Consider the following 56127-nt stretch of genomic DNA (forward strand, 5'->3'; position numbering starts at 1 on the left):
GGTCCGACGATTCTGGTTCTGTCTTAGCTGCCGGCCGTACTGACGCGTGTGCAGGTAGTGAAACCTGTTAGCGCGGACGGCACGAACAGGCCAGACCGGCGATGCGCATACGTGATCCCCTGCCGCATCGCAGAACCCGCCATTTAAACGATTTTCCGCCGCCCTGTCAAGGCGGAACTCTGTGTGCGACGGCACAATTGCCACACCGCCATGGCGCCCCCGGTGCCCCATTGTCCACAACAGCCGGTGGGTAACTGAAAGCGCCCCGAGCGCCACCTCCAGCGCGCTCATCCACAGGCGAAGTCCCTGTTTTGCCTGAATTTTTGATCGTTTCCACACCCCGGAAACCCGCATGGCAGCGGGGGTTGTGCACACAAATCCACTGCATTTGCACAAGTTGTCCACAGACTTATCCTTTGTGGATAACTCAGGGGCGGGAGTACAATCCGGGTCCAAACACAACACGGGCTGCGTGGCGCAGGCGCAACCCGGGCCCCCACCGCGACAACGCATGACTTTACGCACGCCAGTGCGGCGAGCCGGAAGGCTCGCTGGCGGCGGCATGGCATGCAGCGGTGCCCTTGCCGATGGGAATCTATTCCCAATACGGTCGAGGGCGGCCCGGATCGCGCGGCGCATACGCCGCCCGTGGCGCACCCGGTGCCGCTGGCAAGGCGGCACCGGGTGCGATCACCCAACAACAAACAATGCAAGATTTCTGGCAGGCGGCAGCCGCGCAACTCGAGCGCGAGCTGACGCCGCAACAGTTCAAAACGTGGATCAAGCCGCTGGCGCCCGTTGCGTTCGATGAAGAAACGCACGCGCTGCGGATTGCCGCGCCCAACCGTTTCAAGCTCGACTGGGTCAAGAGCCAGTTCTCCGGGCGCATCACCGCACTGGCCTGCGAATACTGGGAAGCGCAGGTCAGCGTCCAGTTCGTGCTCGATCCGGCCGCGTCGGGCCGTGCCGCCGCCTATATGCAGCCGGCCCAGCCCGGCATGGGTCCAGGACCGGGCATGGGCGGCATGGACGGCCACGCAGCACCGGGTACGGCCATGGCCGGCTATCCCGGCGCCCAGCCCGGTGCCCAGCCGTTGGGCGGCCAGCCTTCGTTTGCCATGCCCGGGCAGCCCGGCTATGGCGAGTACCCCACCGCACCCGCGTACGGCATGGGTCAGCCGCCATACGGCAATCCGGCCGGCATGCCGTCCGCAGCCCCGGTCCCGGCCGGCGCGCGCGCCCAGGCTCCCGGCATGGGCGGCCAGCACCCTGGCCAGCACCACCTGCAGCACAACGCCGACATGGGCGAGATCGACGTGGTCCAGATGGACCCCGCCGAAGCCAGCGCCCGCTCCTACCGCGCGCCGCAGCAGGCCCAGCACCCGCAGCACGCGCATGCAGCGATGGGCGGCGGCGCGCAAGGCATGCCTGGCCACCAGCCCAGCGACACGGTCCACGAGCGCTCGCGCCTGAACCCGATCCTGACGTTCGACAACTTCGTCACCGGTAAAGCCAACCAGCTCGCCCGCGCCGCCGCCATCCAGGTCGCCAACAACCCGGGCAAGTCGTACAACCCCCTGTATCTCTATGGCGGCGTGGGCCTGGGCAAGACCCACCTGATCCACTCCATCGGCAACCACATGCTGATGGAAAACCCGCGCGCGCGCATCCGCTACATCCACGCCGAGCAGTACGTGTCCGACGTGGTGAAGGCATACCAGCGCAAGGCGTTCGACGAATTCAAGCGCTACTACCACTCGCTCGACCTGCTGCTGATCGACGATATCCAGTTCTTCTCCGGCAAGAACCGCACGCAGGAAGAGTTCTTCTACGCCTTCGAGGCCCTGATCGCCAACCGGGCGCAGGTGATCATCACCAGCGATACCTACCCCAAGGAAATCACCGGCATCGACGACCGCCTGATCTCGCGCTTCGACTCCGGCCTGACCGTGGCGATCGAGCCGCCCGAGCTGGAAATGCGCGTGGCGATCCTGATGAAGAAGGCCGCCGCCGAGAACGTGAACGTTCCGGAAGAAGTCGCCTTCTTCGTCGCCAAGCACCTGCGCTCCAACGTGCGCGAGCTGGAAGGCGCGCTGCGCAAGATCCTGGCGTTCAGCAATTTCCACGGCAAGGACATCACCATCGAGGTGACGCGCGAAGCGCTGAAGGACCTGCTGACGGTGCAGAACCGGCAGATCTCGGTGGAGAACATCCAGAAGACCTGCGCGGATTTCTACAACATCAAGGTCGCTGACATGTACTCGAAAAAGCGGCCTGCCAATATTGCCCGTCCGCGCCAGATCGCGATGTACCTGGCCAAGGAGCTGACGCAGAAGAGCCTGCCCGAGATCGGCGAACTCTTCGGCGGCCGCGACCACACCACCGTGCTGCACGCCGTGCGCAAGATCGCCGACGAACGAAGCAAGGATGCGCAGCTAAACCACGAGCTGCACGTGCTGGAGCAGACGCTCAAGGGTTGATGGATGGCCTTCCCGGCCGTAGACCGGGAAAGGCGCATTTTGAAGGGCCGGCCCCCGAGGCTGGCATACTGTAGGGTGCGCGCCACGAACAACCCGTGGCGCCTGGGGAATCAACGTCAGCATCGCCGGAGCAAAAGTCCGGAAAGTGGCCACCGATAAGGCTTTGCGGTGAGTCGGGCCGGGATGGCAGGCGCGTTCAGTGCCAGCGTGGCTTTTTGTGCACAGCTGGCCCGCCAGCCGGTCCCGCCCCGCTTCACCGCAGCGGCTTATCCTTGGTACAATGGCACATTAACTCCTTGATTCCTAAGTGAATTTGGAGTTGTTTGCGTTCTGCGGTCGCCGACTACAAACGACGAAGGATAAATTCAATGCAATTGGTCAAAACCTCGCGAGACAACCTGCTGCGTCCGCTGCAAATCGTGAGCGGCATCGTGGAGCGCCGCCACACCCTCCCGATCCTGGCCAACCTGCTGATTCGCAAGTCCGGGTCGAACGTGTCCTTCCTGTCGACCGACATCGAAATCCAGATCACCACGCATGCGGAATGCGGCGTCGGCAACGACAGCGTCGCCACCACCGTGGCCGCGCGCAAGCTGCTCGACATCCTGCGTGCCATGCCTGACGGCGACGTGGCCCTGTCGCTCAACGACAAGCGCATGACCGTGCAATCCGGCAAGAGCCGTTTTGCCCTGCAGACGCTCGCCGCCGAAGAATTCCCGACCGTTGCCGAAGCCAGTGAATTCAACGCCAGCGTCACGCTGCCGCAGAAGACCTTCAAGCACCTGCTGGCGATGGTTCACTTCGCCATGGCGCAGCAGGACATCCGCTACTACCTGAACGGCATGCTGCTGGTGGTGGAAGGCAAGAAGGTCATGGCAGTCGCCACCGACGGCCACCGCCTGGCTTACTGCGGCGTGGAACTGGAACAGGAAGCCGCTGGTGTTGGCTCGCGCCAGGAAGTCATCATCCCGCGCAAGACCATCCTGGAACTGCAGCGCCTGCTGGAAGACAACGACGATCCGGTGACGGTGCAGCTGGCCGCCAACCAGGTCAAGTTCACGTTCGCCAATATCGAACTGATTTCCAAGCTGGTCGAAGGCAAGTTCCCTGACTTCCAGCGCGTGATCCCCAAGGGCTACAAGAACGCCTTCGCGATCGACCGCGTGCGCCTGCAGCAGGCGCTGCAACGCACCGCGATCCTGACCACCGACAAATTCAAGGGCGTGCGCTGCATCCTCGACACGCACATGCTCAAGATCAGCTCCACCAACGCCGACCAGGAAGAGGCGCAGGAAGAGCTGGAACTCGATTACTCGGGCGACGCGCTCGACATCGGCTTCAACGTGACCTACCTGCTCGACGTTCTTGCCAACCTCAAGACCGAGCAAGTGCAGGTCAGCCTCGGCGACTCGAATTCGAGTGCGCTGATTACCGTGCCGGAAGACGACAACTTCAAGTACGTCGTCATGCCGATGCGCATCTGATGATCCGGTAACAGGACACGCAGACCACGAGATACCGGAGCAGCAAACGGCACGCTTTGACACCCGGCCCCGGCCGGAACGTCCATGGGATGACCATCCCGCAGCGGGGGCAGGATCGGAACGATCCGCGCCCCTTTTGCCGTTTTTAGTAACCCGCCACGCGGCCCCTTCGCGCCCCGCCAGCATGCCCTGCATGCCGGCCCGGCCCGAACCCCGCCCGGCCACGACGCTTTGCCGCAAGTAGGAAAGACATGACCGAACAGCAGAAACCGCAACAGGAAAACACCTACGGAGCCTCCTCGATCCAGATCCTGGAAGGCCTGGAGGCGGTACGCAAGCGCCCGGGCATGTATATCGGCGACACCTCCGACGGCACCGGCCTGCACCACCTTGTCTTCGAGGTGCTGGACAACTCCATCGACGAAGCGCTGGCCGGCTACTGCACCGAGATCCAGGTCACCATCCACAGCGACAACTCGATCTCCATCGTCGACAACGGCCGCGGCATCCCGCCCCTGGTCAAGTTCGACGACAAGCACGAACCCAAGCGCAGCGCGGCCGAAATCGCCATGACCGAGCTGCACGCCGGCGGCAAGTTCAACCAGAACAGCTACAAGGTCTCCGGCGGCCTGCACGGCGTGGGCGTGTCCTGCGTGAACGCACTCTCCAAGTGGCTGCGCCTGACCGTGCGCCGCGACGGCCAGGTCCACCTGATCGAGTTCGCCAAGGGCGATGTGCAGAACCGCATCATCGAGACCGTGCCCGGCCCCGACGGCCAGCCCGTTGAAGTCTCCCCGATGAAGGTCATCGGCGCCACCGACAAGCGCGGCACCGAAGTCCACTTCCTGGCCGACGAAGAAATCTTCACCAACGTCGAGTTCCACTACGAGATCCTCTCCAAGCGCATTCGCGAGCTCTCGTTCCTGAACAACGGCGTCCATATCAAGCTGGTCGACCAGCGCACCGGCAAGGAAGAAGACTTTGCCTTCTCCGGTGGCGTGAAGGGTTTTGTCGAGTACATCAACCGCGCCAAGACCGTCCTGCACCCCAACATCTTCTACGCAAACACCGAAAAAGACGGCATCGGCGTGGAAGTGGCCATGCAGTGGAACGACGGCTACAACGAGCAGGTGCTCTGCTTCACCAACAACATCCCGCAGCGGGATGGCGGCACCCACCTGACCGGCCTGCGCGCCGCGATGACGCGCGTCATCAACAAGTACATCGAAGAGAACGAAGTCGCCAAGAAAGCCAAGGTGGAAACCACCGGCGACGACATGCGCGAAGGCCTGGCCTGCGTGCTCTCCGTCAAGGTACCCGAGCCCAAGTTCAGCTCGCAGACCAAGGACAAGCTGGTCTCGTCCGAAGTGCGCCTGCCCGTGGAAGAACTCGTCAGCAAGGCGCTGACCGACTTCCTGCTGGAAACGCCCAACGACGCCAAGACCATCTGCGGCAAGATCGTAGACGCCGCCCGCGCGCGCGAAGCCGCCCGCAAGGCCCGCGAAATGACCCGCCGCAAGGGTGTGATGGACGGCATGGGCCTGCCCGGCAAGCTCGCCGACTGCCAGGAAAAAGACCCGGCCCAGTCCGAACTCTTCCTGGTGGAGGGTGACTCCGCAGGCGGCTCCGCCAAGCAGGGCCGCGACCGTAAGTTCCAGGCCATCCTGCCGCTCAAGGGCAAGATCCTGAACGTAGAGCGCGCCCGCTTCGACAAGATGCTCTCCAGCCAGGAAGTGCTGACGCTGATCACCGCGCTGGGCACCGGCATCGGCAAGGACGACTACAACCTGGAAAAGCTGCGCTACCACCGCATCATCATCATGACCGACGCGGACGTGGACGGCTCCCACATCCGCACGCTGCTGCTGACGTTCTTCTACCGGCAGATGCCTGACATCATCGAGCGCGGCTATGTGTATATCGCGCAGCCGCCGCTGTACAAGATCAAGCATGGCAAGGAAGAGCGGTATATCAAGGATGATGTCGAGCTCAATGCTTACCTGTTGAAGCTTGCGATGGAGAAGGCTTCGCTGGTGCGGCCGGATGGGTCGGAGATCAGCGGGGATGCGCTGACCGAGCTGGCGCGGCAGTATCAGCTGACTGAAGGCGTGATTGGTCGTCTGTCGCGTATTGTGGATATGGACGCGCTGCGAGCTATTGCGGACGGCGTGACGCTGGATCTGGATAGTGCCGCGGCGGCTGAGGCTTCAGCGGTGGCGCTGAAGGCCAAGCTGGCGGAGATGCATGCCAAGACGTTGATTGGCGCCGCGGTCAACGACGATGGCACGGCTGATGTGTATGCGCAGTTTGATGAGAAGACTGACAAGCATCGGCTGATGATTGCGCGTCGTCATCATGGCAACGTGCGGCTGTCGCATCTGGATGCGGATTTTGTCCACGGGGCGGATTATGCGGCGTTGTCCAATGCAGCCAAGACGTTCCAGGGGCTGACGCCTGAGGGGACCAAGGTGCAGCGCGGGGAAGGGGACAAGCTGAGGGATCAGACTGTCAATGATTTCCATGGGGCGATGCAGTGGCTGCTTGCCGAGGCTGAGCGCGGCGTCTCGCGTCAGCGGTATAAGGGGCTGGGGGAGATGAATCCGGAGCAGTTGTTTGAAACGACCCTCGATGTTACGCAACGCCGACTGCTGAAGGTGCAGATTGAGGATGCTATTGCGGCTGACCAAATCTTTACCACCCTTATGGGGGATGAGGTGGAGCCGCGGCGGAACTTCATCGAATCTAATGCGTTGGTGGCGCGGAATATTGATGTTTGATTTGTGCTGCCACTTTAGTGCGGCTCTGTGCCCGAATATACCAAAGCCCTAACACAGTTACTCGGCTGCCTTGAGCGGCGTTGATTTGAAACATGCAGGAACCCGGCCGTTCGGCCGGGTTTTTTGCATTTTAATCGGTCTGGCATTTGCTCAGCAAACGTGGCGCGACACCTCGCGATGAACGGTAGAAGAACGACCGCCGATGGAATGAAAACGACCGAACCCCGACCGTACATCCCTGCCCTCCGTCTAGGGGAATGGATTCGCCGGCCATTTATGGGTAAGCTACATGGGACTCTAACTGCTCGTGCTCTCCTTCTGGCGGCGGAAAAAGTACGACGTGCAATAACTTCGCCATACAGTCGGTAGGGGAAGCGCATCGGGGCTGGCACTTTAGTCCTAAAGGAATAAGAGCAAAGAGGGAGCACGGATTTTGTCAACGAATACAAGAAGCATACTAAGATATCCCGGGAGCAAGGCTCGATTTAGCAATTTCATCGCGAAAACCCTCGTGTTGAACACGCCGAAGCCGCGGCTATTTGTCGAGCCGTTTTGCGGGGGGGCCAGCGTCTCGATTGCACTTCTCGAAAACGAAGTGGTCGAGGATGTGGCTATTAATGATGTCGACTCGTTGATTGGTGCGCTGTGGTCGACAGTGTTTTCCAAGGCCGGGGCGAATTGGCTTGCGGCTCAGGTCCAGACTGTGCCTCTGACGATTGAGGAATGGAAGCGGCAGAAAGCCTTAACCCCCTCGAGCATTCGCGAGGCTGCACTCAAGTGTTTGTTTCTGAATCGCACCTCGTTCAACGGGATCCTTCACAAATCGGGACCCCTCGGAGGGTGGGGGCAACGGAACATCAAGATAGACGTGCGGTTCAACCGCGAAAGGCTGGCGGCCCGCATTCTCGAACTTTGCAAGCTGCGTGCCCATGTCACAGTGTGCAATGAAGCCTGGAGTCACTTCTGCATGCGTTTCGTCGAGGACCAGCGCGCGATCTTCTACCTGGACCCACCCTACTTCCATAAAGCCGAACAGCTCTATGGGCACATATTCGACGAGACTGAGCATGAACAATTGCGTGACTTCTTGCAGGATTGTCCACAGCCGTGGCTTCTGTCCTATGACGATGCTCAGGAGGTGCGTGATCTCTACGCGGAGGTCACTACAAAAGCACGCGTGATCGACAACTCGTATTCGACCCACCCTCTCGGAGGCTGCTCCTTCATCGGTCGCGAACTGGTCTACACAAACATGGCGAGGCTTCCCGCGGCCGCCAAACGCGATGCCGAGCATGTGGGCATGACGGTAAAGAAGGCCGGGCGCGCGCGCGCGAGTAGCGATAACGCATTGAGGTTCCCCATTTCTCTGTCGGCGTCCGAATCTGCGGCGACGCCCCAATAAGTCAAACGAACTCGGGAGGAGAGTTGTATGGCCAACGGATTCATCAACAAAGTGTTGCCCACTGGATTGCTACAGCTCTTGGGCGATTACGCAACCAATCACGTTGGCTATGTCTACTCGATAGGCTTTACCGACGCGCTAGTGCTGACCAACGACCGCTGGAAGGAGAGCGTAGGCGGCATTCCCCACAACAGCTTCCTAGTGGCTACTGCCTTTAACCCGGCCGATCCCGCGTCTACCAAGAGCGAATTCGACCGCGAAGTAGTCTTGCTCCGTGTGCTGGGCCCCGCAGCCCTGCCATCGGACGGCGAGATGATCCGCACTCGCATTGAGCACAACCAGCGCCGCGAGGACAAAGACAAATTCCCAACCGACCAGTCCGACGGCTACGACGCACTAACGCAAAGCGAGCTACAGTTCGCCGGACTCGAGTGCCGCATCCTAGGTACTTTCTACCTCGAAGATGGCCAGTTGAAGCTCGGAAGCGACCTGGAGAACTACTTCGCCTCCACACGCCTTCGCGTCTACAAGCCTCGCGCCGAGGCTCTCCAGCAGATCGTGAACCACATCAATCCCGAGAAGATTGCGGCGATGGAGGCCGATGCCAAGGCCGCTGGCTTCAAGAACACCCCGACGGCGATCACCATCGGCACCGTGCGCTACACATCCACGGCCCGTTTGCATCGTGGCCCGCAAGAGCCCAAGGTCAAGGTCATGATCCAACCATCGGATTTCTTGGCGCGACGCACAGCGGTACTAGGCATGACCCGCACGGGTAAGTCGAATACGGTGAAGACGACGGTGGCGTCGGTTGCCATGGCCGCCAAGCGAGACGGCATTAAGGTTGGCCAGATCATCTTCGACCTCAATGGCGAATACTCCAATGCCAACCACCAGGACGACGGCAGCTCCATTGCTGAGGTTTTCCAGAGCGACTGCGTGCGTTACCGCGCGATCGACACGCCGGGCTTCGAAGACCTGCGCACAAACTTCTACGAGCAGCCGGCTGAGGCGCTGAACTTGCTCTCGAAGCTGCTGGTCAACGACCCATTCCGCAACCAAACGGACCTGCAACAGTTTCTCGATAGCGGTCTCGAGGAGCCGGATCCGACGGACATGTCCAACCACAAACGCTGGGAGCAGCGGGTGGCTGTCTTCCAGGCGATCCTGCAATCCGCAGGCTTTCCGGCGCCTGCTGGCTTTGTGGTGAAGTTCCCAGCAAACTCCACCGTAGTGCAAGCCGTGGAAGCCGCCGGAGGTCCCAAGCCGACGGCTATTGGCAAGGGCATATATTCGTTGCCTGTGAAGGATGCCGCCGAGTGGTTCCAGTCTGCTCGCGCGCTAAATTATCAGCTTCGTGATCAGCAGAAGCAGGCAAATCAGCCGACGAAGGGCTTTGTCAATTCCTCAGGCAATCCGTGGGTGGACCCGATGATGGAGTCCTATTTGAACGTGCTTGCGCGCGCAAATGCCACTGGCACATCGATACGCGGGTTCAGAGCTTTGGTGCCCTGCAAGGACTACCATTCGGCCAAGCGCCAGGGCGATGTGGTCAAGGAGGTAGTAGGCCATCTCTGGAACGGCAAGATTGTGATCCTGGATCTGTCTGCAGGCCCGGTCGACGTGCGCACAGTACTCTCGCGCCGCATAGCGCAGCAGATCTTTGATACCTCGTTCCGCGTCTATAACTCTGGGAAGATGCCACAGAACATCGTCATCTATGTCGAGGAGGCGCACAACCTGATTGGCAAGAAGGAAGAACTAACCTCGACCTGGCCGCGGATCGCCAAGGAGGGTGCGAAGGCTCGCATTGCTTTTGTGTATGCGACCCAGGAACCGTCGTCAATTCACCCCAACATCCTGGCTAATACCGAAAACTGGTTTGTCACCCACCTCAACAACGACGACGAGCTCAAGGCGCTCGGCAAGTTCTATGACTTCGCCGACTTCTCGGCTTCGCTCAAGGTCTCACAGGACGTCGGTTTCGCACGTATCAAGACGCTATCGTCCCCATTTGTGATACCAACACAAATTGACCGTTTCACCCCCGCTCTGCTGCAAGCCGAGCTTGGCAAGCTCGCGGACATGCAGTCCGGCACGGGCAAGTGAGGAGGCAGCAATGCCCTACGATGGACAGCAAGCCGGTAAGCGCGGGCACGCGGACCTGATCAAGAACAAGGATGTCGCAGACTTCCTTGGCCAGTGCACCTACATAAAGGCACCTGGTCCGCAGGAGGGTGAGGCAATCGCTGACACCTACTTGGAAGCGGCCATGGCTGATAACCCGCCGGGATTCGTGGCGGCCTCTGACTCAAGCCCATTCTCGGACCCGATCTCCAAGCAGTTCCCTAGCACGCAGGTCGGCTATGTGAAGACGAGCCTGATCGGCTTTGATATGCATCGCTTTGACGGGCTCTACCAACAGCACAGCAATTTTGTGGATCCGCACGCGGTGGCCGCAATCCACAACGATGCACACACCATTGCTTTCACGCTGCCCGGCTCCAACCTCTGCTACAAGGGCACCGCCACCGTACAGGACGGTTTCCGTCTGGCTGTCTTCGAGCAATTTTCCGACAATCGCACCCGCATCGACACGGGTTTGAACATCGCCGAGATGTTGCTATTCCTCGAGGGCGGCAAGGTCAAGGTCAGCAAGTGTCCGCGTTGCGGCGCAGAACACTGCTTCATTTTCTCCAAGGGCGAAGAGAGGGTGACTTGTCCGGGCTGCCAGGGCGAAGTGTTCTTGACCGACGCCCTGCGGCTACACGAGCAAATTTCGGATCACGGCGACAATAGCGCTGCAATCACGCGCTTCATGAACGCCGCCGAGCATCTGCAAGTGGCTGTTCTTGTCAAGTTCATGGCGGACAAGAACCTCGAGATGCTTGCGGATAGCGCCATCATGCTCGATGGACCACTGGCACTCTTTGGCCAGCCAGCCAAGTTTCACGCGAGCCTGCAGTGGTTCTATAACGATGTGTTCGACAAATGCCGAGCGAAAGGACTGGCCTCGCCGGTGATCATGGGGCTACAGAAGGAAGGGCAGGTAATGGAGCACGCGCGTTCGCTTGCCCAATACTTGAAGCCCGGGACATTTTCCGTGGTCTCCGATGCCTACCGCGACAAATACATCAACGGTATTCCAGCCCTCACCGAGAATTTCGGGCACGAGACATACTACGGGCAGGACTTCATCTTCAAGACAGCAGCGGGGCAGATTTTTGACTTCTGCTTGGCTTATCCCCTGTCCGACAAGAAGGATCGCGCGAGTTTTGCAAAGAAGAAGGCTGAACCACAGCGGTATGCCGAGTGGCTCCCACGGGCTTTCAAGCTGATTGACCACTTACAATTCGACCTCTATCAGAGTGCGGTGGTGCCGATCGCACTAGCCCATCGGCATGCATCTATTAGTTTGAAGCCCGGTGGAACTATGCTCAAAGTCCTAGCGAAGAAGCACTTAGAAGGGAAGTAAGCGATACCTTAGCGGCGTGGTCGTTGGAGTGCTGGACCCAAGCAGTATGGCGCCTGATGTGCATGTCTAGCTTGCTCAAATACGTGCAGCTAGCGATTGCAAGAGCGCGGGCACCTGCGCACGGGTCGTGATTTGCAATTGAGCAATAAGGTCGAAGTTGACTCGACGCAAGTTGTAGTCACAGGCAATATCCCGCTGCAACCGACTTAACAAATGGTTAGCCATTTCCGCGTCGGCCATCGCTCGGTGCGCTCGACCACCCTTGGGCAGCTTCAGCATGTCCGCAAGTGTTGGCAGCTTGTGATTCGGTGCATGCGGGTAGATACGTCTTGCAGCAAGCATGGTGCATGCAAAGCGCTGTTCAGTAGCTGATCCCACATGCTCTAACTCGGCCTTCCAGAATCGGCGATCGAAGGACGCGTTATGCGCTATCACAGAGTGCTTTCCAACGAACATGGCTGCCTCTCGCATCACCTTTGAGGCTCGTGGCGCCGAAGAAATCATCTCATTGGTAATACCAGTCAGACGAACGACGTCAGCGGGGATATGTTTCCCAGCATTCATAAGACTTTGAAATCGATCGACAATTTGGCCGTTGCGTACAAGCAGCACGGCGATTTCAGTGGCTCTATCCCCACTAGTGGGGGATAAACCGGTTGTCTCAAAGTCTAGAATCGCGATTGTTTCCATCGCTACCTCCTTCTCTGAGGCGGATCGCCTCGGCGCTGCACTCGGGGTAATCTTTGTCCTACCCATCGTGGATAGGGCTTAGGAGTTAGGACTGTGAACCAAACGTAATAAGATTACATGACCGGCGGCGACAGGATCAATCATGCTCAGGTCATCCAAAAGACGGATTGTATGGCCGACTGCTCTATCATGTAGATTGACCCTTGCCGCGCAAGACTGAGACACTCACAAAAATAGCATGAGACAGCGGGTAGGCTTAGTCGTTTCGAGCCCGAAGACGACTCCATTGGTATCCGTCGCGAATAAGGTACCTATCGATCCTCGATCTCTATTGCGTTTGTCCAAAATCTAAAATTCTTAGCCCCCATGGAAAATACGAAAATAGGATCGTGCGGATGGTTCGGTACGATTGATGCGTTCCTAAATACGAAGGCGTCGTCTGAATGGCTCCAGCATCTTTGTGATCACCATCTGGCATGCATGAATTCGAGTGCCGACGAGAGCCAAGTGTTGGCATGGAAAAACAGCTACGTTGCATTGACTGCCGTATTGCAACAGGTGCTTTGTCATCGGCCAAGTGCTGGCGAATGGTCGATCATTTTCGAGTATGAATTGCCCCGTGAGCGTGGCCGGCGACCGGATGTGATCATCCTAACGAGAAGCGTAGTTCTGGTTCTCGAATTCAAAGATTTTGGCCAAGTCTTCGAGACTCATGTCGATCAGGTCCGGGCCTACGCGCGCGATTTGCGTCATTATCACGCCGCCTCCCATCACAACTTGGTCAAGCCAATACTGGTGCTTACGAAGGCCACGAATTTGCTCAATGAGCGCGATGACGCCACGGTGGTGGCGCCAGATCAGTTGTCAGCGGTGCTAGTTTGCTCCGCCGATATGTTGGGTCCAGCAATTGAACCACGCGCCTGGGTCCAGGCCGACTACGCACCTTTGCCCTCCCTTGTGAGCGCGGCTCGGAGGATCTTTGAGCATGAACCCTTGCCTCAAATTCGACGGGCCCAAAGCGCAGGAATCCCGGAAACAATTGCGACCCTGGTTGATATTGCAAAACAAGCGCAAGCCCGTGGCGAGCGGCACCTCGCATTGGTAACCGGAGTTCCGGGGGCAGGGAAGACCTTAGTTGGGTTGCAGTTTGTGTATGCGAACCATTTTCAGGACGCGGATGCTGAGCGCAGCGCGGTGTTCTTGTCGGGCAATGGTCCGCTGGTCAAAGTATTGCAGCATGCCCTGAAGAGTACGATATTCGTGCAGGACGTACATGGCTTTCTGAAACAATACGGAGGTCAAAATGGACGTGTGCCGGAGGAGCATATCTGGGTCTACGACGAGGCGCAGCGCGCCTGGGACGCGCAGCGAGTGAACGAAAAGCGTGGTCACGCTACTTCTGAGCCTGAGGACTTTCTTCGCATTGGGGAGCGGATGAATTCCTGGGCGTTCATGGTTGGGCTGATTGGTGAAGGGCAGGAGATCCATTTGGGGGAGGAAGCTGGCCTCACCCAGTGGAACCACGCCATTGCAAACATGAGTCAACCTTGGATTGTTCACTGCCCAAGCAAGGTGTCCCATCTGTTTGCGGCTGCGGGGCGCGTCGAGACCTCGGGCAATTTGGACCTTACCAACACATTGCGCTCACATTTGGCAGATGACGTGCAACTATGGGTCCGACATCTACTTGAAGGCGACTTAGCTGCAGCCGCCAGGGCGGCACAACGGGTGACTCGCGACGGATTTGACATCTACGTCACGCGCTCCCTCCAGATTGCTAAGGATTATGTCACCCAGCGCTATCTAGGCAATCAAGAGAAGCGTTATGGACTGATTGCATCGTCAAAGGCAAAAAATCTACCAGAATGGGATATCCAGAACGGTTACAACTTCACAAAGAATTTGCGAGAAGGGCAATGGTATAACGACCCGCCACATTCGCGCCTTTCGTGCTGCCAACTGCGTGATGTGGCGACAGAATTCGCCTGCCAAGGTCTGGAATTGGATTTTCCTATCGTTGGCTGGGGAAGCGACCTGCTTTGGAGGGGGGCGGCCTGGGCAAGTCCACCTCAACGTCGCTCGTCGGCTAGAGATCCGCACCAACTGCGGATCAACAGCTATCGAGTGTTGCTAACGCGTGGTAGAGACGGATTTATTGTTTTTGTTCCGCCGGAGTCCACTATGGATTCTACATACGAGGCTCTCGTGACCGCAGGATTGCGAGCACTAATAGAAGCGAATGGCGCTAAGCGACTTGACAGTGAGAACGATGGCGTGGCCGATGAGGTGCGAAGCCTAGGTTTGAGAGCGTGAAAGCCGGCAGGCATGGGTTCCGAGCTCATTCCCTTGCAACGCCGCCAATGGCTCTCCTATCTTCCACGTCAGGAAGCCCTCGCAAGCATCGGAAGGCCAAGACTTCGGCTTTGCTTACGACCGCCCGAATGATGCTTTGAGAGTTCGCTGCATTGTTCCGTACGGGGGGCATTGGAAACTGGCAGTGTCACCACAGCAATGGTTGACCAGGTTTGACAGCCTGAATCCATGCAAGCCGGACGAGCCACGAGGCGGTATCCTCTCGTCTTTCGCCTATGCATGCCTTTACGGGCGAGCCGCGGCGGGGGAGCCCTCGGGCTCGCCGGTCCTTGCATCCGGCCTGTCAACCCTGCTTCGTGCTCGCCCACCCGATTGACAGCGGACGGCGGGCCTCTTTCACCGATGCAAGGAGGTTCGCAATGCAACCCACTACCCCGGCTCCCCAAGAGCCCACTCTCGCCCAAAAGCAAGCCCAACTAGCCGAAAACCTGGCCAAAGCCGACCGCGCCCAGTTCCGCCGACGCGCCAAAGCCACCCCACTGCAACCCAGCAAAGCCGCGACCCTCGAGGACCACATCCTCGAAGCCAGCGACGACCTCCTGCGCGTCAGCGCCGGCCTCCAATCCGTCCTGACCATGCTGGACCTGCAGGCCGGCGATTCCCCCGATAGCATCGGCCTCCACGCCCTGCTTTCGCCGCTCAAACAGCAAATCGACCAAAATGCCGACCGCCTGCAGGCGCTTGTCTGACGAGGGACAGGCCCGCGCAATGCGGGCCTGAAAGCAAAACGGCGCGAGCCAACTGGCCTCGCGCCGTTCTGGTTCTGGCACCAAGGTAGCGCTGCAAGTTGATACTTCGGTGTCCCTCAAGATCCAGCCGCTGATCGCTGAGACCTACTCATGCAAACACATTTCAATTGCACCGGATCAGGTGGCGCTTTATCCCTTGTAGCCATACAAGCTTCCGGCCAGAAGGCGTGCACAGGCCCACGTTGCGATCAACCAGAGAATGGATTCCCACCCTCGGCCGGTGACCATCAGCCAACCGGCCCACAGGAAGCCGACGAGACCCAGCACCAAGGTGCAAATGATGCGAGCGAGTGCAATGCGCCAGCGCCAAGGCATCGGGGCGGGTTTCTTTTCATCGTTGTCGGTCATTGCGTCTCTCTGCGTGGATTGAATCCGCTGTTTTCGAGCACATTCACTTGCGCTGACACAATCACCCTATGTCGTTTTGTTCACTCTTTCGGTGCGCGCGGGCACGTTCCGGGGGCTTCAATACCACTAGCGACTTTAATGTCCGTCGATTGGACTCAACGCATCAAGCTCCTTAGGGCGGCTAAAACATCTCCGACGTTTCGGGGGCGGCACAGCGGGCGGGCCGGGCGGTGCCCGGCATAGCGTCGCCAGCGACCGGCGACTATCAACAGCTTGTGAGCGGCGACGGCCGGCTATCGGCGGCCAGCGTGCCGCGTGAACCCGACCTGCCCCGGCTTGCGGTTCGCCGCGAACCCATTCTCCGCCAGCGTTTCATCCGCGCTGTCATAGAACCTGCCGATCTTGTAGATCTCGCGCGCTTCCTTCCCGTTGGCCACGTCGCGGCCGAACTCGCGCGACATGCGCACGAGCTGCTCGATCTGCTCCAGGGTGCCCATCTTGCGGTCGCGGCGCTGGGTCCAGATGTTGTCCTCGATGCCGCAACGCACATGCAGGCCCATGGCGATCGCCATCATGTTCAGCGGCAGCACGTTGAGCATGGAAGTTTCCAGCGTCAGCACCGAGCCGTTGGGGCAGGCACGCACGAAGTTCGCCAGGTTGTAGAGGTTGGGCGCTTCAAAGCCGCCGCCAATGGCCACCCAGGTCAGGATCAGCGGCACATTGCAGGTGCCCTTGCGCATCATGCGCTCCACCGTTTCCAGCTGGGCGATGGTGGCGAGCTGGAAGTGGGTCTGGATGCCGTTGCTGCTGAGGCGGCGGATGTGTTCTTCCACCCATTCCGGCCCGGCGGGAATGGTCATCTCGCGATAGGCGCGGTAGTTCGCCGGCTCGGCAAGCGAGGTGCCGGCCACGTCGGCCGCGCACATCTGCTCGTGCTTGCCTCGATGCTGTGGCCGCCACGTAGGCCGGCGATCTCCGTCTTCACCTGCGCGGGCAGGTTCTCGTAGGCGAGCACCATGTTGGCCCACATGGTGTCGGCCCCGACTGCCGGGCCTTCCAGGCAGCGCAGCACGCAACCCATGGGCGGCGCTTCACACCGGGTCGCACCGGTATGGCCAGGCGTTTTCGTAGCGATCCGTTTGCGCCGCTATCCCGAGTAGTGGCGCAATACATTGACAGGTGGCGTGTCGTGTTAGTCATGGCGAACATCTTGAACGCGCAGGCCGAGAATCAAGCGCAACGTCTTGCGGAAAATTCCACGAATTTTGTGGACTATTCGCATGCCCAGCGAATTCACGTTCCGATATAGCTGAGAGGCTTCGCCTATATCGCTGTATTGACCTGAACCTGAACGCCCTGGAGAGCTGCCATGCCAGATTTTCGTTATGCCTTGCGGAACGGAGACAAGACGAGTACAGGCGGTGTGCTCATCGCCGCTGGAACAAACATGTCACATCACGGAGCGGTTGTCGGCGTCGAGGGTGACTATGCCACTTGCCCGGCATGCAAGAGCGGCGGACGCGTGATGAACGATTGCTATCCATCTTTTGATATCGGCGGAAAGCAGATTCTCGTGAGCGGCGCGCGGGTCTACTGCAAATGTGCAAGAAGACCAGTTGTCCTGCCGTCGCAAGCGGACTTCGCGATTGAAGTGAACAACACGGGAGCAGGCGCCGCAATGCCGATGCCAGAAGCCGTTACCGCATGGCCTCTCTTTCAGTGCAACAGCCCTCAGTACGACCAGCAAATTCAATTGCTGGACGAGGTGACATGCGAGCCGTTGACCAACCGGAAGTATCGGGTGACGGGACCCGTTGGGTATTTCGAAGGGCGTACAGATGGCGCTGGGTTCACCAGGCAGTTCGCCGCCGATGTCGCTGACATCGCGAAACTGGAAATCTTCGGAGAGGACGCCTGAGACATGCAACCAGTAAAGACCGCAAATGTTCAGCTGACGCCGATTGAGGATAGGAATCCGGTCAAGATCTATCTGCTCCGACCCCGTGGTACGCTTTATTGGGGCGGCGCAGGGCTTGACGGCCCCTATGTTCAGCCGCAACTCGCAGCATTCCGCAAGGCAGGCATGGCGTACTGCTTTGCAGGTTTGACGAATTCAGCGACTGCGGACATTCCGGAAGCCCTGAAGCCAGCTGGAACCATATTGGATGCGATTCGCTCCGGCATGAGCATCCGCTACCGTGATGACGGCGAGTGGACGATCACCAGTGGCATGGCCGCGGAGGCGCCACAATTCAACCTGATCGGATATAGCTACGGTTCCCTGCTGGCGGCGCAGACTGCGTGGTCCTATGCGCGCGCTGGCCATGTCATAGACCACCTCGTGCTGGTAGGCTCACCGATAGACAAGGATTTCTTGACTGACCTCCAACAGCACAAGAGCATACGAAAGGTTGTGATAGCCGATCTGACACGCTTTGGCGATCCCATCTATGCAGGCATGCCATGGGCTTACCTCGTAGCCTGCGCACCCTTGCTGGCCAGGCAAATGGTGGCGGGGCGAGGGGAGGGTCATTTCTACTATGCCCATGTCGTCGGCGACAGCGAGCAGCGATGGGCAACGCTGGCACAGCGGCTGGCATCAGAGGGATTGCGATGAGCGTCAAGCCGCTGCTTTTGCGCTGTGTCGATCTGGTGGCCGCGCTCCTGGCACTGGATGGAATCATTTACGCGGCGGCAATTCTGTTGACGCCGTTTCAGCGAGCCGACCTGTATACCGGTGCGCCCGTTGTGTATCTGGCTACTGCCCTGCTGGTGGCGGCGTTGCTGCTGCTCCTGGGATTGGTCATGCTAGTCATCGCGTGGATCAGGCGGCATACGTTTCGCAGGCGTTTGGCCGCGTCTTACATCGGTGGCGCGACGGTATTCGCACTCGGCCTCGCGCTTGGCCACGGTTGGATTGCATTTCGGCTTTCGTGACGGAGGATGGATATTTGTTTGATCCATCCGCATCGCCGTCGTCCCGATCGCTTCCGCCACCTTTGACATTCCCGCCGACTGAATCGGCGGGAAGCCGCCAAGCGGAAAGAGCGGTACGAACGCAATCCCTTGCTCCGCCAGTTCATCCACCAGCGCATCATCGCCACGCTGCACCAGGTTGTACTGGTTCTGCACGCAGGCAACCGGCGCAATCTTCTGCGCCTGCGCCACCTGCGCTGATGTCACGTTGCTCAGTCCGATGTGGCGGACCAGCCCTGCCTTTGCAGCTCGGCCAGCGCGGTGACTTTCCTTCTGCAGCTCGTGAGCGGCGACGGACGACTACCGGCAGCCAGCATGCCGCGTGAACCCGACCTGCCCCGGCTTGCGGTTCGCCGCGAACCCATTCTCCGCCAGCGTTTCATCCGCGCTGTCATAGAACCTGCCGATCTTGTAGATCTCGCGCGCTTCCTTCCCGTTGGCCACGTCGCGGCCGAACTCGCGCGACATGCGCACGAGCTGCTCGATCTGCTCCACGGTGCCCATCTTGCGGTCGCGGCGCTGGGTCCAGATGTTGTCCTCGATGCCGCAACGCACATGCAGGCCCATGGCGATGGCCATCATGTTCAGCGGCAGCACGTTGAGCATGGAGGTTTCCAGCGTCAGCACCGAGCCGTTGGGGCAGGCACGCACAAAGTTCGCCAGGTTGTAGAGGTTGGGCGCTTCAAAGCCGCCGCCAATGGCCACCCAGGTCAGGATCAGCGGCACATTACAGGTGCCCTTGCGCATCATGCGCTCCACCGTTTCCAGCTGGGCGATGGTGGCAAGCTGGAAGTGGGTCTGGATGCCATTGCTGCTGAGGCGGCGGATGTGTTCTTCCACCCATTCCGGCCCGGCGGGAATGGTCATCTCCCGATAGGCGCGGTAGTTCGCCGGCTCGGCCAGCGAGGTGCCGGCCACGTCGGCCGCGCACATCTGCTCGACCACGTTCATCTGGTTGGTGTTGATGGCGATCGTCACCTGGTCCGGCGTCGGCTTCAGCTCCGCCAGCATGTGGCGGGTATCGTCCGACAGCCACCTGGCGACGTCGCCTTCGTTCTCGGGCGCAAACGAGATCGAGCCGCCCACCTGCAGGATCATGTCCGGCACGCGGGCGCGGATGCCGGCCAGCAGTTCGTTGAACTTGGACAAGCGCTTGGAGCCCTTGCCATCGGCTTCACGCACATGCACGTGCAGCACGGTGGCGCCGGCGTTGTAGCAGTCCACGGCCTTCTGGATCTGTGCCTCCATCGTCACCGGAATGTCTTCCGGAAAGTCGGCAGGCATCCATTCCGGACCGTAAGGCGCGGCGGTAATGACCAGCTTCTGCTGGTTCTCGGGGAACAGCGAACCGTCGATGAAATCCATCTTTGTCTCCTGCGGATAAGTGCTTCAGGCCAGTGCGGTTTCGGGGGTGCGGGCGCTGAGGTCGCGCTCGCCGATGCCAAAGGGCTTGTCGCCGATGATGCCGGCGCGCTCCATCTTGCGATGGCAGGGCGCGTAGTCCATCACCGCGTAGTGCTGGGTGCTGCGGTTGTCCCAGATGGCCATGCTGTTGGGCTTCCAGCGCCAGCGGACCTGGTACTCGGGGATGAACGCCTGCGACACCAGGTAACGCAGCAGGTCGGCGCCGCCCGGGTTGTAGTCCTGGCCGTAACGCACGTGTGCCGGGGTGTGGAAGTTGGTGAAGTGCGTGGTGAAGGCGTTGACGAACAGGACCTTTTCACCGGTCTCGGGGTGGATGCGCACCACCGGGTGTTCCGGGTCGGGGTACTGCTCCTTCAGCGCCAGGCGCCGTTCGATCGGCATGGCGGCGCCAAAGCTTGCCTCGATGCTGTGGCGGGCACGCAGGCCGGCGATCTGGGTCTTCACGTGCGCGGGCAGGTTCTCGTAGGCGAGCACCATGTTCGCCCACATGGTGTCGGCCCCGACTTCCGGGCCTTCCAGGCAGCGCAGCACGCAACCCATAGGCGGCGCTTCACGCCAGGTCGCATCGGTATGCCAGGCGTTCTCGTAGCGATCCATCGGCTGGTCCGGGCGCTTGTAGATCTGCACCAGGCCAGGATATTGCGGATGGCTGCCGGCGACCGGGTGATCTTCCAGCTGGCCGAAGCGCTCGGCAAACGCGACGTGCTCGGCGCGGGAAATGTCCTGGTCACGCAGGAACAGCACCTTGTGCTGCAGCAGCGCGGCGCGGATCTCGGCGAACAGGCCGTCATCGTGGATGGCATCGTTCAGGTCCACGTCGACCAGTTCAGCGCCAATGCTGGCGGTCAGTTGTTCTACGCGCATCGTCAGGCCTCCGTGCGGGAAATGATGGATGCCGGGCATGCCGCACTTGTCGGATGCGTCGGGCATGTCGAACACGCGATGTCGTGCCCTGCCGGGCGATGGGAAATGCTGGTTTGGTTCACGCTTTGTCTCCTGCCGTATCAGTGGGGTAAATCAACGCGTCTGGCGTTGGATGAAAATTACTGTTCGCGGCAGGGTGGAACTTTGCTTTACGTGCCAAACGCCTTGCGTCTAGTGCCAGGCCCAGCGTCAGGGCGGGTGCGATTTGATCGCCGTCAAATTTTTGGTGCGCACAGCAGCCCCCGCGCAACGCGAGCCTGAAAGCAAAACGGCGCGAGCCGACTGGTCTCGCACCGTTCTGGTTCTTTCATGTGAAGTGCCGCAAGCTGAAGCCTCAATACGCTCTCAAGGTCCAGCCGCTGATCGTTGCAAGGGACTCACGCAACCGCATGCCCGCGCATGGCTCCGCCAATCGCATCCAGCTCCGCAAGCACGGCATCCGTCAACACAATCTCCGCCGCCTTCAGGTTCTCCCTCAAATGCCCCACCGACGAAGTCCCCGGAATCAGCAGCACATTCGGCGCCCGGTGCAGCAACCAGGCCAGCGCCACCTGCATCGCCGTCGCCCCGATCCCTTCCGCTACCTTTGACAACGCCGCCGACTGAATCGGCGTGAACCCGCCAAGCGGAAAGAACGGCACGAACGCAATCCCCTGCTCCGCCAGTTCATCGACCAGCGCATCATCCCCGCGCTGCACCAGGTTGTACTGGTTCTGCACGCAGGCAACCGGCGCAATCTTCCGCGCCTGCGCCACCTGTGCCGATGTCACGTTGCTCAGTCCGATGTGGCGAACCAGCCCCTGCCTTTGCAGCTCGGCCAGCGCGGTGACTTCCCTTTCGATCGATCCTTCCATCGGCGCATGGACATCCCCCATGAGCCGCAGGTTGACGACATCCAGCACCTCCACGCCCAGGTTGCGCAGATTGTCATGGACCGCCTGCCGGATGGCCTCCGGCTCAAGCGCCGGCAGCCACGAGGCGTCTGCGCCGCGGCGGGCGCCTACCTTGGTGACGATCACCAGGTCATCCGGGTAAGGATGGAGAGCTTCGCGGATGAGCTGGTTGGTGATGTGCGGGCCGTAGAAATCACTTGTATCGATGTGGTTGACGCCGGACGCGACGGCTTCGCGCAGCACGGCGATGGCGGCGTCACGATCCTTCGGCGGACCGAATACGCCGGGCCCGGCGAGCTGCATGGCGCCGTAGCCCATGCGGTTTACGGTGCGGCCGGCAAGCGTGAAGGTGGTGGCGGGGCGGCGAGGTTGGTGCGTGGGGGACATGGCGCTCTCCTTGATTCGGTTTGGCTGAGGTGGCGCCAGTATGGTCAGCGTTGCAGTGTTTGATAATCCGGCCTAGATTGAATGGGCTGTTTCAAAATTTGAACACTGAGATGGAATTCAACGATCTGGCCGCGTTCGTGTCAGTGGCCCGCGCCGGGGGCTTTCGGGATGCGGCGCGGATCAGCGGCGTGTCGGCGTCAAGCCTCAGCATCGCCGTGCGCCGCCTGGAGTCGAAGCTGGGCCTGCGCCTGCTCAACCGCACCACGCGCAGCGTCGCCCCGACCGAAGCGGGGCTGCGCCTGCTCGAGCGGCTCACGCCCCTGTTCAGCGAGATGGAGTCCGCGCTGGACGTCCTGAACGCCTTCCGCGACAAGCCCTCCGGCACGCTAAAGCTGAACGTGCCATCGAGTGCCGCGTGGACGGTGTTGCCAGCCATCCTCCCGCCGTTCCTGGAGGCCTACCCCGACATCCGTGTAGAGCTCGTGGTCGAGGATGGATTCGTCGACGTGCTGGCCATCGGCTGCGACGCCGGCATTCGCTACGAAGAGCGGCTCGAGCAGGACATGGTCGCCATCCCGATCGGGCCGCGCGTGCAATGCTTCGCGACGGCGGCAACGCCTGGCTATCTCGACCGGCACGGCAGGCCGGAGCACCCGCGCGATTTGCTCTCCCACGTCTGCTTGCGCGGGCAGTTCGCCAGCGGGGCCACGCCGCCGTGGGTGTTCGAGCGGGATGGGGAGGAGTTGCGGCTGGATCCGCCGCACCGGTTGCTGATCCGGCCCGCCGCGTCGATCGACCTGGCGATCAGTACGGCACTGGCTGGCGTTGGGGTCATCCACATCTTCGAGGGCAAGCTGCGGCCGTATCTCGACAGCGGGGCGCTGGAGCCGGTTCTTGAGCCTTGGTGGCAGAAGTTCTCAGGGCCGTTTCTTTACTATCCGGGGCGAAGGCATCTGCCGGCGCCGTTGCGGGCGTTCGTGGATTTCTTGAAGGCACTGGGGCCAGCGGATTGAGCGCGCCAACGGGCACGTCGGTCGCCATCGAGCTGGTCAAGTCGATGCCTCAATATTCCCGCAGGACCCAACTGCTGATCGCCGCAAAGTACTCGCGCAACCAGGCATTGAAGCGAAGGTACAAGGGCGTTCCGGCTCCCACGCCGAATGTCTGGCTGAACCCGGCCTTCCCCGCAATTCCCACGGCTCGCCGCACGTGGAAATCGCTGGTCACCACCACAATTGCCTTACCCGCATCAACGCCCTGCCCCTCCAGCAGGCGGCGGCTGAACACCAGGTTCTCCTCGGTACTCGTACTTCGCCCTTCGCGAATCACCCTGTCCGCCGCTACCCCACGCGCTACAAGGTAGTCGGCCATGATGTCCGCCTCGACACACCGCAGCCCGAAGTCCTGTCCGCCGCTCACAACCACCTTGGCCTCCGGCCATCGCTGCGCCTGCATCAACCCCTGATCCAGCCGCGCAATCAACGTCGGCGACGCCTCGCAGTTAGGCGTGCCTGACCCGAGAATGACGATCGCCTTCACCGATGTCCCAGCCGGCACGGAGACGCCCATGCCGCTGCGGATGCCATAAAAGAACATCGCGACAGTGGCCAGCCATGCGGCAAACGCAATCCATCCCGCGCGCCAAAGCAGCTGTCGCCGGGGATCGGCCTTCCGCCATCGTGCCACGCCATCCCAACACAGGGCGAGCAACAGGAAGGCGATACCAATAGACCCGGGCAACACAATGCCGAAGTTGAATAACCCCATGCGCATCAGTGCGACGGCGTCGCCAAGCAGGATGGCGCCAACCAGCGCCAGGGCAAGGCGGATCCAGCGTGCGCTTCGTTTCGCTGCGAGGTTCTTCAGATAATTGATTGGCAGATTATCGAACGGCATATTCATGCATCCGGGGTTGCCATAGTACGAATTTATGCCCTCCAACAAAACAGATATTGGGCGGTATTGACGATGCGCAACAGACTACGGACCCAGACCACTACGTCATGCGGCCGACGTCATGAACAAATGGAGGAGGACACCGTGCTACCAGATTATATTTCCCATATCCAGCGGAAATGAGCCACGCACTTCGTGGCTGGATACCAGATGCACGCAGCGCTTGACCAGGTCCGGCCCGGGAATGCGCAGCCAGCGCTTTTGCGCCCAGGCGCCATGACCGGAGACCATCGTTTCCATCATGCTCTGCGCGATGCCGGCGGAGGCCACGGTATCGAACAGTCCCAGGAAATCGATCTGCACCGGGATGCCGCACAGGCTGAGCTTCTCGCCGTTGGCATCACAGGCATCGCGCAGCCAATTGCAGAATCCACGCGCTTATGTGGCACCGCGCGAGAAGCCAAATACGTGCAGGCGGATGCGTTTGATGATCGGCCTTCGGCCTTTAGGCAGGTCGCCCAGTGCTTTGGCGAGCACTGCCTTGCGCTCGTTCAGCACACGGCGGCGGCCCTTCGTATTGACCTCGCGCCAGTTGGTGCGCGCCACGGCCATCAACGAAGAGAGCGGGCCAACGCCTGCGCGCAGGTTGCGGTCGAGCTCCCCTTGGCGCGGTATTTGCCGTTTCGCTCGCGTTCGATGGCCGTGCTGCCGCCTAGGTATGGAATCTGGATCTCCGGGGCGTTGAGGTCAGCACTCATCTGGCGGACGCAGTCGCGGTCTGCTGTTCGCTGGGCGAGATTTTGACCATGGAAGTGAGCGTGCAAGTGGTTGTGCATTTGTAGGAGGGCCCAGTTAATCCGAGCCTCCCCACCCCACCCGGCGGCCGCACCTGCGACTGCCTGAATGCCTATGCCCAAATCGCCGATTTCCTTATAGAACGGCGTACCGACACCCGCGGCGCAGCTTCGAAAGCGATATCCGGCCCTACACGCTGGCGACAGGAGAGCCAGCGGCAGCTGCTTTCAGCAGGCATTCAAGGCACGCCTTCTGCGGAAATACCGGCAACGGATAGGGCGTATCCACCGGCCCCTCGAACTTGCGCTGCGCGGCCTTGTAGGTGATCGGCCCCGGGCATTCGACGTTGATGTTGTCGCCCTCCAGAGTGATTGAGGCACCGCCAGCCGTGGCCAGGCGAATACGTTTCGCCGACGCAAAATCGACGTTCATGTTGGCGGAAACGATGACCAGGTCTTCGCGGGCCGCAAGCTTCAGCACGTCGTGCTGGGCCTGGAGATCGATGTCTTCCTGCCCGGCGGTCACTTGTAGCCCGAGGTTGCCTTCGCCGGCGGCGGACAGCCCGGCCGCGATGCCGGTCGCCTGACCTGCATGCACGCGCGCCTGGCCTGCCACGGCGATGCTGTGGTCCTGCCCGCTGAGCAGCGCCACGCTCTCGCCGTTGGCCAGCTGCAGGTCCTGGCCCGCCACTACGGCAATCCCCGCGCGGCCGCTCAGGTGGACCATGGGTCCGGCCTGGTATGGGACCTTGCCGGCTGTGGTGGCGGTGTTGCCAGCGGCGGCATCCGCAAGCGCGGCATGGAAGTCCTGGCCGTCGACCATGCCGGCGGCTGCCTTGACCTGTTTGGGCAGCGCTGCTTGGTCGTCGTCGGCGACGCTCGGCGGTGGAACCTGGTGCACGGCCGCGGCCTCGCCCAGCGTGCGGGTGAGATCGCTGGCCTGCCGCAGCAGCGCGACGCCGGCAGCGTTGTCTCCGGTGGGTAGTGCAGGGCCGGTGACGGCATCGCGGTAGGTGGTCAGCAGCAGTCCGGCACGAGCGCGCACGGCCGCGTAGCCATCGGGACGCAGTTCGAACCCCTGGCCGCGGAAGCTGCCGCGGCGGTTGTCCTGCTGGTGCACCAGGTGGCCGAGATTGAGCTGGGTCGCGGCTTGCGTGGTGGCAAGCTGCGCGCGCAACTGGTTGTCGCTGTCGTCCAGCACCAGCTGGTTGTGGCCTGTGCCACCGTGCTCCTGGCTTTTGAAGCCGGTCAGCGCCGCCGCGTTGCGGTGTCCTTGCGCGTCCGGGCTCATGCCGTGCCATGGCGGACTGTTGCCCGCCGCCAGGTTGGCGTGTGCGCTGGCGCGGTTGTCGCTGCCTTGCGCATACAGGCCGTGGGCATCATAGGGTTGCGGGAACGTCGTTGCGGCGATTGTCCGGCCGCCTGGCGTCGGCGCGATGCCGGCCTCGCCATGTCCGTGGTACACCGCAGCCAGCACAAAGGGCTGGTCGATATCGTCGTCGGTGAACTTGACCAGCACCTCCTGGCCGATGCGCGGCAGCCACTGCCAGCCCTTGCCGGCGCCGGCCTGGCGCTGCGCCACGCGGATCCAGCGGCTGCTGCGGTCGTCGGCGCGCTCGCCGCGCTGCCAGTGGAACCGCACCCGGACATGACCTTTTGGGCTGACGTGATGCTCGGCGTTGCCGTCGGGCACGGTCTGGCCGTCGGGCCCGACGACGATGGCGCTGTGTACACCCAGTGGTACCGGACGGCTGTACAGGCGCGGGCAGTCCGCGCCGAGGGCGAGCGCGCGCCACGGCCGGCGCGCGTCGAAAGCGCGGAAAAGCGCGCCATATCCGTGTTCGCGGGCCGCCGCAAGCAGGTGCGGTGGCGCAGCGTTGCGGGCTGGCATGGGGGGCGCTCCAAGCGAGCCTTGGATCTCGGCCATCGATTCCGGCGCGCGGGGGCGTTGTCGAGGACCAGGGCAGCGTCCGGCGCTCCGAGGCGCTTCGATAGTTCGGCGCGGGTGTCGCGCCCCAGGTTGTTGAAGCCGCAGTGTTCAACGGCGTCGAGCAGCAGTGGGTAGCCGTCGGCAGCGCTTTCCAGCGGCGGCAAGTGGGGGCAGAGCCAACGATAACTCGCCCGTCGCGGCCGCAAGCACCTCTTTGCGTGTAACGGCGCGCTTCAGCCGACTGCCGCGATCCTTCGCAAAGCTGCGGGCACGTGCCTGACGCCGACATCCGGCATGGCTGGACAAAGTCGCCGCCGCCGCCTACCAAAGCTTGTTCCGCGATTTTCCCGCATGCTGGTCCCTCACGAAGAGGAACAACTTTAAGGTTAGCCCTATGGAGGCCCGAACCGAGGTTGGTTAAACCTCGGTATCAGATCGTTCAATCTGAAGCCACCATGCCTGACATTCGTTACGCACTTCGAAATGGGGATAAGACCAGTTCGAACGGGACACTTATCGCTACTGGCCAGAGCATGTTTCATCATGACGTAACGGTGGGTGTCGAAGGCGACTACGCAACCTGTCCCGCTTGCAAGGCAGGTGGGCCCGTCATGAACGATTGCCATCCTTCGTTCGACATACAGGGGAAGCAGATCCTGGTAAGTGGTGCCCGCGTCTATTGCAGGTGCGTTGCACGACCGGTGGTCATTCCTTCGCAATCCGACTTTAGTATCGAAGTGCAAACGGCCGGTCCTCACACATTGTCGCTATGCTCAAAAGGACTGGGCTATGGCGACGATGAAGTGGCCAGCGACATGCGGGTCATTGAGCAATACTACGAGCTTGTTGATGCCGATACAGACAAGCCGGAGTATGGCTACCGATATGACCTGTACATTAAGGATCAACCGGTTACGCGGAATGCCGAACTTCGCGAGACGTCTGCAGCCGTGCGCGGCGATGTCGAGGAGCACATCGTCCTATGGCTGGACAAGCCGACTGAAGGACGAGCATGACGGATTCCACCAAGCTCACTTCGGAAGAGCGCTTGCTGGCTGCCATCGCCTATGGCGAATCCTCAACGCTGGATCAATACGAAGAGATGGCGGCGCTGGCAAGCGTTATGGTTCGTCAGATGAAGGCACGCGGCTATTCATCTATTGATGCCTTCACATCGAAGGATAAGCACTTCTCCTTTGTACGAACAGACGGTAACGCACGCTACGCCAGGTTGATGAAGGCCGCTGAAAGCGACGTCGAACGGAGCGCGCCCATGTCAGATGCGGTGAGGGCAGCAAGGAATGCCCTTGCAGGAGGCGTGGACCATTCGAACGGGGCGTACTTTTGGGATGGGGCGGACATCAGGTCCAATTACAAGCATCATGCGAAGGTAAGGTCTGGCATCCACTTCACAGATCCGGCGCACAACATCTACGGAATCAGCGGGTCAGAGAGGACGAAGATTCTGTATAGAACCGTCCGAAAGAGGGTCAATGGAGAATTCAAGACGGTAAGGGAGGAGGTTGGGCGCTATTCTTGGGTCTATGAGTCTACGGCGGCTGTGGGAGGGACGATCTTTTGGCGATATGGCCAAGACTGGATGACCGTTACACGCGCGAAGGAGTACAAATGACGCGAACCGTTCTCGTAGCTTCGCTGCTTGCGCTTTCCGTTACCGCTCACGCCGAGCAACTGCCGGCGGCCATTATCGACAGTTGCCTGCTCTTCGACAGCCCGTCGGACGCATCGGTCTCAGTCACCCAGATTGAGGGAAATGCGGATCTTATAGACGACGTTACTGTACCCGGTTATCAGTTGTTCATCCCCGGTGGGGCAAACAACAAGCTCCCGGTTGGCTACGCTAGCAGCAAGCGCGGTAGCAACGACTTCATCTTCGTCGGAGCGCGCCGCGGGTATATCAGACGTGCGGTCGCTCTTGGAAAGCACCGACCCGCGAGAGTCGAGCAACCGATGCTGGCTGCCTACGCTGTGCTGAGCCAGCACGGGCGACGATACGTGTGCTTAATGGAAAGCAACCGAAGCGGAAGCGCCGCCTTTGTACGGTCAGCCTACGTGGGACGGATCCCGTCGTCGCAAGGTGCGAAGTTGAAGCTGTATTACAAGGTGGCTGATGTGAAGCCATCACAAGCCAAGTCAATCGGAAACACGGGTAAATGAAGTTCTGGCCTGGAATCCGCAATTCGGCGTTGCCGATGTCGTCTGGTGCTCGGGTCTGTCAGAAATTTTGTGTTTAGGCCATGACATGTCGCCAAGGAGCATGTATGCCACGCAGAACCAAGACGAGCCAGGCCGCCGACCGTGAGCTGCCGACCATCCCAGACCATTTCGTCAAGGGCCCGATGACTGCCGAGGCGGTTCAGGACGCTTCGATGGCGTTCGCCCTGATCGAACGCGCCCTGGGCGCTGAGCTCGGCCATCACCTGGGCTACGCGGCTGGCGCCGAGCGCCCGGCCGGCACGGACAACCAGCGCAATGGCAAGAACGCCAAGACCCTTCTGACCGCCGACGGCCCCCTGCGGGTAGACATCCCGCGCGACCGCGACGGCAGTTTCGATCCAATTCTGATCCGGATCGATTGGTCCGTTCTCCGCAACCAGCCCCAGCAATCGAAGGAACGAAAGTGAAAGGATGGACAATAGTTGCGATGATGGCCCTGGCCTGTTCGGGATGCCTTCATTCGCCGCCGAACTACCCAGGCGCCGGCGGTAACAATATTGATCCGGCCGACTACGCTAGCGTTGCTTGCCCCGACCTGAGTGGCCGATATGAGGGCAGAGGCGAACTCTTGGATGGGGACGCCACGGCTCAAGGATGGGCCAAGACTATGCGCATTGATTATGTCTTTCCATTTGCTAGTAGCGCAGAGGCGATGACATTTATGAGCGCAGAAAGATCGGATCGAAGCCGTACCTCGTATCCAAAATACGGAAAAGTGACGAGGATTGCAGAGCGGTCATTCCAGGTCAGCGTGATCTATGAGAATGGGAAACGCGCATCCCGCGCCCTCTTGTTTGAAGAAAAAGGCAGATTCGTATGCACTGGTTCCCATGGAAAGATCATATGGGGCGGAGCTAGCAAAGGTGGCAGATCAGAATTCGGACCGAATACCACGGATTCGATGGCAATGCTCTACCTAGATGACCAAGGAAATCTGGTTTCCGAAGATTCGATGCAGATTCACATGAGCCTGCAGCTTGGCGGAATTCCCACTGGCACGGCCAAGCACTTTTCAAAATATCGATTCAAACGGGTACCTGAGTGAAATCGCCATTCCCGCACCACATTCGGCGCTATGGACTTGCTGCTGGCTATTGCGTGGCGCTTTCCGCCTGCGCCCCCATGATTGCGACGGTCCCATCGACGATCGAGGTCACCCAACCAAACGTAGCCGCCCGACGCATCCAGATCCTGATCGCTACAACCGTCCACCTGGACACGGGCTATTCCCGCACGCTGCCCGAGAGGTCTGTCTGGTCGAGGATTGGTCGTGTTCCCTAGGGCGACATTTACCGGCCCATCGGCACCATTTTCACGATCGAGGGCCGTCAGGTCCACGAGGCCTACCTGGTCATCCGCGACAAGACCCTGGTGGGCTTCTATTTGCCCGGGGAGCAGAACTATTCCCCGCTTTCCACTGCTGTACCTTTGGACTTGGGAGAAATCGAATGAAACGGGTTACGCGCATGCTGATCGCCGGACTGGCGGTATCGTCGCTGCTGGCTGGATGTGCTTCGGGTGTGAAACACGCCGACATGGCAGCGTCGATACCGACGCTGAAGCCGAACGAGGGTCGGGTCTACTTCCTGCGCTCGGCGTCGATGTTCGGCGCCGCGATCCAGCCGGATCTGCGTCTTAATAATCAGGTAGTGGGCGAGTCCAAGTCCGGCGGCTTTTTCTTTGTGGACCGCCCTGCCGGCAAGTATGTAGCCTCCGCTGCGACCGAAACCGAGAAGACGCTGAGCTTCGTGCTGGATGCTGGCGAGACGAAGTACGTGCGCAGCTCACCGTCGATGGGGCTGATGGTGGGCCGCGTCGTGCTGGAATTGGAAACGCCGGAAAAAGCGCAGGCCGAACTTGCTTCGCTGAGCTACACCGGCGACGCGGTCAAGGCGCCGGCGAAGTAAGCGCCGTAACGGCCCTGCGGGGGTGTCCTGGTAAGACACCAGGCCGGGCTGTCGGCGCCACCCGTCGCGTTGCCGGTACCAGACTGCAGCCTCACGTCAAACAAGCCGCATTCACCACCCCCACCGCCAGCGAAATCACCCCCATCACCGCCCCCACTCCCCGGTTATCACTCGAAATCGCCTCGCTGACACCCCCCAGCGCCCGCGCCGCCACCAGGTAAGCCAGCACCTGCACCGCGAACGCCCCGAACGCCCACAGCAAGAACATCGCAAACGTCGCGTTATGCTGAATGCTCGACGACAGCGTCAGCGAGAACCCCAGCACCGCCCCGCCCAGCGACAGCGCCGCGGCGACGTTACCCTCGCGGATCAGCTGGAATTCCCGATGCGGCGTCACCCGCGCATAGACAAGCAGGAACAGCACCAGCAGGCCAAGGCCGGTGACGATGTAGATCAGGTAGGCAAGCGCCGGGTGCATGGTGTTGACCATTGGATGTGCTCGTTGTCAGGGTTCAGGGAGGTGACGAAGACAGGGCAAACGGCAGGCTGCAGTCAGCCGCCGCCGGAGCGACCGGAGCTGCCGAAGCGGCTGGTGAAGCCGCCGCGCGATACCACCGGTGCGCGCGACACGGCTGCGGAGCGCATGGTCAGGCCCATGGAGCGTCCGCCGCCGAGCGAACTGCGGCGTACCGTGGCTTCTTCCACCATGGCTGCGTGCGGGGTGGCGTTGGTGAAGGATTGCGTGGGCGTGCCGTTGCGGTCGTAGGCGTGCATGGGGCGCAGCGGGCCGGACGACATGTCGCGCTGGGTCTGGGTGCCGTTGGGGTGGTAGACGGTGCCGCTGGCGGTGTAGTACGGGCCGTACCAGCGCGCGTAGTACGCGCTGCTGCTGTGCGTGGGACCCACGCCGGCGGCTTCGCTGGCGGGGGTGTTGAGGCTCGAGCTGTAGATGGTGCTGGGGTCATCGAGCGGCACGCTCTCGCAGTCGTTGGGCGTGTTCCAGTCGGCCTCGCAGTCTTCCAGCGTGGCGTAGCTGGCGCGGCGCACGGTGACGCCGGGATCGTCGTCGGCGTCGTCGCTGCAGGAGCCGAGCACGGCCACGCCGGCGACCACGGCGCACGCGCCGACGATCCACAGCGCGGGCGAGCCGCCCTGCTTCTTGTGTTGGGCCTGCCAGGCGGCGATGCGCGGCGACGGGCCGTCGGAGCCGCCCCTGCCGGGCTGATACGGGCTGCCGTACTTGGAGCGCTTGGTGCCCTTCTTCTTGTTGGCCATGGCTACGCGTTGGTGAAGTAGTGGGGGACGAAGAAGCTGGTGTTCTTGGCGATGGGCCCGGATTCTTCGCGCACGCACAGGCCGCTGGGCACGTCGTCGACGATCCAGACGCCGAGCGTGGTGTAGCGGCCGTCAAAGCGCCGCGCCGGTTCGTAGGCCTGGTAGATGAAGCCTTCCTCGCCATACTCGCCGGGGTTGTGAACGCGGTCGCCTTCCGGGGTGACCAGCGTCACGCTTTCGCCTTCGCGCGACAGGAAGGGTTTCTTCGCGTGTGGCTTGCCGGCGAAGTGGCCTGGATCGAAGCTGGCTTCGATCAGGTTCGGGTGTCCCGGGAACAGCTCCCACAGGATCGGCAGGATGGCCTTGTTGGACAGCAATGCCTTCCATGGCGGCTCGACCCAGCGCACGGGGCTGTGCGCGAGCTGGTCGCGGTAGTCGGAGGTGGCCATCCATTCCCACGGGTAGAGCTTGAACACGACTTCCATCGGCACGTTGTCGGCATCGTAGAAGTTGCCGCGGCCGTCGGTGCCGATCTCCTGCAGGTCGACCAGCTTGACCGGCCAGCCGGCCTGCAGCGCGGTGTCCATCAGGTACTCGGTGTTGCAGATGTCTTCCTGGCTGTCGAACATGCACGCCAGGTGCAGCAGGCTGGCGTTGCGGTAGTGGTTGCGCAGCCACTGCCAGCGCGCCACCAGTGCGTCGTGCAGGCTGTTGAACTGGTCGGCCTGCGGTTGCACGGCGTCTTTCCAGTACCACTGCGCCACCGCGGATTCGATCAGCGAGGTCGGGGTGTCGGCGTTGAACTCGTATAGCTTCGGCACGCCGTGCGGGTCCAGCGTCATGTCGAAGCGGCCGAACAGCGTGGGCTCGTCGCGGTCCCACGAGGTGCGGATCAGTTGCGCGAAGTCCTGGCCGATGGCCAGGCGCGCGAACAGGTCGTGGTCGATCACGTGCTGCACGGCTTCCAGGCAGCGCTGGTTCAGGTCGTACGCGGCGGCATAGAGCGTTTCCACCTCCTGCTTGCTGAACGAGTAGGCGGCGTCTTCGCGCCAGTAGAAGAAGGTGTGGTCATCGACTTCGCGCGGGACGTTGAACTCGTCCAGCGAATGGAAGTGGAAGCCTACCTTCTCGAGTTCGCGCGGCCAGTTGCGGCGCGGGATTTGCGGGATGCGTTGCATCAGCAGGCAAGGGGCAGGAGAGCGGCATCGGGCCGGACCTTGGCGCCGTCCAGCAGGAAGTCGGTGAAGGCGAGCGAGGTGGCGCCGGGCCGCGGCAGCCAGTCGGTGAATGCCACGCTGAGCGGCGCCCACCAGTGGGCGGCATCGGCCAGCACGGGGCCGAAGTCCAGCGCCTCGGATTCCACCACGCCGCGCGACGGATTGGCCAGCATCCACTGCATGCCGGCGGCCAGGCTCGATGCCACCTGCAGGCTGGTGGCGGTGTTGTACGGCGCCAGCGCGCGCGCGCGTTGCACCGACAGGCGCGAGCCATGCCAGACCGCGCCGTGCCGGCCGCTCATCAGCAGCACGCCGAGTTCATCTTCGCCGCACCGGATCTCGTCGCGCAGGATGCGTTCGCCGCGCACGCGCGGGGCGGCGCGGTCGTCGAGCCATTGCATCGAGGCCTGCGTGGCGGCGGTGGGGCGGTAGGCGTAGTAAACGGTGGGGCGATACAGCGGCTGGCCGGCGCGGGTGTCGGTCAGGTACTCGGCGATCGAGATCGATTCGTTGTGGGTGATCAGGTAGGCGTCGAAGGGGCCATGCACCGGCGACCACGAGCGCACGCGCGTGCGGTGGCCTGGCCGTTCCAGTGCGATCGCCGCGCCGCTGCCGTAGCCGTGGCGATAGCCGTCGGGCGGCAGCGCCGGCTCATGGCTGCCCCAGCCGAGTTCGGCATCCTGCAGGCATTCGGTGATAAAGCCTTCGGCGGACCACGTATTGGCGAACTCGCCGTCGCGCGGATAGCCGGGGGCCTGCTGGCTGTCGTATTCGGCCACCTGCACGACGCGTATATCCAGCGCGCGTGCCAGCGCGGCCCACCCGGCGCGGTCCCGGGGCTCCGGCGGATGCATTCCCGCCTTGCCGGCCAGTGCCATCAGCGCGGCCTTGACCAGCACCGAAACCAGTCCGGGATTGGCGCCATGCGCCACCAGCGCGGTCGGCTGGGTCTCGCGGCCGCGGGCGAAGGCCAGCATCTCGTGGCGCAGCGCGTAGTTGCTCAGGTGCGAGGCCTGCGCATCGGCTTCATAGTTCCACGGTTCGATGCCGGCATCGACATAGAACGCGCCATGCGCCTGCGCCAGCGCGATCAGGTCGCGGCTGCAGACGGACGGGGCCAGGTTCAGCAGGAAGGCGCCGGGACCCAACAGCGGCGCCAGCGTGGCTTCGAAATTGGCCGCGGTGATAGCGGCGTGGATGGCGTGCAGCCGGTGCCTGGTGATCAGCGCCTGGCGGGCGTGGTCCAGCACGCGGTCGACCACGGTGATCGCCGCCCGCGGCCAGGCTCGCTCCAGCAACGGCAGCACGGCCTGGCCGACGCAGCCAAAACCGACGATAACGATGTGTTCGATCACGCAGACCCTTCCGCCCGTAACGCGGCAAGGTGGCCCCCGCGCGCGGACGCGGCCGCGCCGGCGCAGGACCGCCCTCGCCTGGTTTTATCAATTCTGATCAGAATCGCTAAATCTAGCGAAGGGCAATACTATCGCCGCGCGCGGCGGCTGCCAACTGCCGCAAGGGTATGCGGCCTGACTGTCAGCGCAACAGGCGCCAGGCCAGCCGGGCCGCCACGCGCGCGCCCAGCTGGTCGCGATCGTACTGGGGGTTGTACTCGGCGAGGTCGGCGACGCGCAGCTTGCCGCTGCGGCGGACCAGCCGGGCCACTTCCTCAACCACCGGCAACGGCACGCCGTAGGCGGCGGGCGCCGACACGCCGGGCATCACCGCGCCCGGCAGCGCGTCGAGGTCGATGGTCAGGTACACATGGTCGGCGGCATCGATGCGGGCCGACAGCTCGGCCAGGCGCGCGGCGAGGTCGCGTTCCTGCATGTCGACGTCTTCGACATAGCAGACGCCCAGCGCCTCGGCGCGACTGAACAGCGCCGGCGTATTGCTGAGGCGGCTGACACCCAGGCAGACATAGTCGAACGGCTGGCCGCGTTCGGCACAGGCGTGGGCGATCTGGTCGAAGGGCGTGCCGGAACTGGCGGGCCGGCTGGTGCGCAGGTCGAAGTGGGCGTCGATATTGACGATCAGCACGCGCCCGCCATCATGCTGCGCATCGAGGTGCGCACGCAGGCCCTGCCACGTGCCCCATGCCACCTCATGGCCGCCGCCCAGCACCAGCGGAACGCCGCCGCGCGCCAGCACCGCGTGCACGGCCCCTGCCAGCGCCTGCTGCGCCGATTCGAGCTCGCCGTCGTCGCAGTCGACATTGCCGGCGTCATACAGCACCGGCAGGCCGTGCGCCGGCACGTTGGCCAGCGCCTGGCGGATGGCGTCGGGGCCCTGGGCCGCGCCGGGGCGGCCCTGGTTGCGCAGCACGCCGGCATCGCAGCGGAAGCCGAGCAACACCGGCGCGTGGTCCAGCGGTGCGGTTTCCGCGCTATCCAGCGCCTGCACGATGCGGAACAGCCGCGTGGTGTCGCCTTGCTCGCCGTGGTCGACACGGCCTTGCCAGGGGTTCTGTGCCACTGCCATCCTCACGCCCGCGTCAGCACGGCCTGCAGGAAGCCGCGCGTGCGTTCCTGCGTCGGCGCCGAGAAGATCACCGACGGCGGGCCGGCCTCGATGATGCCGCCGCCATCCATGACGACCACCACGTCGGCCACCTCGCGGGCAAAGCCCATTTCATGGGTGACCACGACCATGGTCATGCCTTCGGCGGCCAGCACCTTCATCACCTGCAGCACTTCGCCCACCAGCTCGGGGTCCAGCGCCGAGGTCGGCTCGTCGAACAGCATCACGCGCGGCTCCATGGCCAGCGCGCGCGCAATCGCCACGCGCTGCTTCTGGCCGCCGGACAGGCTGGCCGGCATGGCATGGGCCTTGTGCGCCAGGCCGACTTTCTCGAGCAGGCTCATTGCCTTGCGCTCGGCGTCATCGCGCGAGATGCCGCGCAGCATGCGCGGCCCGACCGTGACGTTGTGCAGCACTGACAGGTGCGGGAACAGGTTGAATGACTGGAACACCATGCCCACCTCGGTGCGCAGCTGGTTCAGCCCCTGCTCGTCGATCAGCTGGCCGTCGCTCACCAGGCGCTTGCCGACGATGTCGATGGTGCCCGCCTCGGGCTGCTCCAGGCCGTTGCAGCAGCGCAGGAAGGTGCTCTTGCCCGAGCCGCTGGGCCCGATCACCACCACCACCTGCGACGGCTCCACGTCGAAGTCGATGCCGCGCAGCACCGTGTGGCTGCCGAACGATTTGCCCAGGTTGCGGATCCGGATGATTGCGGAATCGCTCATTGCACCATGCCTCCCATGCGCAGCCGTTGTTCGGCGCGGCGCAGGATCAGCCCGGCCGCGCTCGTCAGGATCAGATACACCAGCGCGATCGCCAGGTAGACCTCAAGCGAGCGGTACGACACGCTGATGATCTTCTGGCCTTCGTGCATCAGGTCGGCGATGGTCAGCAGCGACACCAGCGCCGAGTTCTTGATCAAGGCAATGAACTCGTTGCCCAGCGGCGGGATCATGCGCACGATCGCCTGCGGCAGGATGATCGCGCGCATGGCCTGCCCTGACGACATGCCGATCGAGCGCGCGGCTTCCATCTGGCCCTTGTCGACCGACTGGATCGCGCCACGCACGATTTCCGAGACATAGGCGCCGGAATAGATGCCCAGCCCGATCACGCCGCACACGAATGCCGGCAGCAGGATGTTGAACTGCGGCAGGCCGAAGAACAGCAGGAACAGCTGCACCAGCAGCGGCGTGCCGCGGATGAAGGTCACATAGGCGGTGCAGATGCTGTAGATGACGCGGCGCCTGGGGTCCAGCCGGCCGATGCCGACCAGCAGGCCCATCACGCAGCCCAGCACCAGCGCGCACGCCGTCACCTGCACGGTGATGACGGCGCCGTGGAGGATGTCAGGCCACCCGGCGAAGACAGGAGAAAAATCGAGTTCCATGATCTCGGTCCGCGTGGCTTACTTGGCGGCGGGGCCGAACCACTTCTGGGTCAGCTTGGCGTAGGTGCCATCAGCCTTGACCCTGGCCAGCGCGGCATTGAGGGCGCGGGTCAGCTCGGGCGTGTCCTTGCGCACGGCCATGCCGTATTCCTCGGTGGTCAGTTGCTGCTCCACCATGCGCAGGCCGCCGCGGGTCTTGACGTACTGCATCGCCGCCGGCTTGCCGGTCACGGCGGCGTCGGCGCGGCCGATCTCGACCAGGTTGAACATTTCCTGGTTCTTCTCGACTTCCACGCGCTGCACCTGCGGATAGGTGTCGCGCAGGAAACTGACCGACTTGGTCCCCACCTGCACGCTGACCTTCTTGCCGTTCAGGTCGTCCGGCTTGCTGATGGTGGTGTTGCCGCTCTTGACCAGCGCCACCAGGCCGCCGGTGTAGTACGGCTCGGTAAAGTCGACCACCTTGCGGCGCTCCGGGGTGATGTAGATGCCGGACACGGCCATGTCGAAGCGGCGCGAGACCAGGCCCGGGATCAGGCCCTTGAAGTCGATGTTGGTCCATTCCACCTGCTTGCCCATGGTCTTGGCCATGGCCTCGACCAGCTCGACGTCGAAACCGGTGCGCTTGCCGTTCTCGATGAACTCCATCGGCGGGAAGGTGGCGTCGGTGGCGACGCGCAGCACGTTGCTGTCCTGCGCGTGCGCGGCGGCGCCAAGGGTCAGTCCGGCCACGGCCGAGAGGCCGGCGATCAGGCATTTGCGACGAAGGTTCATGGGGGTCTCCTTGTTCCGGGAACGGAAAATCTGCCGTCGCGCGGGCTTGCGGACGGCGGCGGTAACGATGGCTCGGGTGTTCAGTACGACTGCAGCCGCGCGGAAATCCGCATGGCTGCCGCCACGGTCATGTCGATCAGCGCGCCTTCGCGGCCCTGGCGCCGCGTGGCCGGCACCATCAGCGTGATGGAGCCATGCGCCCCGGCCCTGGCGCGCCGCGAGAACAGCGGGGCGCTCACGCCCCACACGCCGGGATCGACTTCGCCTTCGCTGACGGCATAGCCGGTGTCACGAATCGCGGCGAGTTCATGCAGCAGTTTTTCGGCTTCGGCCGGCTCGCACTGCGCACGCACCACGCGCTCGCGCGCGTCGTCGCGCATGAAGGCCAGCAGCGATTTGGCCGACGCGCCCGCGCGCAGCGGCACGCCGCGGCCCTTTTCGAACGAGCAGCGCAGCGACTGGCGGCTCTCCACCATCTCCAGGCACACCACGTGGTCCTTGACCGCGACCACCAGGCCGACGCTTTCATCAGACTGCTGCGCCAGCAGGCGCATATCGGGCAAGGCTTCGCGGGCGAGGTGCGAGGCCATGTCGAAACCGAGGGCGAGTTGCAGGCTGATCGGGCCCGGCGCGTATTCGCCGTCGGACTCGAGCACGAAGCCCCAGCGCTTGAGCAGCATCAGCTGGCGATAGAGCGTGCTCTTGGGCAGGCCGGTCCTGGTTACCAGTTCGCGCACCGAGATCGGCGCGCCGTGTTGCGCCAGCGCGGCCAGCACGAACAGCACGCGATCGGCGCCGCCGGCGGGCTGGGCGGCATCGGCAGGCGTGGGAGCGGCCGGCGCGGGGATGATGGTGGGGTCGACAGCATTCAACATGGGGCCCAAGAATAGGACCGGATTCCCGGAAATCAAAACTGTGAGTCCCGGAAAATGGGAATGAATGCCTAGGGATAACCCTTGGTGGTCGGCGGATTTATCGTGCAGGTGAACGGTGCGCCGCTTCGTCGCGATCAGTAGATGCCCGGCAGCATCCGCCACGTCCTGTCGCAGTACGACGCGTAGGCGTCGCCAAACTGGTCGCGCAGCAGCGCCTCTTCCGCCCGGATGCGCGCCAGCAGCGGCGGCACCATCAGCAGCGTCAGCACCACGCCCACGCCGGAGCGGAAGGCCAGTACCCATCCCAGCGAACTGATCAGGAAGCCGAGGTAGCTGGGGTGCCGGATCACGCCGTAGATCCCCGTGGTGACCAGCGTGTGGCCGGGCTGGATCGCCACCAGGCCGCTGAAGCGCCGCCCCAGCACAAACACGGGCCACAGCCGCAGCACGCCGCCGCCGGCGAACAGCGCCACGCCGATCCAGCGCATGGTGTCGCCGTCGATGGTCCAGACGCCGATGCGGTCGCTCAACGGCGGCAGGTACGCCGCCAGCAGCCCGAGCACGCCGAACACGGCCAGCACCCAGCGGTTGCCGCGGTCCTCGCGCATGCCACTGCTGACGTTGCCGCCGGAAAAGAGTGCGGCAATGGCGAGAGCAAAAAGGATCAGCGCCAGCGCGACGCGCGCCGGGTGGGCAAAGAACGGTGCGGGCCCGCCCCAGCCAGCAATGGCAATGACCAGATAGGCAAGCGTGCCGGCCAGCGTGGCAACGGCAAGGCCGGGAGTCGGGCGCATGGAAACCTCCGAGGCGACGGTCGATCCACAAGCGAAGGGTAAGCCCCCCGCGGCGTGCGTGTCGAGGGCGGCCGGCTCGTGCTTAAATCTGCGTCTTGCTCGCACCGGAGAGGTGCGCGCCAAACATTTTCGCCACACTGCCATGCCGCTGATCGATATCAAGAACCTCCAGCAAGCCGCCTACGACTTCGGCGAAGCCCGTCACTGGGGCAAGTACCACAGCCCCAAGAACCTGGCGATGGCACTGAGCGTCGAGGTCTCCGAACTGGTCGAGATCTTCCAGTGGCAGACCGAGGACGAGTCGCGCGCCATCATGTCCACGCCCAAGCGCGAGCATGTCGAGCAGGAGCTGGCGGACATCACCATCTATCTGACCCAGCTGGTGACGGCGCTCGGCGTGGACCTGGACGCGGCGGTGCGGGCGAAGATGGAGATGAATGCGAGGAAGTATCCGGTGCCAGAATGACGCCGCGGTCGTAATGGCCGCGAACGGTCCGATTGCAATGGGAGGCGCTCAGGCAAATCACCAGCCTGGATCCGCGATCAGTCTCCCTAGCCAACCCGCCCCATACAACCCCACCCCAAACACCCCATGCGTCACCAGGCTCTGCAGCCGCGCCACATTCGGCCTTGGCATGCGGCTGGCCGCGATCCCCGCACCCATCGCGGGCTGCATCAGCAGGAAGGGCGCGGCGACGCTGCCGAGGCCGACAATCAGCGCCGGTGCCAGCGTCGGGCGGCGTGTCCAATCGAGACCCCATAAGGCCAGCAATATTCCCGCGAACGCGATGCCGATCAGGTAATGGGCGATCCAGCCGATGGCCTGCTCGCCGCGTACCGGTGGCGTGGCGGCGATGGGGTGGTGGCGGAAGCGTCCGCGCGGCAGCCATGCCAGCCAGCGCCCGACCAGGCCATAGTTCAATGCCGGCACCCCGAGCAGCCGTTTGCGCAGGATGGCCCAGGCATCCATGACCAGCGTGGCGCCGGTGCCGATCACCGTGGCATGCAGCAGCATTGCGGTAGCGTGATCAGGCATGGTTCGAGTCGCGGCCATTGGGCAAAGCGGCCGCGGTGGCGCGCGCCGTGATGGTCCAGCACGCCGCGGTGTAGCGCACGGTGTCGCCATGCACGTACGGCGTGAATGCGGCGCACACGGTGTCGATGACACGCTCGCGCTTGGTGGCATCGGCGCCCTGCAGCGCCAGCCCGACCGGGCCAAGGCGCGACAGGTAGCCGGCCAGCGCGCGCTCCGGCAGCGTGCAGGTCACGTCGCTCGGGCGGATGTCGATATTGTCCCAGCCGCTCGCTTGCAGGATGGACAGCACGCGCTCGCGGTCGCCGAAGGCAAATTGTCCCGGCGCACCCGGCTGCCGCGGCGGCAGCTCCGGCAACAGCGGCGCGGCGGCGCGCTCGGCGGTGGTCATGAAGGGGTTCTCGGCGGCGCTGCGCCAGGCGATGCAGTGCAGCGTGGCGTCGGACGTCGCCGCCCAGCGCAGGTTGGCGAAGGCACGCACCGGATCGCTGAAGAACATCACGCCCAGCCGCGACACGATCATGTCGAAGCTTGCCGGGGCGAACGCGTGCTCCTGCGCATCGGCGTGAATAAAGCTAGCGTTGATGCCCTCGCGCTGCGCGCGGGCGCGCGCGGCGGCGAGCATCGGCGCGGAAATATCGATGCCGGTGCAGCGGCCCTGCGCACCCAGGCGCCGCGCCAGCGCCAGCGTGGTGCTGCCGGTGCCGCAGCCGACGTCGAGGATGCGCTGCGCGCCGGCGTTGCCGGCGGCCTGGAGCAGTTGTTCTTCCAAAGGCCGGAACATGTCGTCCAGCAGGCCCTGGTGCTCCACCCACGCCTGGCCCGATGCACCGTTCCACAGTGCGGCCTGCTCGCCGCCGTTACCGCTGGTTTGCCGTTGTTCACCCATGGTCGTACCCCTTTTTCCTGGCTGGAAGCTACACTGTGCCAGTTCAAGTCGACTTGAGGTCAAGCGGTGAAAAGCCTGGATATTGCGGAAGTGGCCCGGCAGGCCGGCGTGCCGGCCTCGACGCTGCGCTACTACGAGGAAAAGGGCCTGATCGTGTCGACTGGCCGGCGCGGGATGCGGCGCATCTTCGATGCGGGCGTGCTGGAGCGGCTGGCGCTGATCGCGCTGGGGCGCGCGGCCGGCTTCTCGCTGGACGACATTGCGCGGATGTTCTCGCCGCAGGGCCAGCCGCGCATCGACCGGCAGATGCTGGCCGCCAGGGCGGATGAGCTGGACCGCACCATCCGCAAGCTGACGGCGATGCGCGACGGGTTGCGGCACGCGGCGGTGTGCCCGGCGCCCAGCCACATGGAGTGCCCGACCTTCCGGCGTATCGTGCAGGCGGCGGCCACCGGGGCGATCGGCGGCCGGCGCGAGCGCCCGCCCGTGCCGCGGGCCAGATCGCGATGACGGCCAGCCGGTTCAGTCCAGCCTGAACTGCCCCACCGCCCTCGCAAGGCTGCCGGCCTGCGCCTGCAGCGCCGCTGCCGCCGCGGTCGACTGCTCCACCAGCGCGGCCCGAGCGCATGCCGGCGCTGGCCCCGGCCTTATCGAGCGCGACGATGACGAGCCAGTCGGTGCCGGCGATGGCGCGCGCGCCGAGCAGCTTGGGGCTGCCGTGCACATCGACTTCCAGCGGCGTCTTGGCGCCGGCCAAGGCGGCAAGCTGGTCGGCGCTCAGCGCGGGCACCAGCTCAGTGACGGGCTTGAGCGTGAGCTTGTCGTCGGTGTGGGCGACGATGTCGCCGTTGCGGGCCACCAGCATGCCGAAGCTGGCCGGCGACGGGTGGATCGCCTTGACGTTGGCGATCACCGTGTCCATCGCCACATCGCCGGACACCACTGCCTGCACCGCACCGTCGCGCACCACCGGCGCGGCGAAGGCCACCACCAGCTTGCCGGTGCCGGCATCGACATAAGGCGGCGTGACCACCGGTTTGCCGGCCGCGGCAGCCTGCTGGTACCAGGGGCGGCCGGTGGGGCCGTAGCCGGGCGGGATGCCAATCCTTCGTAAGGAATCGTTGGGGGCGTGTGCAGGAATCTGCAACGTGGGATTTCCACCCCGCTGGATACGGAGCGCGGCCTGCCGACTTGAGCCAAGTGCTGCAAATCGCTAGCCGTACGAAGACGTTGACGAAACAACGCAGCGAAATCATGCTCGCCCCGGCGCATTCTCGATGCCCAAGCGGGTGGAACCGGCCACTGCGCGCAGCCGAGCGGTGCAAATTCGGGTGTGGTCGCGCCGTATGCCGGATAGCGCCAATGCACTGCAATATGCGTCGCGCTGCGACGCAGCGGCAAAGCCGAGGCCCGCATGCATGGGCAACAGCGCGGCCGCAGCAGATGCCGTGCGGCATTGCATTGAAATCGGCAAGTCAACGCTGCTTGCGTTGTTCCAGGTCAGACCGAGTGGACATGCCGGGCACGCGCGGACTTTTTCACAACGTATTACAAAGATTTACAACGAATATGCGAACCGCAACATATGCTCCGATCACCCCACAAACAACAAAGCGGAGAACCACCGTGTCAGTCCTTTCCAATACTTCTGCACCGTTGCGCCTGCTGGCCCTGAGCGGCGTGCTGGCGCTGGCCGCCTGCGGCGGCGGCGGCGGCGGCGACGATGGCCCCGGGCGCGGCACGCTGCAGGTGTCGATGACCGATGCGCCGGCCTGCGGTTTCAACAATGTCTTCGTGACCGTCAACAAGGTGCGCGTGCACAGCAGCGCCAGCGCTGACGCCAGCACCGGGGGCTGGGTCGATATCGACGTGGTGCCGGCGCGCAAGATCGACCTGCTGTCGCTGACCAACGGCGTGATGACGGTGCTGGGCCAGACCGCACTGCCGGCCGGCGACTACCAGCAGGTGCGCCTGGTGCTGGATGCCAACCGCGGCGGCGGGGCCTCGGCGCTGGCCAATTCCGTGGTGCCGGTCGGCGGCGCCGAGCAGCCGCTCGATACGCCCAGCGCGGTCCAGTCCGGCATCAAGATCAATCGTCCGTTCACGGTGGCACGCGACACGCTGACCGACCTGGTGCTGGACTTCGACGCCTGCAAGTCGGTGGTGACGCGCGGCAACGGCACCTATGGCCTGAAGCCGGTGGTGACCGCGATCCCGATGACCGTCAGCGGCGAAGTCAACGGCGTGGTGGCCGCGGCGCCGGGCGCGCGGGTCTATGCCGAGCGCAACGGCGTGGTGGTGAAGTCGACCGTGGCGGATGCCAACGGCAGCTTCCGCCTGTCGCCGATCGAGCAAAGCAGCACGGCCGGTCCGGTCGACGTAGTGGTGGTGCCGGGCGCCGCCAATGCCAAGGCGGCCGGCATCGTGCGCGGCGTGCCGGTGGTGGTGGGCACGCCCACGGCGATCTCGACCGCCGCGGCGCCGATGACGCTGCCGGCCTCGAGCTATCGCCGCGTCTCGGGCGCGGTGGCGCCGGCCTCGGCTGAAGCCACGCTGCGCGCGCTGCAACTGGTCAGCGGCGGTACCTTTGAAATCGCCGCGACCGCGGCGGCCAGCGATACCGGCGCCTACAGCCTGTTCGCGACCGAACCCGCGCTGCCGGTGGCCGCGCCGGTGATCGGCACCTACCAGGCCGCGCTGCCGATTCCGCTGTCGCCGGATGGCGCCGCGGCGGGCAAGTACAGCATCCAGGCCACCAGCGCCGGCGGGGCCGTGCAGACGCAGCCCGCGGACGTCAATATCGCGGACGTGCTGCTCAATTTCTCGTTCTGAACCCGGGGGATCGGGGAGCGGGCCGGAAGGGGGCATAGCCCTCTTCCGGTTTTTTTATGGGCGATCGGTCTGGTCGCATTCGCCACCGCATCGCGCGGTTTCCCGCTAGACTGCCAGTCTTGCGTCTCGGGAGACCGCGCCATGCCAGCACGCACCGCGGCGAAGGCCGCAACCACGCCTGCCGCAACTATCGTGGCCGCGTCCGCGGCCGCGTCCAAGACCACATCGACCGCGCCATCGCGCAAGGCCGCCGCGGCGGCCGGGCTGGTGCGCGTCGGCATCGGGGGCTGGAATTACGCGCCGTGGCGCGACAACTTCTATCCCGCCAGGCTGCCGCAGTCGCGTGAGCTGGACTACGCCAGCCGGCATCTCAGCGCGATCGAGATCAACAGCACCTATCACGGCACGCAGAAGCGCACGTCGTTTGCCAAATGGCGCGACGGGACCCCCGATGACTTTGTCTTTGCGGTGAAGGCCTCGCGTTTTGCCACCAATCGCCGCGTGCTGGCGGAAGCCGGCGACTCGATCGCGCGCTTTATCGACAGCGGCATTGCCGAGCTGGGCCGCAAGCTGGGGCCGGTGGTGTGGCAGTTCGCGCCGACCAAGCAGTTCGACGCGGACGACTTCGAAGCCTTCCTGCAATTGCTGCCGACATCCGTCGAAGGCGTGACACTGCGCCACGTGCTGGAGGTGCGGCACGACAGTTTCAGGTCGCCCGGCTACCTCAGGCTCGCGCGCAAGTACAAGGCCGCCACGGTCTTCACCGACGCGCAGAAATTCCCGTCGATGGCGGACCTGACCGCGGACTTCGTCTACGCGCGGCTGATGGAAAGCAGCGCGAAGCTGAAGACCGGCTATGGTCCCAAGGCGCTCGACGCCTGGGCCGCGCGCGCGCAGGCATGGGCGCAGGGCGCGCAGCCGGATGACCTGCCGCTGCTCGAGGACCGCAAGCCCGCGGCACGCAAGCGCGAAGTCTTTATCTTCTTCATCAACGGTGCCAAGGAGCGCGCGCCGGCCGCCGCCCAGGCCTTGCTGCAGCGGCTGGGCTGGACCCCGCCCGCCGCTACGGAAGCCTGACGCCGGATCGCTATAATCCCGCATGAACTCGACCCCCGTCCAAGCACCCGCGCAGCCGCCAGCCGGCCCCGCTTTCTCCACCCTGCCCTTGGCGCCCGCCATGCTCGCCACGCTGGCGCAGCTGGGCTATGACGAAATGACGCCGATCCAGGCGGCCAGCCTGCCAATCACATTGGCCGGCCACGACCTGGTGGCGCAGGCCAAGACCGGCAGCGGCAAGACCGCCGCGTTCGGGCTGGCGCTGCTGCACCGGCTCGATCCGCGCCGCTTCGACGTGCAGGCCATGGTGCTGTGCCCGACGCGCGAGCTGGCCGACCAGGTCACGCAGGAAATCCGCCGCCTGGCGCGCGCCGAAGAGAACGTCAAGGTGCTGACGCTGTGCGGCGGCTCGCCGATGCGCCCCCAGGTCGACAGCCTGATCCACGGCGCGCATATCGTGGTCGGCACGCCAGGGCGCATCCTCGACCACATCGATCGCGGCAGCCTGGACCTGGCGGCGATCAACACGCTGGTTCTCGACGAAGCCGACCGCATGCTCGACATGGGTTTCTTCGACGATATCGCCTATGTGGCCAGCCGCTGCCCGCGGGATCGCCAGACGCTGCTGTTTTCGGCGACCTACCCGCCCGGCATCGACAAGCTCAGCCACCGCTTCCTGCGCCAGCCGCAGTCGCTCAAGCTGGAAGCCACGCACGACAACAGCACCATCCGCCAGCGCTTCTACGAGGTGGAAGACAGCGAGCGCCTGAACGCGGTGGCGCGGCTGCTGGACCACTTCCGGCCGGCCAGCACGCTGGCCTTCTGCAATACCAAGGCGCGCTGCCGCGACCTGGTGGAGCTGCTGCGCGCGCAGGGCTACCAGGCGCTGGCGCTGCATGGCGAGCTGGAGCAGCGCGAGCGCGACCAGGTGCTGGTGCAGTTTGCCAACCGCAGCTGCTCGGTGCTGGTGGCCACCGACGTGGCTGCGCGCGGGCTCGATATCGCCCAGCTCGAGGCGGTGATCAATGTCGAGATCACGCCCGACCCGGAGGTCCACGTGCACCGCATCGGCCGCACCGGCCGCGCCGACCAGGAGGGCTGGGCCTTCAGCCTGGTCAGCATGGACGAGATGGGGCGCGTGGGCAACCTGGAGCAGCACCACGGCGGCGAGTTCGAATGGCACCCGCTGGCCGAACTGACGCCCGCCAGCAGCGAGCGCCTGCTGGCGCCGATGGTGACGCTGCAGATGCTGGGCGGCCGCAAGGAAAAGATCCGCCCGGGCGACATCCTGGGCGCGCTGACCGGCGAAGCCGGCTTTGCCAAGGAGCAGATCGGCAAGATCAACGTGCTGGAAATGTCGACCTATATTGCCGTCGAGCGCAGCATCGGGCGCGAGGCGGTGAAGCGGCTCAACGCCGGCAAGGTCAAGGGCAAAAAGGTAAAGGTGCGGATGCTGACCGAGTGAGGCGGGCAGCGCCGGTATTTGCGGCGCCACACCCATGCTTACAAAGATTAGCGTAAGTCACCCTGTAAGCCCGCGCATTCCTTTGCTACTCTGTTTCCATTGGCAGCAAGCCAGGTAGCGCCAGCCGCATGTTTCTCGACGGAAAAGGAGTTGGTGATGAAAACCGCACGCCAGGTTCTGGAGTCCAAGCCGAGTCAGGCCATCTACAGCATTCCGCCCACGGCGTCCGTCTACGCCGCGCTGCAGCTGATGGCCGAGAAAGGCATCGGTGCGCTGCTGGTCATCGAGCATGGCGAGATCAAGGGCATCCTCAGCGAGCGCGACTACGCGCGCAAGGTGATCCTGATGCAGCGCACCTCGCGCGAGACGCTGGTGCGCGACATCATGACCCCCGCGGTGATCTACGTCAGCGCCAACCAGACCACCGACGAATGCATGGCGCTGATGACCCGGCACCGTCTGCGCCACCTGCCGGTGATGCAGGGCGACGAGCTGATCGGCATGCTGTCGATCGGCGACCTGGTCAAGGACATCATCTCCGAACAGCAGTTCATCATCGAGCAGCTGGAGCACTACATCACTGGCGGCGGTCATTAGCGTTTTATCAGTCGCTGCCTGCCCCGATCGCGGGCGAAGGCAGCGGCTGCCGCGCTCCGGCCGCATTCCGCCGTCCCGCTCCCGTCGCAGCACGATATGCGCCGGCCGCATATAATTATGCGTTCGCTGAATTAGGCCAGCCGCCCCGGCGTCATGCCCCCCTCGCGCGGTTCCCGGCCCGGATTCCCCGCATTCGACGTTGCTTTCGCCGCACATGGCTGCGGCTTGTGCTTGCCCATGTCTTCGCCCGCTTCCGCTGCATCCCCAGTTTCCGCTACCCCCGGCACCACCCACGCCCTGCCCGTCCATGACCACCGCGCGGTGATGCGCGTGATCGGCGGCATCGTGCTGTGCATCCTGCTGGCCGCGCTCGACCAGACCGTGGTGATCCCGGCGGTGCCGGCGATCGCCAACGACCTGAACGGCTTCGGCCACCTGTCGTGGATCGTCACGGCCTACCTGATCGTGTCGACGGTGACCACGCCGCTTTACGGCAAGCTGTCGGACAGCTTCGGGCGGCGGCGCCTGCTGATGGTGGCGATCACGCTGTTTATCGGCGCCTCGGTGGCGTGCGCGCTGGCGCAGACGCTGGGGCAGCTGATCCTGTTCCGCGCACTGCAGGGCGTGGGCGGCGGCGGGCTGATGTCGCTGGCGCAGGCGGCCATCGCCGACGTGGTGGCGCCGCGCCAGCGCGGGCGCTACCAGGGCTACCTGGCCACGGTCTGGGCGGTGGCGTCGATCGCCGGGCCGCTGGTGGGTGGCTGGGTCTCCGACCACATGTCGTGGCGCTGGCTGTTCTGGGTCAACGTGCCGCTGGGGCTGCTGGCGATGTTCATGTGCTACCGCGGCCTGGCCATGCTGCCCGCGCGCGGCGGGCGCGCGCGCGTGGACTGGCTCGGCGCGCTGCTGCTGGCGGTGGCGATCGTCGCCTTCCTGCTGGCGATGAGCTGGGGCGGCGATGTCTATGACTGGCTCTCGCCCGAACTGGGCGCGCTGCTGCTGGCCACGGCGGCTGCCGTGCTGCTGCTGACCTGGCAGGAGCGCCGCGCGGCCGACCCGATGCTGCCGCCGCGCCTGTTCGCCAACCGTGCCTATGTGCTGGGCGTGGCGGCGTCGGCGCTGGCCGCGCTCGACATCTTCCTGTGCATCTTCGCCCTGCCCCTGCATTTCCAGCTGGTGCGCGGCGCCGATGCGTCGACCTCCGGCCTGCTGGTGATGCCGTTCCTGCTGGCGACCGTGGCGGGCAATTTCATCGTCGCGTGGCTGGCGCCGCGCGTGGGCCGCATGCGCGGCATCCTGAGCGCGGGCTATATCGCCGGCGCGCTGGGCCTGATCGTGCTGGCGCTGGTGTCCCCGGCGGTGCCGCTGGCCGTGGTGCTGGCGGCGATGACGCTGGCCGGCGTGGGCCTGGGCATCACCATGGTGGCGACGCTGATGAGCGTGCAGAACGCGCTGGAGCGCCGCGATACCGGCGCCGGCACCGGCGCGCTGCTGGTGCTGCGCTCGCTCGGCAGCGCCCTTGGCGGCGCCCTGGCCGGCACGCTGCTGACGCTGGAATTCCGCCACGCGCTGGCGGCCTCGGGGGTCACGCAGGCGCTGGACCTCGGCGCGCTGCGCCATGGCAGCGAGGCCTTGACGCAGCTGTCGCCGTGGGCGCGCGCGGTGCTGGCCGGCGGCGTCGAATCCGGCTTCCACCTGATCTTTGCGGTGGGCGCGGCGGCGGCGGTGCTGGCGCTGCTGATCGTGCGGCGCATGCCGGACGTCGAGCTGCGCAGCAGCGTCACCGAGCACGCCGCCACGCTGGCGATGGACTGACGCGCGATGCCAGCCGGCCGGGCGCCATCGGCGTAGACTACGCGTACCCGAACCAGCGAGCCGACCACCGGAGCCCCCTCGCCATGAGCCGTCGCCCCCTGCCTTTGCGCCTGTCCGTTTCCCTGGCTGCCGCCCTCATCCTGGCCGCCGCCAGCGCGGCCTTGTTGCCGGCACCGCTGCGCGCGGCCGACAAGCCTGCCGCGTCCGACGCCGCTGGCACCTGCCCGGCATCGCTCAACTTCACCTTCCCGCGCCTGCAGGACGACGCGCCGCAGAACCTGTGCCAGTACGCGGGCAAGGTGGTGCTGGTGGTCAATACCGCGAGCTATTGCGGTTTCACGCCGCAGTACGAAGGACTCGAGGCGCTGTACGCCAGGTACAACGCGCGCGGGCTGGTGGTGCTGGGCTTCCCGTCCAACGATTTCTCGCAGGAGCCGGGCTCGCAGAAAGAGATCGCGGACTTCTGCTACAACACCTACGGCGTCAAGTTCCCGATGCTCGGCAAGTCGCATGTGCGCGGCAGCGAGGCCAATCCGATGTACGCGCTGCTGGCGAAGCAGACCGGCACCGCGCCGAAATGGAATTTCTACAAGTACCTGATCGGCCGCGACGGCAAGGTGGTGGCCAGCTACGGCAGCCGCACCACGCCGGACGACAAGGAACTGGTGGCGCAGATCGAAGCGCTGCTCGCCGCGCCGCGCTGAGCAGCGCTTCACCGACCACCGAGCTCAGTCGCGCACCAGCCCTTCCGCCCGCATCGCTTCCTGCACCGCGGGCCGCGCGCCCACGCGCGACAGGTATTGCTGCAGCGCCGGGTAGTCGTTCAGCGGCAGCTTGAGGATGCGGGCCCAGCCGACGATGGTGAAGCAGTACGCATCGGCCACCGTGAAGGTGTCGCCGGTCAGGTACTGGCGGGTTTGCAGGTGCTGCTCGAGTTCGGCAAAGCGGCGCTGCAGCCGGGCCTTGCATTCGTCCTGGGTGCTTTGCGCGGTTTCCTTGTGCCACAGCCACGGGCTGAAGACCTTGTGCAACTCCGTCGACACCAGCGTGATCCAGCCGGTGGCTTCGAGACGCTCGCGCGTGCCGGTGGCGGGCAGCAGCCTGCGTTCGGGGACGAGGTCGGCGATGTATTGCAGCAGCGACGCCACCTCGGTATGGCGCGAGCCATCGTCCAGCTGCAGCAGCGGCACGTAGCCGCGCGGGTTGATGGTGTAGTAGTCGTCGGTGCCGTGCTCGGGCACGGCCAGCTTGTGGGTGTGCAGGTCGACCCTGGCCAGCGTGACCGGCAGTCCGGCTTCGCGCAGCGCGATATGGACGGCCATCGAGCAGACGCCCGGCGTGTAGTAGAGCTTCATCGCGATCCTGTGGTGGTTGCCTGGCCGCCACGCCATTGTGGCGGCCGTGCAGGCAGTCTAGGATCGGGGCTCTTATGCAGCAATGCGCGTCCTTGCGGACGCGCATTGCAGCTCTGCACAGGACGCGGGGGCGTCCCGGCTTACTCGACCTCGCGGAACAGGCGGCCCCAGCCGCGCAGTTCGCGCGTGTCCACGCCGCACAGCCGCAGCGATTTCCACACCACCGTGGAGATGGTGTCGTACAGCGGGATGCCGGTCTCCGCTTCCAGTTCTTCGGCCAGGTGCGCGGCGCGCAGGTTGGTGCAGAAGGTGGTGATGGCCTGCGGCTGGTGCTGCGCCAGCCCGCGCACCATCGCGCGGATGGTGTCTTCCTCGACCTCGGCGAAGCTGTAGTTCACGTGCAGGTCCAGGTGGCTCTCGGCCACGCAGTGGAAGCCGCTGCGCTCGTAGTTGGCGATGATGCGCTGCTGCACGTCTTCCAGGTATGGCGTGGCCAGCCCGAAGTTGCGCGCACCGGTCTTGTCCAGGATCTCGTTGAGCGCCAGCACCGAGGTGGTGGCCGGGATGCCGGTGGCCTCGGTGATTTGCTTGCACAGCGCTTCGTCCTTGTCGAAGCCGAGCCAGCCGGAAGACGTACCGTTCCAGGCGATGACATCGACGCGCGCGTCGGCCAGCAGGCCGGCGGCGGCGAGGATCTTGTCGAGGTTGAACTGGCCCAGGGCCTGGTCGCGCAGCGAGATCTCGGTGACGGTGAAGCGCGAGAAATGCGCGCTGACATGGGGCAGGCCGGCCACCATCGCGCTGGTGATCGGTTCGAGCGCGGTGTTGGAAGACGGCGTCAGCATGCCGAGTCGGATTTGCTTGGTCATTGTGGTTCTGTCTCAGGAGTGAGTGCGGGCGCCGGGACGTTGCCGGCGCCTGTCGCGGGATATCTTCTGTTTGCGGAGCTCGGTGATCCGACGGGTCTTCAGACCGGGATCTTAGTCTCGTAGTCGATCGCGGTGGAAGCCAGCAGCAGGCCCACGCCGGCCGCGGCGAAGAACATCAGCGCCAGGAAGTACGAGCCGGTGAACTGCACGATCATGCCGACGATGATCGGCACCGAGATGCCGCCGATATTGCCGCCCAGGTTCATCACGCCGCCGAGGAAGCCGACCTTGTTGCGCGTGCCCAGCATCGACGGCACGCACCAGAACAGGCCGCACCAGCGCAGGAAGAACAGCGTGGAAGACAGCAGCACGACCACCACCACCGGATCGGTGACATAGGCCACCGAGAAGATCGACGCCGTGGCCACCACGGCGGCGATGCCGAACAGCGTGCGCATCACCACGTTGGGCCGGCCGCCGGCTTCCTTCCATTTGTCGGCGATCCAGCCGCCGATCAGTTCGCCGACGAAGCCGCTGAAGAAGATGATGAAGCTGGCGCCGCCCATCTGCTTGATGTCGAAGCCGTGCACCTTGTTCAGGTAGTTGGGCATCCAGGTCAGCAGGCCGTAGAACACGGTGTTGAAGCACATCCAGCCGATCGCCATGCACCACACCGAGCGGTACTTGAAGAAGTCGAGCGAGCGGCCCGACAGGTTGGCCGGCTCGGCGCGGTGTTCACTGGCCAGGGCTTCCTCGATGTAGCGCGCTTCCAGTTCATTGACGCCGCGGTGCTCGCGCGGGGAGTTGCGCACGTAGTACCAGGCCAGCACGCCGGCCAGCACCGTGCCCACGCCGGCGACAATAAAGGCCAGGCGCCACGAGCCGAGCGAGGCGATCAGCCACGTGATGATGATCGCGCCCAGTGCCGCGCCCAGCGGCGCGCCGCCGTCGAGCAGGGTGGCGCCGCGGCCGCGCTCGTTCTGCGTCATCCAGATCGCATTGAGCTTGCCCCCGGCCGGGTAGATCGGCGCCTCCGCCGCGCCCAGCCCCAGCCGGGTCAGCAGCAGCGATGTGGCGTTGGTGGTGAAGGCCGCCACGGCCTGGGCAATGCCCCAGAACACGGTGGCACACGCGATCACGATGCGCGGCTTGTACTTGTCGGCCAGCATGCCGCCCGGCACCTGCATCAGCGCGTAGGTCCAGAAGAAGGAGCTGAGGATCAGGCCCTGCATGGTGGGGCTGAGGTCGAACTCCTTGGCGATCAGCGGCATCGCCACCGACAGCGAGGCGCGATCGATGTAGTTGATCGCGATGAGAAACAGCATCATCAAGAAAATCTTCCAGCGCACCGAGGTTTTGGCCTCGGTCATCGCTGTTGCCCGCGTTGTCGTCTGCATGACGGCGTCTCCTGTTTTCGTCCTTTGGTTGAGGCAGTTCTGGTGGGGTGTCGCGCAACAGGCCGCAGTATAGGATACGTAATCTGTAATTACAACGCGTGTAAGTCATTGATTTTACGATGTTGCGGATGCACAATTTGGGTGTGTGGTAGCCTTGCTGTGGTGCATTTCCCCTTTTTGGTGACGTCTGTGACACAAACGCTTTCCCCCTCCGCGCGCCTGCGCACGCTTGGCATGTCGGCCGAGATCGCCGCGCGGCTGCGCACCATGATCGAAGAGGGCGAACTGCCGCCCGGGGCGCGCATCGACGAACGGGCCTTCTGCGAGACCTTCGATGTGTCCAAGACGCCGCTGCGGGAGGCCCTGAAGGTGCTGGTGTCCGAGGGGCTGGTGCTGCACCGGCAGTACGTCGGCTACCGGGTGGCACCGCTGGACCTGGAAGAGCTGCGCGCCACCTTCGAAACGCTGCACGGGCTGGAGGCACTGGCGGGCGAACTGGCGGCGCAGCGGCTGGGCGCGGCGGCGATGGCCAAGCTGGAGCGGCGCCACCTGGCCATGATCGATGCCCACGCCGCCGGCCGGCGCACCGACTATTTCCGCATCAACCAGGAAATCCACCAGCTCATCATCGACGGCGCCGCCAACCCGGTGCTGGCCAGCGTCTACGCCACCCTGATGAGCAAGGTGCACCGTGCGCGCGGCGCGGCCAACGCCGATACCCTGCGCTGGCAGGAGTCGCACGAAGAACACGAGGCCATCATGGCCGCGCTGCGCGAACCCGGCCGGCCGCGGCTGGCCCAGGTGCTGCGCAGCCATTCCGAGAACACCGCCCGGGAAGTGCTGACCGTGGTGGCGCAAACGCTGGCCGAGGGCAACGGGCGCAACGGCGCGCTCAAGCAATCCGCCTGAAACCCCTTCCGAGAACTCACCCCCAACGACGACGATGAAACTGGTTCGAGTAGGCAATCCCGGCGCCGAGCGCCCCGGCATGATCGATGATGCAGGCCACGTGCGTGACCTGTCCGGCGTGATCCCCGATGTCGATGCGGCGCAGCTGGCGCCCGCCGCGCTGCAGGCGCTGGCGCAGGTCGACCCGCACACCCTGCCGGTCATCGAAGGCGCGCGTTTCGGCGTGCCCTGGACCGGACTCGGCAAGATTGTCGCGATCGGCCTGAACTATGCCGACCACGCCGCCGAAGCCGGCATGCCGCTGCCGGCCGAGCCGATCGTGTTCCTGAAGGCCAACAGCTCGCTCAATGGCCCCAACGATGCGGTGATGCTGCCGTTCGGCTCGCTCAAGACCGACTGGGAAGTGGAGCTTGGCGTGGTCATCGGCACCACCGCGCGCAACGTCTCGCGCGAGCAGGCGCTGGAGCACGTGGCCGGCTACTGCGTGGTCAATGATGTCTCGGAGCGCGAGTTCCAGATCGAGCGCGGCGGCACCTGGGACAAGGGCAAGGGCTGCGACACCTTCTGCCCGGCCGGACCGTGGCTGGTGACGCGCGACGAAGTGGCGGACCCGCAGGCGCTGGGGCTGTGGCTGGAGGTCAACGGCGAGCGCCTGCAGCTGGGCACCACCGCGACCATGGTGTTCGACGTGGCCACGCTGGTCAGCTATGTCAGCCGCTTCATGACACTGCTGCCAGGGGACCTGATCGCGACCGGCACGCCGCCGGGCGTGGGCATGGGCTGCAAGCCGCCGCGCTTCCTCAAAGCCGGCGACACCATGCGCCTCGGCGTGGACGGGCTGGGCGAGCAGACGCAGCGGGTAGTGGCGTACGGCGAGCGCTGACGGCGCCGCCGCAAGGGTTCCGCATCGATACGCTTTTATACAAAGCGTTGGATTTGCTCACAAAACGTACGATTAGGGCAACAGTTCTGGCGCAGAATGCGGCCCGATTACATGGTTTTACAGGAAATCCGGGGTCTGGCGTTTCGCTTGCGTTTTCTGCGTGAAATACTGGTTATACAGGTTTCGCCAGAGAGCAAAACGCCATGTCCGAGCACGCCCCCGAAATCGAGTCTTACCTCGGCGCCACCCTCCAGTCCCCCGCGTCTGCGCTGAAGCACCGATACTGCGCGCTGGCCGATACCCTCGACAGCCGCGCCGAACTCGAAGCCATCCGGCGCAATATCCACCAGCATCCCGAACTGGCCTTCGACGAGGTCCGCACCGCCGGCCTGGTCGCGACCTTGCTGGAAAACTGGGGCTACGCGGTCACGCGCGGCGTGGGCGGTACCGGCGTGGTGGGGACGCTGCGCTGTGGCGAGAGTGGCCATAGCGTCGGCATCCGCGCCGACATGGATGCCTTGCCGATCCACGAGCGCACCGCGCTGCCGTACGCCAGTGTCAACGCCGGCCGCATGCATGCCTGCGGCCACGACGGCCACACCGCGATCCTGCTCGGCGCGGCCCGGCAGCTGGCGCGCACGCGCAACTTCAACGGCACCGTGCACCTGATCTTCCAGCCGGCCGAGGAAATCGGCGCCGGCGGCGGCGCCGAGCGCATGCTTTCAGACGGCCTGTTCGAGCGCTTTCCCTGCGATGCCATCTTCGGGCTGCATAACCATCCGGGCGTGGAGCAGGGCACTTTCCTGTTCCGCTCGGGCCCGTTCATGGCGGCGTGCGACACCGTCAGCATCACCATCCGCGGCAAGGGCGGCCACGCCGCGCGCCCGCACCAGTCGGTCGATCCGATCCTGGTAGCGGGCAGCCTGGTGATGGCGCTGCAGTCGGTGGTGTCGCGCTATGTCGACCCGAACGAAACCGCGGTGGTGACGATCGGCACGCTGCACGCGGGCCACGCCCCCAATGTGATCCCCGAC

At 63.9% G+C, this 56127-nt stretch carries 51 protein-coding genes and 6 pseudogenes (1 of these 57 only partly in view); 28 read left to right on the plus strand and 29 right to left on the minus strand.

Features of this window, described 5'->3' with window-relative positions; genetic code table 11:
• The coding region (locus CBM2586_RS31935) for a hypothetical protein (protein WP_240991460.1) at nt 1-375 on the minus strand (375 nt) is incomplete at its 3' end.
• Nucleotides 376-707: 332 nt separating this feature from the next.
• Between CBM2586_RS31935 and dnaA the strand changes: the two genes are divergently transcribed.
• The 6 genes from dnaA (at nt 708) to CBM2586_RS00030 (ending at nt 11618) form a co-directional block, all read left to right on the plus strand.
• Nucleotides 708-2480: a chromosomal replication initiator protein DnaA gene (gene dnaA / locus CBM2586_RS00005; protein ID WP_115686550.1), complete on the plus strand. Its 1773-nt coding sequence runs from the start codon at nt 708-710 to the stop codon at nt 2478-2480.
• Between the two features lie 368 nt (nt 2481-2848).
• Complete coding sequence (gene dnaN, locus CBM2586_RS00010; RefSeq protein ID WP_115686551.1) at nt 2849-3964, plus strand: DNA polymerase III subunit beta; 1116 nt, start codon at nt 2849-2851, stop codon at nt 3962-3964.
• Nucleotides 3965-4215: 251 nt separating this feature from the next.
• On the plus strand, nt 4216-6741 hold the full coding sequence (gene gyrB / locus CBM2586_RS00015; protein ID WP_115686552.1) for a DNA topoisomerase (ATP-hydrolyzing) subunit B: 2526 nt from the start codon (nt 4216-4218) through the stop codon (nt 6739-6741).
• A gap of 433 nt (nt 6742-7174) precedes the next feature.
• Nucleotides 7175-8143: a DNA adenine methylase gene (locus CBM2586_RS00020; protein WP_172587043.1), complete on the plus strand. Its 969-nt coding sequence runs from the start codon at nt 7175-7177 to the stop codon at nt 8141-8143.
• A 27-nt stretch (nt 8144-8170) separates the two neighbouring features.
• Entirely contained in the window at nt 8171-10252 is a 2082-nt protein-coding gene (locus CBM2586_RS00025; protein ID WP_115686554.1) for an ATP-binding protein, read from the plus strand.
• A 10-nt stretch (nt 10253-10262) separates the two neighbouring features.
• Nucleotides 10263-11618 carry a hypothetical protein gene (locus CBM2586_RS00030; RefSeq protein WP_115686555.1) on the plus strand — a complete coding sequence of 452 codons (1356 nt, stop codon included), beginning with the start codon at nt 10263-10265 and terminating at the stop codon, nt 11616-11618.
• A gap of 75 nt (nt 11619-11693) precedes the next feature.
• Here CBM2586_RS00030 and CBM2586_RS00035 read toward each other — a convergent pair whose 3' ends face one another.
• The gene (locus CBM2586_RS00035; protein ID WP_115686556.1) at nt 11694-12308 is read right to left on the minus strand and encodes a 3'-5' exonuclease; all 615 of its coding nucleotides are present in this window, start codon (nt 12306-12308) and stop codon (nt 11694-11696) included.
• 366 nt (nt 12309-12674) lie between these two features.
• Here CBM2586_RS00035 and CBM2586_RS00040 point away from each other — a divergent pair, with 366 nt between their 5' ends.
• Nucleotides 12675-14621: a DNA/RNA helicase domain-containing protein gene (locus tag CBM2586_RS00040; protein ID WP_115686557.1), complete on the plus strand. Its 1947-nt coding sequence runs from the start codon at nt 12675-12677 to the stop codon at nt 14619-14621.
• A 419-nt stretch (nt 14622-15040) separates the two neighbouring features.
• Nucleotides 15041-15370 carry a DUF1484 family protein gene (locus CBM2586_RS00045; protein ID WP_115686558.1) on the plus strand — a complete coding sequence of 110 codons (330 nt, stop codon included), beginning with the start codon at nt 15041-15043 and terminating at the stop codon, nt 15368-15370.
• Between the two features lie 189 nt (nt 15371-15559).
• Here CBM2586_RS00045 and CBM2586_RS00050 read toward each other — a convergent pair whose 3' ends face one another.
• The 3 genes and pseudogenes from CBM2586_RS00050 to CBM2586_RS31940 form a co-directional block, all read right to left on the minus strand.
• Nucleotides 15560-15778 (minus strand): hypothetical protein, encoded by a 219-nt coding sequence (locus CBM2586_RS00050; RefSeq protein WP_115686559.1) that lies wholly within the window; start codon nt 15776-15778, stop codon nt 15560-15562.
• 293 nt (nt 15779-16071) lie between these two features.
• A pseudogene (locus tag CBM2586_RS00055) lies at nt 16072-16710 on the minus strand (3-keto-5-aminohexanoate cleavage protein); the annotation flags it as partial.
• Nucleotides 16711-16712: 2 nt separating this feature from the next.
• Nucleotides 16713-16914: pseudogene (locus CBM2586_RS31940) on the minus strand (TauD/TfdA dioxygenase family protein); the annotation flags it as partial.
• Between the two features lie 233 nt (nt 16915-17147).
• On the opposite strand from CBM2586_RS31940, the gene CBM2586_RS00065 reads away from it, so the two are divergent.
• Both CBM2586_RS00065 and CBM2586_RS00070 read left to right on the plus strand, forming a co-directional pair.
• Nucleotides 17148-17696, plus strand: coding sequence for a PAAR domain-containing protein (locus CBM2586_RS00065; RefSeq protein ID WP_115686560.1), 549 nt, complete (start codon nt 17148-17150; stop codon nt 17694-17696).
• A 3-nt stretch (nt 17697-17699) separates the two neighbouring features.
• Entirely contained in the window at nt 17700-18395 is a 696-nt protein-coding gene (locus CBM2586_RS00070; RefSeq protein WP_115686561.1) for a thioesterase domain-containing protein, read from the plus strand.
• A 344-nt stretch (nt 18396-18739) separates the two neighbouring features.
• On the opposite strand, the pseudogene CBM2586_RS00075 reads toward CBM2586_RS00070, so the two are convergent.
• From CBM2586_RS00075 to CBM2586_RS00090, 4 genes and pseudogenes are all read right to left on the minus strand, one after another.
• Nucleotides 18740-19035, minus strand: a pseudogene (locus tag CBM2586_RS00075) (aldo/keto reductase); the annotation flags it as partial.
• 19 nt (nt 19036-19054) lie between these two features.
• Complete coding sequence (locus CBM2586_RS00080; protein WP_115686562.1) at nt 19055-20119, minus strand: 3-keto-5-aminohexanoate cleavage protein; 1065 nt, start codon at nt 20117-20119, stop codon at nt 19055-19057.
• A gap of 24 nt (nt 20120-20143) precedes the next feature.
• Nucleotides 20144-21043 (minus strand): TauD/TfdA dioxygenase family protein, encoded by a 900-nt coding sequence (locus CBM2586_RS00085; RefSeq protein WP_115688578.1) that lies wholly within the window; start codon nt 21041-21043, stop codon nt 20144-20146.
• A 437-nt stretch (nt 21044-21480) separates the two neighbouring features.
• On the minus strand, nt 21481-22383 hold the full coding sequence (locus tag CBM2586_RS00090; protein ID WP_115686563.1) for an aldo/keto reductase family oxidoreductase: 903 nt from the start codon (nt 22381-22383) through the stop codon (nt 21481-21483).
• 110 nt (nt 22384-22493) lie between these two features.
• On the opposite strand from CBM2586_RS00090, the gene CBM2586_RS00095 reads away from it, so the two are divergent.
• On the plus strand, nt 22494-23396 hold the full coding sequence (locus tag CBM2586_RS00095; RefSeq protein WP_115686564.1) for a LysR family transcriptional regulator: 903 nt from the start codon (nt 22494-22496) through the stop codon (nt 23394-23396).
• Nucleotides 23397-23445: 49 nt separating this feature from the next.
• On the opposite strand, the gene CBM2586_RS00100 is transcribed toward CBM2586_RS00095, so the two are convergent.
• The 4 genes and pseudogenes from CBM2586_RS00100 to CBM2586_RS00110 form a co-directional block, all read right to left on the minus strand.
• The gene (locus CBM2586_RS00100) at nt 23446-24279 is read right to left on the minus strand and encodes a YdcF family protein (RefSeq protein WP_115688580.1); all 834 of its coding nucleotides are present in this window, start codon (nt 24277-24279) and stop codon (nt 23446-23448) included.
• Between the two features lie 147 nt (nt 24280-24426).
• Nucleotides 24427-24642, minus strand: a complete 216-nt coding sequence (locus CBM2586_RS32615; protein ID WP_240988538.1) for a phospholipase effector Tle1 domain-containing protein — start codon at nt 24640-24642, stop codon at nt 24427-24429.
• 75 nt (nt 24643-24717) lie between these two features.
• The gene (locus tag CBM2586_RS32620; protein ID WP_373424184.1) at nt 24718-24885 is read right to left on the minus strand and encodes a hypothetical protein; all 168 of its coding nucleotides are present in this window, start codon (nt 24883-24885) and stop codon (nt 24718-24720) included.
• Nucleotides 24886-25263: 378 nt separating this feature from the next.
• Nucleotides 25264-27176, minus strand: a pseudogene (locus CBM2586_RS00110) (DUF2345 domain-containing protein); the annotation flags it as partial.
• A gap of 282 nt (nt 27177-27458) precedes the next feature.
• On the opposite strand from CBM2586_RS00110, the gene CBM2586_RS00115 reads away from it, so the two are divergent.
• The 6 genes and pseudogenes from CBM2586_RS00115 (at nt 27459) to CBM2586_RS00140 (ending at nt 31148) form a co-directional block, all read left to right on the plus strand.
• A complete protein-coding gene (locus CBM2586_RS00115) occupies nt 27459-28019 on the plus strand; it encodes a PAAR domain-containing protein (RefSeq protein WP_115686565.1) in 561 nt (186 codons plus the stop codon).
• Nucleotides 28016-28636, plus strand: coding sequence for a hypothetical protein (locus CBM2586_RS00120; protein ID WP_115686566.1), 621 nt, complete (start codon nt 28016-28018; stop codon nt 28634-28636). The genes CBM2586_RS00115 and CBM2586_RS00120 overlap by 4 nt, the downstream gene beginning before the upstream one ends.
• Complete coding sequence (locus tag CBM2586_RS00125; RefSeq protein ID WP_115686567.1) at nt 28633-29181, plus strand: hypothetical protein; 549 nt, start codon at nt 28633-28635, stop codon at nt 29179-29181. Before CBM2586_RS00120 ends, CBM2586_RS00125 begins: the two co-directional genes overlap by 4 nt.
• Nucleotides 29182-29285: 104 nt before the next feature.
• Nucleotides 29286-29591 (plus strand): annotated as a pseudogene (locus CBM2586_RS00130) (transposase); the annotation flags it as partial.
• 77 nt (nt 29592-29668) lie between these two features.
• A complete protein-coding gene (locus tag CBM2586_RS00135) occupies nt 29669-30286 on the plus strand; it encodes a hypothetical protein (RefSeq protein ID WP_115686568.1) in 618 nt (205 codons plus the stop codon).
• 403 nt (nt 30287-30689) lie between these two features.
• A complete protein-coding gene (locus CBM2586_RS00140) occupies nt 30690-31148 on the plus strand; it encodes a DUF2846 domain-containing protein (protein ID WP_115663410.1) in 459 nt (152 codons plus the stop codon).
• Nucleotides 31149-31239: 91 nt separating this feature from the next.
• On the opposite strand, the gene CBM2586_RS00145 is transcribed toward CBM2586_RS00140, so the two are convergent.
• From CBM2586_RS00145 to CBM2586_RS00190, 10 genes are all read right to left on the minus strand, one after another.
• The gene (locus tag CBM2586_RS00145) at nt 31240-31638 is read right to left on the minus strand and encodes a DUF350 domain-containing protein (RefSeq protein WP_115663409.1); all 399 of its coding nucleotides are present in this window, start codon (nt 31636-31638) and stop codon (nt 31240-31242) included.
• Nucleotides 31639-31700: 62 nt separating this feature from the next.
• Nucleotides 31701-32423, minus strand: a complete 723-nt coding sequence (locus CBM2586_RS00150) for a hypothetical protein (protein WP_115686569.1) — start codon at nt 32421-32423, stop codon at nt 31701-31703.
• Between the two features lie 2 nt (nt 32424-32425).
• Complete coding sequence (locus tag CBM2586_RS00155; protein WP_115686570.1) at nt 32426-33601, minus strand: glutathionylspermidine synthase family protein; 1176 nt, start codon at nt 33599-33601, stop codon at nt 32426-32428.
• Nucleotides 33601-34995 carry a saccharopine dehydrogenase NADP-binding domain-containing protein gene (locus CBM2586_RS00160; protein ID WP_115686571.1) on the minus strand — a complete coding sequence of 465 codons (1395 nt, stop codon included), beginning with the start codon at nt 34993-34995 and terminating at the stop codon, nt 33601-33603. Before CBM2586_RS00160 ends, CBM2586_RS00155 begins: the two co-directional genes overlap by 1 nt.
• A gap of 181 nt (nt 34996-35176) precedes the next feature.
• Nucleotides 35177-36121: a formimidoylglutamase gene (gene hutG / locus CBM2586_RS00165; protein ID WP_115686572.1), complete on the minus strand. Its 945-nt coding sequence runs from the start codon at nt 36119-36121 to the stop codon at nt 35177-35179.
• A gap of 2 nt (nt 36122-36123) precedes the next feature.
• Nucleotides 36124-36885 (minus strand): amino acid ABC transporter ATP-binding protein, encoded by a 762-nt coding sequence (locus CBM2586_RS00170; protein ID WP_115663404.1) that lies wholly within the window; start codon nt 36883-36885, stop codon nt 36124-36126.
• Nucleotides 36882-37550 carry an amino acid ABC transporter permease gene (locus tag CBM2586_RS00175; protein WP_115663403.1) on the minus strand — a complete coding sequence of 223 codons (669 nt, stop codon included), beginning with the start codon at nt 37548-37550 and terminating at the stop codon, nt 36882-36884. Before CBM2586_RS00175 ends, CBM2586_RS00170 begins: the two co-directional genes overlap by 4 nt.
• Before the next feature lie 18 nt (nt 37551-37568).
• A complete protein-coding gene (locus CBM2586_RS00180; protein WP_115686573.1) occupies nt 37569-38324 on the minus strand; it encodes a glutamine ABC transporter substrate-binding protein in 756 nt (251 codons plus the stop codon).
• A gap of 80 nt (nt 38325-38404) precedes the next feature.
• Nucleotides 38405-39199: an IclR family transcriptional regulator gene (locus CBM2586_RS00185; RefSeq protein ID WP_115686574.1), complete on the minus strand. Its 795-nt coding sequence runs from the start codon at nt 39197-39199 to the stop codon at nt 38405-38407.
• 134 nt (nt 39200-39333) lie between these two features.
• A complete protein-coding gene (locus tag CBM2586_RS00190) occupies nt 39334-39993 on the minus strand; it encodes a methyltransferase family protein (protein WP_115686575.1) in 660 nt (219 codons plus the stop codon).
• Nucleotides 39994-40135: 142 nt separating this feature from the next.
• Here CBM2586_RS00190 and CBM2586_RS00195 point away from each other — a divergent pair, with 142 nt between their 5' ends.
• Entirely contained in the window at nt 40136-40459 is a 324-nt protein-coding gene (locus CBM2586_RS00195; protein WP_115686576.1) for a nucleotide pyrophosphohydrolase, read from the plus strand.
• A 57-nt stretch (nt 40460-40516) separates the two neighbouring features.
• Here CBM2586_RS00195 and CBM2586_RS00200 read toward each other — a convergent pair whose 3' ends face one another.
• A complete protein-coding gene (locus CBM2586_RS00200; RefSeq protein WP_373424186.1) occupies nt 40517-41008 on the minus strand; it encodes a DUF2938 domain-containing protein in 492 nt (163 codons plus the stop codon).
• 13 nt (nt 41009-41021) lie between these two features.
• The gene (locus CBM2586_RS00205; protein WP_115663397.1) at nt 41022-41915 is read right to left on the minus strand and encodes a class I SAM-dependent methyltransferase; all 894 of its coding nucleotides are present in this window, start codon (nt 41913-41915) and stop codon (nt 41022-41024) included.
• A 66-nt stretch (nt 41916-41981) separates the two neighbouring features.
• On the opposite strand from CBM2586_RS00205, the gene CBM2586_RS00210 reads away from it, so the two are divergent.
• On the plus strand, nt 41982-42425 hold the full coding sequence (locus CBM2586_RS00210) for a helix-turn-helix domain-containing protein (RefSeq protein WP_115663855.1): 444 nt from the start codon (nt 41982-41984) through the stop codon (nt 42423-42425).
• Between the two features lie 109 nt (nt 42426-42534).
• Here CBM2586_RS00210 and CBM2586_RS00215 read toward each other — a convergent pair.
• Nucleotides 42535-43017 (minus strand): annotated as a pseudogene (locus tag CBM2586_RS00215) (PDC sensor domain-containing protein); the annotation flags it as partial.
• 524 nt (nt 43018-43541) lie between these two features.
• On the opposite strand from CBM2586_RS00215, the gene CBM2586_RS00220 reads away from it, so the two are divergent.
• From CBM2586_RS00220 to CBM2586_RS00245, 6 genes are all read left to right on the plus strand, one after another.
• Nucleotides 43542-44747, plus strand: a complete 1206-nt coding sequence (locus CBM2586_RS00220; RefSeq protein ID WP_115663396.1) for a DUF4382 domain-containing protein — start codon at nt 43542-43544, stop codon at nt 44745-44747.
• A 141-nt stretch (nt 44748-44888) separates the two neighbouring features.
• Complete coding sequence (locus CBM2586_RS00225) at nt 44889-45824, plus strand: DUF72 domain-containing protein (RefSeq protein WP_115686577.1); 936 nt, start codon at nt 44889-44891, stop codon at nt 45822-45824.
• Nucleotides 45825-45846: 22 nt separating this feature from the next.
• A complete protein-coding gene (gene dbpA / locus CBM2586_RS00230) occupies nt 45847-47268 on the plus strand; it encodes an ATP-dependent RNA helicase DbpA (protein ID WP_115686578.1) in 1422 nt (473 codons plus the stop codon).
• A 156-nt stretch (nt 47269-47424) separates the two neighbouring features.
• On the plus strand, nt 47425-47865 hold the full coding sequence (locus CBM2586_RS00235) for a CBS domain-containing protein (RefSeq protein WP_115663393.1): 441 nt from the start codon (nt 47425-47427) through the stop codon (nt 47863-47865).
• Nucleotides 47866-48189: 324 nt separating this feature from the next.
• Complete coding sequence (locus CBM2586_RS00240) at nt 48190-49680, plus strand: MDR family MFS transporter (RefSeq protein WP_115688582.1); 1491 nt, start codon at nt 48190-48192, stop codon at nt 49678-49680.
• An 83-nt stretch (nt 49681-49763) separates the two neighbouring features.
• On the plus strand, nt 49764-50384 hold the full coding sequence (locus CBM2586_RS00245; protein ID WP_115686579.1) for a glutathione peroxidase: 621 nt from the start codon (nt 49764-49766) through the stop codon (nt 50382-50384).
• 24 nt (nt 50385-50408) lie between these two features.
• Here the strand turns inward: CBM2586_RS00245 and gstA are convergent, their stop codons facing one another.
• The 3 genes from gstA to CBM2586_RS00260 form a co-directional block, all read right to left on the minus strand.
• Nucleotides 50409-51035 (minus strand): glutathione transferase GstA, encoded by a 627-nt coding sequence (gene gstA, locus CBM2586_RS00250; protein WP_115686580.1) that lies wholly within the window; start codon nt 51033-51035, stop codon nt 50409-50411.
• 140 nt (nt 51036-51175) lie between these two features.
• A complete protein-coding gene (locus CBM2586_RS00255; RefSeq protein ID WP_115686581.1) occupies nt 51176-51904 on the minus strand; it encodes a maleate cis-trans isomerase family protein in 729 nt (242 codons plus the stop codon).
• 98 nt (nt 51905-52002) lie between these two features.
• Nucleotides 52003-53301, minus strand: coding sequence for an MFS transporter (locus CBM2586_RS00260; RefSeq protein WP_115663388.1), 1299 nt, complete (start codon nt 53299-53301; stop codon nt 52003-52005).
• 189 nt (nt 53302-53490) lie between these two features.
• On the opposite strand from CBM2586_RS00260, the gene CBM2586_RS00265 reads away from it, so the two are divergent.
• The 3 genes from CBM2586_RS00265 to CBM2586_RS00275 all read left to right on the plus strand — a co-directional run.
• A complete protein-coding gene (locus CBM2586_RS00265; RefSeq protein WP_172587044.1) occupies nt 53491-54210 on the plus strand; it encodes a GntR family transcriptional regulator in 720 nt (239 codons plus the stop codon).
• Nucleotides 54211-54244: 34 nt separating this feature from the next.
• Entirely contained in the window at nt 54245-55093 is an 849-nt protein-coding gene (locus CBM2586_RS00270; RefSeq protein ID WP_115663386.1) for a fumarylacetoacetate hydrolase family protein, read from the plus strand.
• Between the two features lie 203 nt (nt 55094-55296).
• Nucleotides 55297-56127, plus strand: partial view of a M20 aminoacylase family protein gene (locus CBM2586_RS00275; protein ID WP_115686583.1) — the 5' portion only. It continues 414 nt past the right edge of the window; the window shows 831 of its 1245 coding nt (coding positions 1-831); its start codon is at nt 55297-55299; its stop codon lies beyond the right edge, outside the window.

The organism is Cupriavidus taiwanensis, assembly GCF_900250115.1.
Classification (GTDB): domain Bacteria; phylum Pseudomonadota; class Gammaproteobacteria; order Burkholderiales; family Burkholderiaceae; genus Cupriavidus; species Cupriavidus taiwanensis_B.

What these genes read in the sequence shown, in the direction of transcription:
- CBM2586_RS00035 (WP_115686556.1), bottom strand. Translation starts at nt 12,308, where the DNA reads ATGGAAACAATCGCGATTCTAGACTTTGAGACAACCGGTTTATCCCCC.
- CBM2586_RS00030 (WP_115686555.1), top strand. Translation starts at nt 10,263, where the DNA reads ATGCCCTACGATGGACAGCAAGCCGGTAAGCGCGGGCACGCGGACCTG.
- CBM2586_RS00080 (WP_115686562.1), bottom strand. Translation starts at nt 20,119, where the DNA reads ATGGATTTCATCGACGGTTCGCTGTTCCCCGAGAACCAGCAGAAGCTG.
- CBM2586_RS00270 (WP_115663386.1), top strand. Translation starts at nt 54,245, where the DNA reads ATGAAACTGGTTCGAGTAGGCAATCCCGGCGCCGAGCGCCCCGGCATG.
- CBM2586_RS00115 (WP_115686565.1), top strand. Translation starts at nt 27,459, where the DNA reads ATGCCTGACATTCGTTACGCACTTCGAAATGGGGATAAGACCAGTTCG.
- CBM2586_RS00170 (WP_115663404.1), bottom strand. Translation starts at nt 36,885, where the DNA reads ATGAGCGATTCCGCAATCATCCGGATCCGCAACCTGGGCAAATCGTTC.
- CBM2586_RS00155 (WP_115686570.1), bottom strand. Translation starts at nt 33,601, where the DNA reads ATGCAACGCATCCCGCAAATCCCGCGCCGCAACTGGCCGCGCGAACTC.
- CBM2586_RS00095 (WP_115686564.1), top strand. Translation starts at nt 22,494, where the DNA reads ATGGAATTCAACGATCTGGCCGCGTTCGTGTCAGTGGCCCGCGCCGGG.
- CBM2586_RS00260 (WP_115663388.1), bottom strand. Translation starts at nt 53,301, where the DNA reads ATGCAGACGACAACGCGGGCAACAGCGATGACCGAGGCCAAAACCTCG.
- CBM2586_RS00125 (WP_115686567.1), top strand. Translation starts at nt 28,633, where the DNA reads ATGACGCGAACCGTTCTCGTAGCTTCGCTGCTTGCGCTTTCCGTTACC.
- CBM2586_RS00175 (WP_115663403.1), bottom strand. Translation starts at nt 37,550, where the DNA reads ATGGAACTCGATTTTTCTCCTGTCTTCGCCGGGTGGCCTGACATCCTC.
- dnaN (WP_115686551.1), top strand. Translation starts at nt 2,849, where the DNA reads ATGCAATTGGTCAAAACCTCGCGAGACAACCTGCTGCGTCCGCTGCAA.
- dbpA (WP_115686578.1), top strand. Translation starts at nt 45,847, where the DNA reads ATGAACTCGACCCCCGTCCAAGCACCCGCGCAGCCGCCAGCCGGCCCC.
- CBM2586_RS00120 (WP_115686566.1), top strand. Translation starts at nt 28,016, where the DNA reads ATGACGGATTCCACCAAGCTCACTTCGGAAGAGCGCTTGCTGGCTGCC.
- gstA (WP_115686580.1), bottom strand. Translation starts at nt 51,035, where the DNA reads ATGAAGCTCTACTACACGCCGGGCGTCTGCTCGATGGCCGTCCATATC.
- CBM2586_RS00205 (WP_115663397.1), bottom strand. Translation starts at nt 41,915, where the DNA reads ATGGGTGAACAACGGCAAACCAGCGGTAACGGCGGCGAGCAGGCCGCA.
- CBM2586_RS00135 (WP_115686568.1), top strand. Translation starts at nt 29,669, where the DNA reads ATGATGGCCCTGGCCTGTTCGGGATGCCTTCATTCGCCGCCGAACTAC.
- CBM2586_RS00100 (WP_115688580.1), bottom strand. Translation starts at nt 24,279, where the DNA reads ATGCCGTTCGATAATCTGCCAATCAATTATCTGAAGAACCTCGCAGCG.
- CBM2586_RS00145 (WP_115663409.1), bottom strand. Translation starts at nt 31,638, where the DNA reads ATGGTCAACACCATGCACCCGGCGCTTGCCTACCTGATCTACATCGTC.
- CBM2586_RS00190 (WP_115686575.1), bottom strand. Translation starts at nt 39,993, where the DNA reads ATGCGCCCGACTCCCGGCCTTGCCGTTGCCACGCTGGCCGGCACGCTT.
- CBM2586_RS00070 (WP_115686561.1), top strand. Translation starts at nt 17,700, where the DNA reads ATGCAACCAGTAAAGACCGCAAATGTTCAGCTGACGCCGATTGAGGAT.
- CBM2586_RS00050 (WP_115686559.1), bottom strand. Translation starts at nt 15,778, where the DNA reads ATGACCGACAACGATGAAAAGAAACCCGCCCCGATGCCTTGGCGCTGG.
- CBM2586_RS00195 (WP_115686576.1), top strand. Translation starts at nt 40,136, where the DNA reads ATGCCGCTGATCGATATCAAGAACCTCCAGCAAGCCGCCTACGACTTC.
- CBM2586_RS00245 (WP_115686579.1), top strand. Translation starts at nt 49,764, where the DNA reads ATGAGCCGTCGCCCCCTGCCTTTGCGCCTGTCCGTTTCCCTGGCTGCC.
- CBM2586_RS00255 (WP_115686581.1), bottom strand. Translation starts at nt 51,904, where the DNA reads ATGACCAAGCAAATCCGACTCGGCATGCTGACGCCGTCTTCCAACACC.
- dnaA (WP_115686550.1), top strand. Translation starts at nt 708, where the DNA reads ATGCAAGATTTCTGGCAGGCGGCAGCCGCGCAACTCGAGCGCGAGCTG.
- CBM2586_RS00235 (WP_115663393.1), top strand. Translation starts at nt 47,425, where the DNA reads ATGAAAACCGCACGCCAGGTTCTGGAGTCCAAGCCGAGTCAGGCCATC.
- CBM2586_RS00040 (WP_115686557.1), top strand. Translation starts at nt 12,675, where the DNA reads ATGGAAAATACGAAAATAGGATCGTGCGGATGGTTCGGTACGATTGAT.
- gyrB (WP_115686552.1), top strand. Translation starts at nt 4,216, where the DNA reads ATGACCGAACAGCAGAAACCGCAACAGGAAAACACCTACGGAGCCTCC.
- CBM2586_RS00140 (WP_115663410.1), top strand. Translation starts at nt 30,690, where the DNA reads ATGAAACGGGTTACGCGCATGCTGATCGCCGGACTGGCGGTATCGTCG.
- CBM2586_RS00150 (WP_115686569.1), bottom strand. Translation starts at nt 32,423, where the DNA reads ATGGCCAACAAGAAGAAGGGCACCAAGCGCTCCAAGTACGGCAGCCCG.
- CBM2586_RS00180 (WP_115686573.1), bottom strand. Translation starts at nt 38,324, where the DNA reads ATGAACCTTCGTCGCAAATGCCTGATCGCCGGCCTCTCGGCCGTGGCC.
- CBM2586_RS00185 (WP_115686574.1), bottom strand. Translation starts at nt 39,199, where the DNA reads ATGTTGAATGCTGTCGACCCCACCATCATCCCCGCGCCGGCCGCTCCC.
- CBM2586_RS00225 (WP_115686577.1), top strand. Translation starts at nt 44,889, where the DNA reads ATGCCAGCACGCACCGCGGCGAAGGCCGCAACCACGCCTGCCGCAACT.
- hutG (WP_115686572.1), bottom strand. Translation starts at nt 36,121, where the DNA reads ATGGCAGTGGCACAGAACCCCTGGCAAGGCCGTGTCGACCACGGCGAG.
- CBM2586_RS00090 (WP_115686563.1), bottom strand. Translation starts at nt 22,383, where the DNA reads ATGTCCCCCACGCACCAACCTCGCCGCCCCGCCACCACCTTCACGCTT.
- CBM2586_RS00200 (WP_373424186.1), bottom strand. Translation starts at nt 41,008, where the DNA reads ATGCTGCTGCATGCCACGGTGATCGGCACCGGCGCCACGCTGGTCATG.
- CBM2586_RS00085 (WP_115688578.1), bottom strand. Translation starts at nt 21,043, where the DNA reads ATGCGCGTAGAACAACTGACCGCCAGCATTGGCGCTGAACTGGTCGAC.
- CBM2586_RS00045 (WP_115686558.1), top strand. Translation starts at nt 15,041, where the DNA reads ATGCAACCCACTACCCCGGCTCCCCAAGAGCCCACTCTCGCCCAAAAG.
- CBM2586_RS00025 (WP_115686554.1), top strand. Translation starts at nt 8,171, where the DNA reads ATGGCCAACGGATTCATCAACAAAGTGTTGCCCACTGGATTGCTACAG.
- CBM2586_RS00065 (WP_115686560.1), top strand. Translation starts at nt 17,148, where the DNA reads ATGCCAGATTTTCGTTATGCCTTGCGGAACGGAGACAAGACGAGTACA.
- CBM2586_RS00240 (WP_115688582.1), top strand. Translation starts at nt 48,190, where the DNA reads ATGCGCGTGATCGGCGGCATCGTGCTGTGCATCCTGCTGGCCGCGCTC.